The organism is Pelagibacterium sp. (genome assembly GCF_035555455.1).
Lineage (GTDB): Bacteria > Pseudomonadota > Alphaproteobacteria > Rhizobiales > Devosiaceae > Pelagibacterium.
Window position 1 is genome coordinate 1 of sequence record NZ_DATMGM010000046.1, and the last position, 55,166, is coordinate 55,166.

Below are 55,166 nucleotides of genomic sequence, written 5' to 3' on the forward strand. Positions count from 1 at the left end.
GCCCCAGGCCCGTGCCGCCGGCGCGGGCTGAGCCCTCAAAGGCGACGAACAGGTTTTCGCGGGCGCGGGGCGGCAGTCCGGGGCCGTTATCGGCTATGGTGAGCCGCACGGCTTCCGGCAGCATTGTGGATGAAAAGCGGATTTCGGGGTTGGGTTTCTCGCTCGTCCCCTCCAGTGCTTCACGGGCATTCTTGAACACATTGACCAGTACCCGCGCCAGTTGATCGGGGTCAACGCGGATCACGAGGTCGTCGGGCACCCGGTTGTCGAAGCGGATGTGTGGGTGTCCGGCGGCGCCTGCCGATAGCGCCGCCTCAAAACCCAGAGCCCGCAAATCGACCGGCTGGGGACGGGGCGGGTTGGACTGCTCCCGGCCATAGTCGAGCACCGTCTGGGCGAAGGCGACGGCTTTGTCGAGAGTGTTGACCAGTCTGGGCGCCAGTCTCTGCACTTGCGGATCATCGAGATTGGCCACCTGATCGGACAGCAATTGCGCAGAGGTGAGCATGTTGCGCAGATCGTGATTGATCTTGGACACCGCCAATCCCAGATCGGCCAGATGGCGACGCTGGTGCAGCATGGAAAACAGCTCGGATTGCGTGTCGGACAGCGCCTGTTCAAGCACGCCGACTTCGTCGCGCCGGTTGGGATCGGGAACGATGATCAGCGTGCCATTCTCGGGATTTTCACGGAAGGCGAGGGTTGCCGTGGTCAGCCTTTTGATCGGGCCGATCAACAGGTTTTCGGCGAGAATATAGATGACGAAGGCGGTGACGCCGGCAATGACGATAGCGACCAGCACGATATTGCCAACATAGGTCAAAAGGTCGGCCCGCAGGGGGCTTTCGGGCATCAGCACTTCGACCACGGCATCGCCGGCCCCGGGAGGCACACCGACGATGCGCAGGGTGCGCTGGCCGCCAAAGACCAGCGTATCGATGGCGCCGGCAATCAGCCGCATGGGGTTGGAGTCGCGCAGGTCGGCCAGGTGGGTCTGTTCGGGCATGGTGATTGCTTCAAGCACGATCAGATCGGTCTGGCCTTCGCGGCGATAGACGATGGCGATAGCCCCTGCCGCCTGCAGCAGCGGATCGGTGATTTCAGCGGGCAGGTCCATCACATCGGGCACCGCGTCGAACACCCGCACCGCCACACCGCCCACCCGCAGCCGGTCTTCCAGCCAGCCCACGCGGTAATTGGCGAGCGAGGGCAGAAAAACCGCGACTTCGACAAGGAGAATGACCAGCGTGATCGCCGCGATGAGCTTTAAGGAGAGGCCGGCTGGCAGCCCGGGAACCTTGGGGACGGCTCGTGTCATGACTACCAGAGTACAGGCCGATTTTGCCTATGGCAACAATCGCTTAAGGAGGCTCCGCCAGCGCGGGCGCGCTGCCGGTGCATGGGTGCGTGCATAGTCGGCGGCGGCAAGGCTGACTGACTGGGCAAAAGCGGGCAGGGGCAGCGCCAGTTTTTCCAGATCGGCTACCCGCAGGCGGCGCGATACCGCAAGCGTCAGCAGCGCGATGATTTCTCCGGCCGCAGGACCCACGACACTCGCGCCGATGATTGTGCCGGCGGGGCCAACGAGCAGCTTGAGGTGCCCGTGCGGCTCACTGCGGGCCTGCGCCGCTTCGGTCTGGTCCATGCCCACGCGGACGATTTCGAACCGATCGTCATAGCGGGCTCGGGCCTGTGGTTCGGTCAGTCCGACGCGGGCAATCGCCGGGCTGGTGTGGACCACATGCGCCATGACGGCATCGGACCCTGCTTGTCCACCGAATATCGCGGCAACGGCCCGACGGGCTCCGTGACGGGCAGCGTGAACGCCGCGCTGTCCGGCAGCGTCGCCAACGACGTAAATGCGCCGATTCGAGGTGCGGCCATCCTGGCGGAGCATGGGCTGTCCGCCGTCCAGCCGGACGCGCGCCTTGTCCAGGTCGAGCCCATCGAAGACGGGGCGGCGACCGGTCGCAAACAGCACGTGACTGCCGGTGAGCCGGTCTTCGAATGCGCCGGACTTGAGGTCGACAGCGATCGCGTCGCCCTCGGCAACTGACATTGCCACGATGCCGGTGTTTTCGCGGATATCGAGCCCTTCGGCCCGCAGACGGCGCAGGGCCGCTTCCGCAAGCTCGGGGTCTTCCTTGCCCAGCGCGGTGACGGCTTCGATCACGGTAACGGCGCAGCCCAGCCGCAGATGGGCCTGTGCCAGGGCGAGGCCGGTCGCGCCGCCGCCGACAACGATCAGACGATCGGGGCGGCGGGTGAGATCAAAAATAGTTTCGGGGGTAAAATACGGGATCGCTTCCAGACCCGGCACGGCGGGAATAACCGGGCGGGCTCCAGTGGCGACGAGAAAATTGCGGGCCTGGATCGTGGTGCCGTTGACCTCGATGCTTGCCGGACCGGTGAACCGCGCCACGCCCTTGACGACCCGGACGCCGCCGGCCCGCAGATGTTCGGTCGAAACCGTGGGGGCGGCAGCCTCGATCACGGCGCGCACACGTGCGTTGATGCGGGCGAAATTGATCCGTGGCTCATCGGCGCCGAGGCCCAGATCGCGAGCGGTGCGGATCAGGTGAGCGCGTTCGGCGGCGGCAGCAAAGGCATGGGCGGGCAGCATGCCGCCGTGATGCGACACGGCGCCCGGCATATTGGCTTCGACAAGCGTCACACGGACGCCCAGTGCGACTGCCTCTTCGGCGGCAGCGATCCCGGCAGGGCCTGCCCCGATGATGCAAAGATCGATGGTGTCGTCACGCGCCATGCGCCAAGCCCTCGCCGCCCGAATCCCGTAGTCTTGTTCTTGCCGGTTTTAAAGGGTTTGCGGCGAAGGGGGAACGGGGTTGCAAGCTTGAGGCGCATCGAAGCGATGGGGCGGTGTCAGTACCGGATCGCCGGTGTATGGCCCAAAGCGTTGCAAGGGCGGTGGCGGGCGGTAAATCTGGCGCGGCGCAATTGACTCGGCCCGGGGATTTCCCTATAAGCCGCGCAACCTTTGCCGATGTCGGGGACGGATCGTCCTTTGTCACCTCGCGCAAGGATTTAAGATTAACGCACAGTGCCCAACTAGAGGATCGCGCGGTCCGGAGCGCGATAGACCATTCATGAAGCGTACTTTTCAGCCGAGCAATCTTGTGCGCGCCCGTCGGCACGGTTTCCGTGCCCGCATGGCGACCAAGAGCGGCCGCACGATCATCAACCGTCGCCGCGCCAAGGGACGGGCCCGGTTGTCGGCGTAAGCCGGCGGCTTGAAGGATCATGCCGGTCTCCCCGGCATCGCCGATGCGGCGCCTGAAGAAACGGGCGCAGTTTTTGAGAGCCGCGCGGGGCAAGAAGATTGCCAGGCGCGGCTTTGTGTTGCAGGCCGTGCCTGTCGTCGATCCGCTTCCCGGCGTAGGCTATACGGTGACGAAGAGGGTCGGCAACGCGCCCGAACGTAACCGTATCAAGCGGCGCCTGCGCGAGGCGGTGCGCCATTGTGCCGACCGGCTGGTGGCCGGTCACGACTATGTGTTGATCGGGCGGCGCGAAAGTCTGTCCGAACCGTTTGACGCCCTGACGCGCGACCTTGGAAAAGCCCTCGCGCGCATCCACATATCTTCGGCGAAAGCGCCTAGCGGACATCCAAAGCAATGAACGAAAATAATCGCAACATGATCCTGGCAGTCGTCCTGAGCATGGCCGTGCTCTTTGGATGGCAGTTCTTCATCGCCGGGCCGCAGGTCGAGCAGGCCCAGCGCCAGGCCGAACTGGCGGCGCAGCAGGATCTGACGGTGTCCGACAGCGCCGATCTGGCCGCACCCGCTACCTCCGCGAATGGCGGAATGGCGACGCCGGGCAATGCCGACACCACGGTGTTTGCCACCCGCGAGGCAGCCATTGAGGCCAGCGATCGCGTGGCGATCGAAACCGGTTCGCTTGCGGGATCGATCAACCTCGTTGGCGCGCGGATCGATGACCTGCATCTGTTGCACTATAACGAGACCACGGACCCCAACAGCCCCACCATCACGCTGCTGTCGCCTGCCGGCTCGCCGCAGCCCTATTATCTCGAACAGGGTTGGGTTGGCGCGTCTGGAAGCAGTGTTGCGCTGCCCAACAGCGAAACGCAGTGGACGCTGGAAGACGGACAGGTCCTGACCGCATCGTCGCCCGTAACCCTGTCCTGGGACAATGGCGAGGGGCTGGTGTTCCGGCGCACGATCAGCGTCGATGACGACTATATGTTCTCGATCGACCAGAGCGTCGAGAACAGCGGTACGGGCGATGTTGCGCTGTTCCCCTATTCGCGCATTGCGCGCCTTTATACGCCCCAGACGCAGAACTTCTTCATCCTGCATGAGGGGGCCATCGGGGTTCTGGGCGACAACAATCTTGTCGAAAAATCCTATGGCAACCTGCGCGATGACGAGCAGCAGACCATCGCATCGACCGGCGGCTGGCTGGGCTTCACTGACAAATACTGGGCCACGGCGATCATTCCGCCGCAGGACGAAACGATCAACGCCCGCTTCTTTTACGGCACCGGCGCGCCGAGCGGAAATGACTACCGCGCCAACTTTGTCGGCCAGCAGCCGGTAACCGTTGCTGCCGGGGGCAGCGCCAGCTATGAAAGCCAGGTGTTTGCCGGTGCCAAGGTCGAGGCGATCATCGATCGCTACGAGCATGCCTATTCCATCAACCGGTTCGAGCTGATCATCGACTGGGGCTGGTTCCATTTCATCACCAAGCCGATGTTCTACCTGATCCGGATTCTCTATGAGCTTCTGGGCAATTTCGGGCTCGCCATCCTGGCGGTGACCGTCATCGTCAAGGTCGCCTTCTTCTGGTTTGCCAATAAGAGCTATGCCTCGATGGCCAACATGCGGCGCGTGCAGCCCAAGATGAAGGAAATTCAGGAAAAGTACAAAGACGACCGCACTGCCCAGCAGCAGGCGATGATGGAATTGTACAAGACCGAGAAGATCAATCCGGTCTCGGGTTGTTGGCCGGTGCTGATCCAGATTCCGGTGTTTTTCTCGCTCTACAAGGTCCTGTTCGTCACCATCGAGATGCGGCACGCCCCGTTCTTTGGCTGGATCCAGGACCTGGCGGCGCCCGATCCGACCAATATCTTCAATCTGTTCGGCCTGCTGCCGTACGATCCGAGCGCCCTTCCGGTGATCGGCACCTTCCTCGGCATCGGCATCTGGCCGCTGATCATGGGCATCACCATGTGGGTGCAGATGCGGCTCAATCCGCCGCCGGCTGACCCCGCTCAGGCCATCATCTTCAACTGGATGCCGGTGATCTTCACCTTCATGCTGGGCTCGTTCCCGGCGGGGCTGGTGATCTACTGGGCCTGGAACAACTTCCTGTCCGTGGTGCAGCAATGGTTCATCATGCGCCGCCACGGGGTGACGGTCGATTTGCTGGGCAACATCAAATCGAGCTTCAAGCGCAAGCCCAAAGCCGCCGAATAAACCTATAGAGGGCCGGGCGACCGGCCCTTACTCTTTGCGGACCCGACATGACTGATTTTGCAGAAACCACCCGTTTGCTGTTTGCCCGGCCCTGGGTGTTTCTCAAAGGGTGTGTGCGGGTATCGGACCTGCCTGCTGACGACGTGATTGAAATCGCCCTTGCAGGGCGCTCCAATGTGGGCAAGTCGTCGCTGATCAATGCGCTGGTCGGCCAGCACGGGCTGGCGCGCACCTCCAACACGCCGGGTCGAACGCAGGAATTGAACTTGTTCGCCCCGGAGACGGGCGGAATCCGGCTGGTCGATATGCCCGGCTATGGCTTTGCCAAGGCGCCCCGGCCAACGGTTGAGAAATGGACCCGGCTCATTCACCAGTTTTTGCGCGGCCGCCCCAATCTGCGCCGGGTCTATGTGCTTGTCGACGCGCGGCATGGCCCCAAGGCCAACGACGCGACGGTGATGAACGAACTCGATACGGCGGCGGTGTCCTATCAGGTGGTTCTCACCAAGGCCGACAAGCTGCGCGAGCAGGACCTTGCGGGCGTGGTCAAGGCGACAGAACAGTTCATCGCCAAGCGCCCGGCTGCGCATCCCGAGATTATCCTCACCTCCAGCGAAAAGGGCCTCGGGATCGACACCCTGCGCGCCGAGATCGCGCGGCTGCGCGAAGGGTATTAGTCACACCGGGATTGGTTCAGTCGGGAAAGACGCTCCACAGGCCGGGGCGGAAGGCGATGCGGGAGCCGATGGTGGCCGGGTGGCTGGCAGGGACTTCCACAGTTACCGGTTCAGCGATGCCGTCCCCCACGATATCGACCTGCCGCGTGCCCGCTGTCCGGCGGCTGGCGATGATGGAGCCGGCCAGAGCGGGCTCGTCGTCCGAGACGATTTCGATATCGTGGGGGCGGAAAAACAGTTTCCCCGTGCCGTCTGCCAGTCCTTCGCGGTTGAGCCCGATGGAGTGACCTGCGCAATAGAGCTGGCCGCGGGTAATGGTGACCGGCAGGTGCGAAGATTCGCCGATAAAGGCAAACACCGACGCTGAGTTGGGCGTGTCATACACCTCCTCCGGCGCGCCGACCTGTTCGATGTGGCCCCGATTCATCACCACCACGCGATCCGCCAGTTCCAGGGCTTCTTCCTGATCGTGGGTGACAAACACCGTGGTATGCCCGGTGGCGTCGTGGATCTCGCGCAGCCAGCGGCGCAGCTCCTTGCGCACTTGTGCGTCGAGCGCGCCGAAGGGTTCGTCGAGCAGCAGGACCCTTGGCTCGATGGCCAGGGCGCGGGCCAGCGCCACGCGCTGACGCTGGCCGCCCGACAGTTGATGCGGATAGCGCTTTCCCAAGCCGGGGAGCTGGACGAGTTCGAGCAACTCGCGGGCCCGGGCGTCGATGTCTTTTTTCGACCATCTTTCTTTACCGGTCCGCACCCGTAGGCCGAAACCGACATTGGCGAGGACGGTCATATGGCGGAACAGGGCATAATGCTGGAAGACAAAACCGATGTTGCGGTCCTGCACGCGCTTTTTCGAAGCGTCCTCATCGGCAAACCAGATGGTTCCCGTGTTGGGGAAATCCAGCCCGGCAATCAGGCGTAATAATGTGGTCTTGCCCGAGCCCGAGGGGCCCAGCAGGGCGATGAGTTCGCCCGGCCTGATGTCCAGGGAGACATCATGGAGCGCAGGCAAAGCATTAAAATCCTTGCTCACATTTTGAATGCGTACGTCCACACCGCCCTCCCCGAGCGGTTGTTTCGTCTGCGCGCGCCCGGCAGTGGCGAGGCGGTCAGCACGGTAGAAGTCTTTTGCCATGCGCTCGGTTCCTGAAACTGGATGCATGAAGAGCCCTTATCTTGCGTGGATCGTTCAGCGCCTAGTGGCGCAGCGACTGGCGCGGGCCGTAAACGCGTTCGAGCAGCGCCTTGAGAACGAGAGTGACCAGCGCGAGCAAAGCGAGGAGCGAGGCCACGGCGAAGGCGGCAACGAAATTATATTCGTTGTAGAGAATCTCGATATGGAGCGGCAGGGTGACGGTTTCGCCGCGCAGGCGTCCCGACACTACCGAAACCGCCCCAAACTCGCCCATGGCCCGGGCGTTGCAGAGCAACACCCCATAAAGCAGACCCCAGCGGATATTGGGCAGGGTCACGTACCAGAAAGTCTGCCATCCATTGGCGCCCAGCGACAGCGCTGCTTCCTCGTCGCCGGTGCCCTGGTCCTGCATGAGTGGGATCAACTCGCGGGCGACGAAGGGGAAGGTGACGAACATGGTCGCCAGCACAATGCCGGGGACCGCGAACAGAATCTGCAAGCCAAAGGAATTAAAGACAGGACCCAGAAAGCTGCCCGACCCGAACAGTAGGATGTAGATCAGCCCGGCAATCACGGGTGAAACCGAGAAGGGCAGGTCGATCAGCGTGGTCAAAAAGGTTTTGCCCTTGAACTCGAACTTGGCGATGGCCCAGGCCGCAACCACGCCAAACACGGTGTTGAGCGGCACCGCAATGGCGGCGACCAGCAAGGTCAGCTGCATGGCCTCAAGAGTTTCGCGATTGACCATGGCCAGCCAGGCGGCGTCCCATCCACGCCGCAGGGCTTCGGTGAACACCGCCGCCAGCGGAAGCACCAGAACGGCGGCGAGAAACAGCAGCGCGATGGTGATGACCGACCATTTGGCGGCGGATGATTCCGTGGTCGGGTCGCGGAAGTTTTTCGGCGCGCGGTCAGCTTGCATGGCCGAGCCTCCTGCGGGACCAGAACTGGATCAGATTGATGGACAAAAGGATCACAAAGGCGAGGATCAGCATCAGGCAGCCGATGGTGGCCGCCGCCGGGTAATTGAATTCCTCCAGCCGGATATAGATCAGGAGCGGCGCAATTTCCGAAACGAACGGGATGTTGCCGGCGATAAAGATCACCGATCCGTATTCCCCGACAGCCCGGCCAAAGGCGAGGGCAAAGCCAGTGAGAATGGCTGGCACCAGCCCAGGCAACAGCACGCGGAAAATGGTTTGCAGGCGGGAGGCCCCCAGGGTGGCAGCGGCTTCTTCAACCTCCTTGCCGATTTCCTCCATCACCGGCTGCACGGTGCGCACCATAAAGGGGAGGCCAATAAACACGAGAGCGATGACAATGCCGATGGGCGTGTAGGCGACGCGGATGCCCAGCGGGGCCAGCAACTGCCCGATCCAGCCAGTGGGCGCGTAGATAGCGGTGAGGGCGATGCCGGCCACGGCGGTCGGCAGCGCAAAGGGCAGATCGATGGCGGCATCGACAATGCGGCGTCCGGGAAAATCATAGCGCACCAGCGCCCAGGCGACGATGACGCCGAAGACGGCGTTGATGACGGCGGCGACAAACGAGGTCCAGAAACTGATCGAGAGCGCCGCAACCACCCGTGGGTCAGTGGCGATCCGCCAGAACTCGGCCCAACCCAGCGAGGCTGAACGCAGGCCGAGACCCGCCAGCGGGATCAGCACGATGAAGCTGAGATAACAAATGGTGAAGCCAAGCGCCGGGCCGAAACCGGGCAGGACGCCTGGCTGTCGCCATCGCCACCGTGTCGAGGAGGCTTGCGCGGCGGTCATGGATCAGGTCCCTGGCGCGTAGATCTGATCGAAAATGCCGCCATCGCCGAAATAGCGCGGCTGCACGTCATCCCAGCCACCCAGCTCATCGATGGTGATCAGGTCGAGCGCAGGAAAGCGTTCGAGGTCTGCGGGAGCGACCGCTTCGGGGCGCGATGGGCGGTAATAGTGGCGGGCGGCGATATTCTGGCCGACATCGGAGTAAAGATATTCGAGATAGGCCGTGGCGACTTCGCGTGTGCCTTTGGCATCCACGACCGCATCAACGATGGCGACGGGCGGTTCTGCCAGGATGGACAGCGAGGGGACGACGATATCGAACGCCTCGGGACCCAGTTCTTCGATGGCGAGAAATGCCTCGTTTTCCCAGGCCAGCAACACATCGCCAATGCCGCGCTGGACAAAGGTTGTGGTCGAGCCGCGCGCTCCGCTGTCGAGCACCGGCACATGGCGAAAGAGTTCGGCCACGAAATCGCGGGTCCGGGCTTCATTGCCGTCAAATTCCCGCAGGCCCCAGCCCCAGGCCGCCAGCAGGTTCCAACGGGCGCCGCCGGACGATTTGGGATTGGGGGTGATGACTTCGACGCCGTCCGCCACAAGGTCTCCCCAGTCGTGGATGTTCTTGGGATTGCCCTTGCGGACGAGGAACACGATGGTCGACGTGTAGGGGGAATTGTTGTTAGCGAACGTGCCACGCCAGTCGGCGCGGATTTTCCCCGATTCCCGAGCGATCGCGTCAATGTCGGGTTGCAGGGCGAGCGTCACCACATCGGCCTCCAGGCCATCGATGACGGCGCGAGCCTGCTGGCCCGACCCTGAGTGGGTGTTCTGGATGGTGACGGTTTCGCCGGTTTGAGCGCGCCAGTAGTCCACAAAGGCGGCGTTGAATTCGCGATAGAGTTCCCGGGTGGGGTCGTAGGATACGTTGACCAGTGTTTGTTGGGCATGGGCCGCAACACCACCTATCAGCAGCAATGATCCGACCAAAGCCATAAGGGCCAATGCGCGTCTGAAGTTCATGGTCGTCATCCTCAAATGTGATCGACGCCAAAACCCTACTGGAGAGGTCGACTCTGTCAAGATAGCGGAAACGAGGGTGTAAAAGCAGGATTAGGCAGGAAAAAACCGTGTATCCATCGGTGGTTAAGAGGAAATAGAGGGCGGGGGTTATTTCGGAAAAGTGGAATTCTGCGTCGGGCTGCGCTGCCGATTTGCGCGTTTTTTGCGGGCTGCTTTCCCAAATGAGGCGATTATGCCAGCCCGAAGATGTGAGGGGCGTTGGGGAAAGAAAAGGTAGAGATCGTGCGGAAAAATTATTTCACGTGAGGTGGCGCAAATCGCGTGCTTCGGGGCAACCCGGAACAAACGGTTGCCGCCGCCTTGCCCCGTGCGCTATCTCCAATGCGACACTCTTGGGGCGGGCGAAACGCCCCGCCGAACGAAACCGGGGGCGGGATGAGTATCCTCGAACGGCAGACTCTGCGCAGCTTTGCTTTGTTTGAACGGTTGGGCGATCAGGAGATCGACGCCCTTGCCGCTCACGCCAGTTTGCGCCGGGTCGACGCCGGGCAGGCGGTGTTTGTGCAGGGCGCTCCCGCCGATGAGTTTTTCGTTTTGGCGTCGGGCAAGCTCAAGGTCACTCAACTCACCGCTGACGGACAGCAGGTGGTCATCCGCTTTATCGCGCCGGGCGAATTGTTCGGCATCGCCCGGGCGTTGAGGCGTCCCGATTACCCCGGCACGGCAACGGCAGTGGTCTATAGCGCTGCGGTGGTCTGGCCCATGGCGTTCTGGGATGCGTTCCTGGAAGGCAACCCGGCTCTGGCCATCGGTGCCATGCAAGCGGTTGGCCAACGCCTGCAGGAATCGCATACGCGATTGCGCGAGATGGCGACACAGGAGGTAGAGCAGCGGGTTGCCCATGCCGTTTTGCGTTTGGCGGAACAGGCGGGCACGCCGGAGGCGGATGGCATCCGCATCGACTTCCCCCTGTCCAAACAGGATATCGCGGAGATGACGGGAACGACGCTCCATACCGTGTCACGCATCCTGAGCGCGTGGCAGACACGGGGGCTGGTGCGGACCGGGCGCAAGAAGCTGCTGATCCGAGACCGCGAGGCAATCGCCGAACTGGCCAGCACCCCGCGGCGATGACGGAGCGGCTGACGGGGATCACTCCCCGGAGATCGGCTCGTCGTTGTCATACAGCACCCGTTCGGCGGCGCCATCGAGATCGTCATATTGCTTGGCGCGCAGGGACCAGATGAACACAACCAGACCCAGGGTCCCCAGCGCCAGCGATACCGGGATGAGATAGAAAAACTCATTCATGATGGGTTTTCTTTTCGCTTGGTCGCACCAGTCTCAGGGCGTTTGCAACGACGATGATCGATGAACTCGACATGGCGATTGCAGCGGCCAGCGGTGTGATGTGACCCAGAAACGCTACCGGCAGCGCAATGGCATTATAGCCGATAGCGAGGACGAAATTCTGGGTGACCAACCGCCGCGACTGGTGCGCGGTTTCGATGGCATAGGGAACGGCATCGAGGCTTTCGCTCAGAAAGACCAGACCCGCCGCGTTGCGTCCGACATCGGCGGCATTGGCGGGTGCCATGGACACATCGGCTGCGGCAAGTGCGGGGCTGTCATTGAGCCCGTCGCCGACCATTAGAACTTTTCGTCCCTGTGCCTGAAGTTTGCGGATACGGGCCAGCTTGTCGGCGGGATAAACCTCTCCGCGCGCGGTTTCGATGCCGAGGCGCTGGGCGAGTTCAGCCACCACCGGGGCGCTGTCGCCCGACAGAAGCTCGACATTCAGGCCGCGCCGCTTGAGATCGTCGATGGCCTCATGCAGCCCCGGGCGCTCGGTGTCCTCGAAATCGAAGGCTGCCTGCGCCTTGCCATCGCGCGCGAGGATCACCTGTCCGACGCCATCGGCAGAGGCCCAGCCGGCACGGCCCAGACGCCAGACATGACCGTCCAGCCGGCCTTCGACGCCCAGGCCGGCGTGCTCGCGGACATCTTCTGGCTGGGACAGGCCGATTTGCCTCGTGCGGGCGGCGGCGCTCACGGCTTGCGAATAGGGGTGCAGCGAGTGCCCGGCCAAAGCCGCAGCGATGGCCAGCAGATCGGTGCTAACGGCGTCGGCCCTCTTAAGCTGCGGCTGGCCGAGGGTGAGGGTGCCGGTCTTATCGAAAACCACCGTATCGATTGTTGCGAGCTGTTCGAGGGCCGCGCCATCGCGAAGCATGATGCGCCGGGTGAACAGGCGTCGCGCCGCCACCACCTGCACCATGGGCACGGCAAGCCCCAGCGCACAGGGGCAGGTGATGATGAGCACGGAAATGGCAATCGTGATCGACTGGTGGACACCCGCGCCGAGGATCAGCCAGAGGACCAATGCCAAGGCTGCGGCGATATTGACCACAGGCGTATAGTGCCGCGACACGCGGTCGGCCAGCGTACGGTAAGCGCCGCGTCCGGATTCGGCTGCCTCCATCATGCGGGTCATTTCCGCGAGGAAGGAATCCTTGGCGGCGGCGGTAGCGCGCAGCCGGATGGGAGAGGAGAGATTGAGGGTCCCGGCGCGCAGCGCACTGCCGGTGGCGACGGTCAGCGGTTGGCTTTCGCCATTGACCAGCGAGGAATCGATTTCAGAAATGCCGTCGATCACCTCGCCATCGACCGGAACGCGTTCGCCGGCGGCCAGCATGATTTCCATGCCCGGGGCAAGCTCGGCCGTGGGCCGGTATGTGGTTTGCCCATTGGGTTCGACCACCATGGCGCCCCGGGCCGCGAGGCGGGCCAGCCCGTCCACGGCGCTGCGGGCACGGGCGCGCATCATATGGTCGAGGGTACGACCGGCCAGAAGAAAGAAGATCAGCGTGGCGACGGCATCGAAATAGGCCTGATCCGAGCTGATCATCGTCTCATAGACGCTCAGCGCAAAGGCAAGGATCAGCCCGATGGCGATCGGCACGTCCATATTGGTGGTCTTGTGCCGCAATGCGTCGAAGGCGGATTTATAGAAGACCTGTCCAGAATACAGAAAGGCCGGCAGGCACAGCAAGCCGGCGATGGCGTGGAAGACGTCGCGGGTCGATCCCGTGGCCCCCGCCCAGACGCCAATGGACAGCATCATGATGTTCATGGACGAAAAGGCGGCAACGGCCAGCGCCAGGATCAGCTTATGGAAGGCTTCATCACGCTGGGGCTGGGTGTCGTCGAACACATGGCAGGGGTAGCCGAGCGTCTGGACCGTATCGATGGCGGCCTGCGCCGCGGCGGCGTCGTGCCATTTGATGGTTACCCTGCGGGTGGAGAGATTTACCCGCGGAGCAACGATGCCGGGCACCTTGCCCAGCGCCGTTTCGATCTTGGCGATGCACCCGCCGCAATGGATCGAGGGCACCGACAGGTCGGTCTGCCACAGGGTAGGCTCAAGCTGGCGACTGCCCAGCGTGATCTCTTGCGCCCTTGTATCGGGCCCCTGCGCGAGGGGCACGAAATCCGAGGGCGCGCAGCAACTCATTGCTCATCTCCGCAAACCGCCCGGTAGGCATGCCAGGTGGCATGGCCAAGCAAGGGGAACAGGATGGCCAGCCCGACAAAGCCGGTGGCCACCGAAATGATGGCCGAGACGAGCACGATTGCCCCCCAGACCAGCATCACGCCCAGATTGTTCCAGACAAAGCTCATCGAGAGCCCCATGGCGGTAAAGGCATCAAGGTCACGGTCGAGAACCAGCGGAATGGAAAAGGCGCTGATCGCAAAGCCGAAGGCCGCGAACAGGCCGCCTACCGCAGTGCCGACACCAAGCAAGGACCAGCCCATTTGCGTCGTGAACAAAATCTCCACGACCTCGACGACGCCCGGAATGGAGCGCCAGCCCCAAAACAGGGCGAAAATGATGACGGCGGCGCGCATCCACACCATGGCGAGCGTGCACAGGATCGCTCCGACAAAGAACACATGGCCGACCGTTCCACGCTTGGGCCGCAACATGTCGCCAAGGCCAGCCTCGCGCCCTTCCTGCCGCAGCCGGCTCTTTTCATAAAGACCCGTGGCGAAGACCGGACCAAGGATGACCAGGCCGGACAGCGCCGGGAACAGCACCTGGTCCCAGCCAAAATTGAGCATGGCCCAAAGCATGAGCACGCTGAGTCCGGCAACGCCGATGCCGTAGATCAGGCTTGGCATCGGATGGTGCCACAGGTCACTCCAGCCCTGACGGAGCCAGCTGAACGGAGCCGAGAGCGGCAGATTGCGGCGCCGGTCGATGGCGGGCGGCAGGGCGGGAACAATAGGGGGTAGCGTCGTCATTGCGGCTTGTTTCTCCCTAGCAGGACGAGCGGGCGGCTCGGTAGCCGCCTTCGTGCTGCGCGGCTTTGGTATGGCTTACGCATTCAGGCTGAGATGCGAACGAGACATAGACCAGGTGGACATTGGCCGCACCCAGCACCAGCAGGCCCAGCGTCAAGCCAATAATGAAAATCCATTTCAGGCGTCCGGCATGGGCTTGCGGTTCACTCACGGCCTGCCCTCAGATCATTGAGATAGAGGGCGAGAATGCGGATGTCGGTCTCGGCCAGACGGCCTTCCCAGTGGGGCATGTGCCCGGCGCGGCCGGCATAGATCGAATCGAAGAGGTCCTGGCGCGACCCGCCATAGATCCAGAACGGATCGACGAGGTTGGGCGTACCCATGAGGGTGATGCCTTCTCCGTCCGCGCCGTGGCATGAAGCACAGTTGGCGGCGAAAAGGGCGGCCCCTTCGGGCGACTGCGCGTCGATTTCGGCCTTGGGGGCGGTTTGCAGATCGCCCAGATACGACACGAGGCTGGAAATGTCCGAGCGCCCCAGCATCCCGTCGCGCCCGAATGCCAGCATGTTGGCGTAGCGGGTTTGGGGATGGGTCGAGTTGATGCCGACGCGGATGGTCTGGGCGATGGTTTCGAGGTCATCTCCCCACATCAGCGGTGCATCGACCAGATTGGGATAATCGGTCTGACCGGTGCCTTGCGCGGTGTGGCAGGCGGCACAATTGTCGCCAAATATCGGCGCGCCAACCTCGCGCACCACGGCCATGAGGTCGGGGTCGTGTGAAAGGGTATCGAGATCGGTTTGCGCGATAGCGTCGAGCCACTGGGCCTTTTCGGCCTCTGCGATGGCCAGTTGGGCTTGGACGGAGGTCTTTTGATCGATTCCCAGCAGGCCGCGCCAATAGGAGGACACGCCCGGCCAGGCTGGCAGTAGCAAGGTTGCCACCGCCATATAGATCACTCCAGCGATCAGGGCGGCAAACACCACGCGCGGAACCGGTGAATTGAGTTCCTTGATGCCGTTCCATTCGTGACCGGTGGTGACCTGACCGGTAACGGGATCGCGTTCAGGTTCGTGTGCACTCATGGACGGTCATCTCCATCCTGGAGTGGTGCGTTCCTGGCTTCCTGAAAGCGGCCCTTGTTGCTGGGCCAATAGGCATAGGCCAGCACGGCGATGGACATTGCAATCAGATAGAAGAGACCGAAGGATTTGGCGATAGCGACGAGGGTTTCGTGGTCGGGAAGCATCATCAGTCCTCCATTGCGGTCTGGAACGGGGCGTCGGTCAACTGACCGAGGATTTGCAGATAGGCCACCAGCGCGTCCATTTCGGTCAGCCGTTGCGGGTCGCCGTCAAAGGCGCGGATATTGGTCTCCTCGCCATAGCGCTCGGTGACGCCCTGGGTGGTCGACGCCGCGGGATTGGCCTGCGCATGGGCATCCTGCGTGGCGTTGGCGATCATCTCTTCGGTATAGGGAACACCGACACGCTGCATGGCGCGCAGATGCAGGCCCAGATCATCGGACCGCAGGATGGTTTCGGCCAGCCAGCCATACCGGGGCATGTTGGACTCGGCCACCACGTCGCGCGGATTGATCAAGTGCGCGACATGCCAGGCGTCGGAGTATTTTCCGCCAAGACGGGCGAGGTCCGGCCCGGTGCGCTTGGATCCCCAAAGATGGGGATGGTCGTATTGGGATTCGACGGCCAGCGAATAGGGACCATAGCGGTCCACTTCATCGCGCAGGGTGCGGATCATCTGGCTATGGCAGGCGTAGCATCCCTCCCGCATGTAGATGTCGCGCCCTGCCAGCTCCAGTGGCGTATAGAGCCGCATGTCCGGATCGGATTCGACCGTCTCGTCGATGGTGAACAGCGGGGCAATTTCAACGAACCCGCCGATCGAGGCCACGGCAATGATGGCGATGACGAGCCCGATGGCGGTCCGTTCGAGTTTGTAGTGAAGTCCGAACACTGATTTATTCTCCCGCTGCAACGACGGTTTCTGCCAAAGGCAGGTCGGGGGACAAATCCACCTGCTGCTCTTGTGGCATGCGGATGGTCATGACGATGTTGTAGAGGGCCAGGATGGCTCCGAGCAGGAACAGCGTCCCGCCGATGGCACGGGCGATGTAGTAGGGATGCATGGCGACCAGAGAGTCGACGAACGAATAGGCCAAGCCACCGGTTTCTCCGTATGTCCGCCACATCAGGCCCTGGATGACGCCCGAGTTCCACATCGCAAAGACGTAGATGAGCGTACCGGCCAGCGCGAGCCAGAAGTGGGCCTCGACAAGAGCTTTGGAATACAGCCGCTGCTTTTTCCACATCCACGGCACCAGCGCATAGAGCGAACCGAAGGTGATCATCGCCACCCAGCCCAGGGCGCCGGCGTGTACGTGCCCGATCGTCCAGTCGGTATAGTGGGATAGCGAGTTGACCGGGCGAATGGCCATGAACGAGCCTTCGAACGTGGTAATGCCGTAGAAAATCGCCGACAGCGCCATGAACCGCAGCACCGCGTCATCGCGCACCTTCTGCCAGGCCCCGTTGAGGGTGAGCAGCGCGTTGCCGGCTGACGCCCAGGAGGGAATGAGCAGCACGACCGAGAACACCATGCCCAGGGTCTGCACCCAGTGGGGAAGGGCGGTGTAATGGAGGTGGTGGGAGCCCGCCCACATATACATGAAGGTGATGCCCCAGAAGCTGATGATCGACAGGCGATAGGAAAAGATCGGCCGGTTGGCGCGCTTGGGCAGGTAGTAATACATCATGCCCAGGAAACCGGCGGTGAGGAAGAACGCAACCGCGTTATGGCCGTACCACCACTGGGTCATCGCATCCTGCACACCCGAGAACAGGCTGTAGCTCTTGGCGCTGGTCAGCGAGATCGGGATGGCGAGGCTGTTGACGATGTGGAGCATCGCAACAACGAGAATGAAGGCCATGTAGTACCAGTTGGCCACATAGATATGCGGTTCCTTGCGTCGGGCCAGCGTGCGGATATAGATCGCGAAATACACCACCCATACGATAACGAGCAGGATATCGGCGTACCATTCCGGTTCGGCGTATTCCTTGGACTGGGTAATGCCGAGCATGAAGCCGGTTGCGGCAAGGACACAGAACAGGTTGTAGCCGATCAGGACGAACCACGGGCTGAACTGATCCGGCATCCGGGCCCGGGAGGTGCGCTGGAGCACGTGGAACGAGGTGGCGATCAGGGCGTTGCCGCCGAAACCAAAGATCACCCCGGCGGTGTGGATCGGGCGAATGCGCCCGAAGCTCGTCCAGGGACCGGAAAAGTTGAAATCGGGAAAGGCCAGGAGGAACGCCACCCAGGCGCCGACAAACATGCCCACAACACCCCAGACCAGGGCCAGAATGATGCCTGCCTTGGTGGGGCTGTCGTAATATTCCTCGAACCGGGACTCTGGAGGTTCGGGAAGCGACCAGCCTCGGGCGACGACAACCAGCCCTGCAAGACCAGCGAGGATGATTATCCAGCCATGGACTGCAATCGGATCTCCACGACCGCCAGCTGCAAACGCCAGCCCGACCGCTGCGAGAAGAAGGCTCAGAATGCCCCACAGCATTCTTTCCTCTCGGGTGAAACTCTGGATCATCGGTGCTCTGCCTTTCCCGGACCACTCAAATTTCTCACTGCACGGCCTTGGCCGCGCCGGTAGAAAACCGTTCTTGGTCGATCCGTTATCAGCGCTGACGTGCCGCCGCTTTGATCTGCGTCAAATAACGGAGCTGGAAAGGCCGGTGCGACCTTATGCGCCCCGCGAGGGAAGACCTAATATTGGGTGGCGGTCAGCGGATCGACACCGAACAGGACGACGTGTCCGCCATGCAGCAACCATCCGGTCACGAGGGCCGTCAGCAGTGCGGCCACGATGATCGGGGGATCGATCCTGAACCGCGTGCGCCCTTGCGCGATGGCCAGAAACGGAATGACGGACGTGGTCGAGGCGAGGGTTTCCCAGCGCGGGCCCAGCTTGCGGCGGGCGCGGCGATCACCGAGGGCAAAGCCGCCAGCCGCAAGCGCCGCCATGCTGCCAAACAGCAGCACCGAGCGCAGGTCGCCATTGGGGGCGATATGGGACACAGCCCACAGCAGCGCGCCCCAGAATACGGGATGGCGCGTGATCCTGGAAATCCCGCTCTGGACCTCGGTTGCGGGACGCACCGAAAGGGAGAGCGGGTTGGGCGAGAGCAGCCCGGCGATGATGAAAAACAACCCTAATGGAGAAAGAAGCACCGTCACCCACGCCTGCCAGCCTGCTGCGGGCCAGAGCATGATCGCGGGGGAATTAAGCGTCGCGACGATGACCCACACCAGCGTTGCGGTCGAGATTACCGAATGAACGATCATGTAACGGGTCTGGCCGAGCCCGCCGACGAGACGCTCACGCATGCCGGGCATGGCGGGGATCAGGTGCAGGACGAGGAAGGCGAAAAGAGCAAGGGAGAGATGCAGCATGAGCCGACCTTAACATGAAACGGTAAACCAGTTCGGTGCATGCGGAACGCTGGTTTTGCCGTGTGAAACCGCTAGGGTGTTCTAGCTGATGTGCGCAGGCTATCCTTGCGCCATATCAAAGCCCGCTGCGGCATGTTGGCTCGTTGAAGGCGTTGCGGCGGGACCCCCGGGCCACGTTGCGCTGGCTCAAAGACAGCACCCGGCGGGCATGAAACGAACGGACGATCCCACAGGAAGCGGAGGCGGGTCGTGTTCTTCCAGCGTTTGGCAAGCGGCGGCATTCCACGCGGCGTGGCGCAATCGGGACCGGCCATTCTCTCCTACGGCTTCCGGCCATTCTTTCTGGCCGGCGGCATCTGGGCGGTCGTTGCCATGGTGGTTTGGGTTGCCGCGCTGGCGGGCGGGCTCGCCATTGGCGGCAAGATCGGGGCTGCAAACTGGCACGCGCATGAAATGGTGTTCGGTTATACCGGAGCGGTTCTGGCGGGCTTCATGCTCACGGCGATACCCAACTGGACCGGGCGGTTGCCGGTTTCGGGCAGGCCGCTGCTGGTTCTGGTGCTGATCTGGCTTGCAGGGCGCCTGGTTTTCCTCTTTCCCGATGTTTTCGGACTGGGCGTGGCGTTGACGGTCGAAGGTATCTTCCTGCCCGCTCTGGGTCTGATTGCGCTGCGCGAGATCGTCGCCGGTCGCAACTGGAAAAATCTCAAGATTCTCGTCGGTATCTTTGTTTTGATGGCCGCCAATATCTGGTTCCATGTGGCGGTCGGGCTGGGACAGTCTCCGGCTGCGCCCCTGCGGCTGGCTATTGCTGGCTGGACCTTGCTCATCATGCTGGTGGGAGGGCGGATCATCCCCAGCTTCACGCGCAACTGGCTGGCGCGGCAGGGGGCAAAAGCCCTGCCCGCACCGTTCGACAGGCTCGATCAGTTCGCGATTACGGGGGCGGCGATGGCGCTGCTGGTCTGGACCCTGTGGCCGACCGGCCTTCTCACTGCGGTGGTGTGCACGGCTGCAGCAGTTCTGCATGGTGTCCGGTTGGCGCGCTGGCGGGGCTATGCCAGTTTTTCCGAACCGATCGTTGCCATCATGCACGTCGCCTATCTGATGGTTATTGCCGGGCTTGCTCTGATTGCGGCGGCGGCTTTGGAGTGGCTGGCAGAAGCGTCGGCGCTTCATGTTCTTTTGATCGGCGCGATCGGGGGGATGACACTGGCGGTGATGACCCGGGCGGCTCTGGGCCATACCGGTCGCCCGATCCGGGCTTCGGGCCCGACCCAGATCGCCTATCTATCGCTTTTTGCCGCAGCCCTCGCCCGTCCGCTGGCGGATTTCCTCCCCCAGCACTACATTATGATCCTGTCCGCGAGCGGATTGCTCTGGATCCTCGCATTTTCCGCCTTTTTGTGGACCTATGCGCCGATTTTGCTTGCGCCGAGACTGGCCCGCGCCGGAGCAACGGGGCCGAAAAACTGAATTGCGGGCCTGGCAATTTGAGGCCAGGCGAGATCGGGTAAGGACCTTATATGTCGCGTATGGCGTTCATCGCTTTGGGATTGCTCTGCGTGGGCATGGGGGCACTGGGCGTGGTGTTGCCCTTGCTGCCGACAACGCCGTTCGTGTTGCTCGGCGCGTTCTTTTTTGCCCGCAGTTCGCCAAAGCTGCACGCGTGGCTGCTGCGGCACAGAGTGTTCGGCCCCCTCATCAGCAACTGGAAAGAGACCCGCTCCATCTCGCCCACAGCCAAGCTGAGTGCAGTTCTGGCCATCGTCGCGACCATGGGGATCAGCATTGTGCTCACCGTGCCCCCGGCAGTGCTCGCAATTCAGGGAGTAGTGCTGCTCGCGGTCGCCACGTTCATTCTGACCCGGCGCAACCCGCCACAGGACAAGCAACGGCCGTCTTTGGCCGCTGGCCCACGCTGACGTCGAATTTCAGGGCGTTGACCGAATAGTCAGGCGGCGTTTCGGCTCTTGGTCTTGCGCAGCAGCAGCGCGTTCTTGATCCGATCCAGCTTTTCCTGTCCGTCTTCATCCTGTGCGGCGTTTCTGAACCCGGCACGCATGAAGACTGCAATCAGCAGCACGAAGCCCGCACCGAGCGTTGCCAACAGCGCCATAAGAAGCGGAGAGCGGCCTACGAGGGAGGCGTTGGTGGGGGCGGATACGACAATCTCGGTGGGGATTGCAGCCAGTTCATTGCGCAGTTCGGCTGCCAGGACCTGTGCATCTTGCCGACCGGTCAAAAGCTCTTCAAGCGCGGATGAAGCGGCAGCATAAGCCTGCGTATCGAATGGGCTAGCGCGCTCAAGATCGCTGAGCGCTGTTGTGATGCGGGCGATGATGCCATCGCGCAACGCCATGCTCTGGTCGAGGACCGCGATCTGGTCCAACAGTTCGCCGCGCGCGTCGGGCAACTCTCCCGCCTCAATCGCCAGCTCAATGCCCGAGATGATTGCCGTCAGGCGCATCGTAACGTCAGGATCGGGCCCGGCCAGGACAAGTTGCGTCGTCCCGGTATTGGTGTCTTGGGTGATCGACAGGCCCGGTTCCGTATCCCCCAATGGGCTGATCACAGCGGCCGGAAGGGTCAGGACGGCTTCGGAACGGTAGGAGTGCGGCTGCATGCTGACCATGCCAAAGGCCAGCACGCCAATCAGCAGCGGAACGACGACCAGCACCAGCCAGTGCTCGGCGATTATGACCAGAAGATCGAGCAGGCTGATTTCGCCATTCTCAATGCGTTCGTCCTGGGCCATCTGCGAAACTCCCCCCTCTCGCTGGCGTCGATTAGAACATAGCTGAGGTCAGTCAGCCAGTGGGTTCAGGGGTTTCCCGCATTGAAAGGTCGGGGCGGGCGAAATCGCCGCTTTCTCCGTTCATCACCCACAATTCTCCAGTGGAGATATCGAACCAGGCGCCATGCAGCGACAAGGCTTGGGCTTTGACGCGCGACTGCACGAAAGGAAAGGTCATCAAATTGCCGATCGACTGGCGGATGGTGATGCGCTCAAGGGCAGTCTGTTGCTCGGCTGGGGTGAGCAGGTGATTGGCTTCGATCTCCCCGGCCACGTCCTTGACCATGTTGAGCCAGCGCCCGATGAAATTCCCCTCCGGCGCATTGCCGGCGGCGGTGGCAAGCGCGCTCTGGATGCCGCCACAGCGTCCGTGCCCCATCACGACGATGTCGGACACTTCGAGATGGACGACCGCAAATTCGATTGCCGATGATGTTCCGTGAAAGGCTGCGTCTGGCCCGAACGGGGGCACCAGGTTGGCGACATTGCGCAACACGAACAACTGGCCGGGCCCGCAATCGAAAATGGTTTCGGGAGCCGAGCGCGAATCGCAGCAGGCAATGACCAGCGTGGTCGGGTGCTGGCCGTTTTCAGCCAGCGAGCGGTAGCGGTCCCGCTCGGAATTGTAACGTCCCGTCATGAAGCTGCGATAGCCATCGAGAAGGAACGGGGGAAAGTCCTGAGACATAATCGGATTATCCTTTGCGTCCATCGACCCCGCGATTAGACCCTGACGCAGGCAAGATCAATCGCTATGGTTGTCGCGCCTGCGCTTTTCACAGAGCGAGCGGGCGGCAGAAGGAGGTTTTTATAGTGATCTATCGTTTTCTGACCGGCGATGACGATTCCGCTTTCTGCCACAAGGTTACCAAGGCGTTGAGCGAAGGCTGGCTGCTGTATGGCGAGCCGCACTATGTGTTCGACCCGGTGGCGGGCAAGATGCGCTGCGGCCAGGCGGTCACCAAAGAGGTCGCCGAACAGCACTATGACGAGACCAGGAAGCTCACCGATTACGTCTAGGACTGTCTTCGGCTGACATCAGCTTTCGCGGTTGGCGAAATGGGTGATCAGGGCGCGCAGCGGCTGGGCCCGGTCGCCAAACGGAGCAAGTGCCTCGGACCCTTCCAACACGGCATCGTCGAGCAGGCGGCGCGCGCCCTCGACGCCGCGACGGGCGACGATGGTGGATTTGTTCTGGGCGATGTCCTTGCCAGCGGTCTTGCCGAGCGCCACCGAGGTGGCGGTGATGTCGAGAATGTCATCGGCGATCTGAAAGGCAAGGCCGGCGGCAGAGCCATAGCGCAACAGCGCTTCGTGCTGATCGGCCGATGCGCCGCCAAGGATGGCGCCCATGTCGACGCCACATCGGATCAACGCACCGGTCTTTCCCGCTTGCATGCGCAGGATACCCGCTTCATTGAGCGGCGTGGTCTCGCCCTCAATGTCGAGAACCTGTCCGCCGACCATTCCTGCTGCGCCTGCGGCCCGCGCCAGCGTGGCGACCAGTGCGGCGCGGATGGCCGGGTCCGGGTGGGTCAGCGGATCGGCGAGTATGGCAAAAGCTTCAGTGAGCAGGGCGTCGCCGGCCAGGATCGCCAGAGCCGGATCAAAGGCCTTCCACACGGTGGGTTTGCCGCGCCGCATCTCGTCGTTGTCCATGTCGGGCAGGTCGTCATGGATGAGGGAATAACAATGGATCATTTCCAGCGCAGCCCCCGCAGGCAGGCTGTGAGGGGCGGAAATATCGAACAAGGCGGCGCTGGCGCGGACCAGGAAGGGGCGCAGCCGCTTGCCGCCGGCCAGGGCGCCATGGCGCATGGCAGCGCTCAACCGTTCGGGAGCGCCCGTCGCATCGATCCAAGCGGCAAGATAGGCTTCAGTCTGGGCAGCGCAGTCTACGAGCGCCGTCTCGAAGTCATGCGCATCCATGAGGTGCTCAGCCCGCAATGATTCCGCTTTTCCCTGAATCGTGGAAATTCCTGTATTGTGCTGATCGCTGGCGCTTTCAGGCCGCGAAAGTGGTATCCGATTTTGCACGAAAGGCTTTAAAGCCTTGAGGGTGATCGAGCAAGCGCGGGGGCGGCGGCAGGGCGAAAGAATGGATGAAACTTTGGTCGCAAAGACAAAGCGCGGGCGCAAGGGCGTATGGCGCTGGGTGCGCATTCCTTTAGTCGCTCTGGCGGCGATAATTGCCATTCCGCTCGTCATGGTGCCGGTCTATTCCCTCGTCCCGCCGGTTTCGACGCTGATGGTTGGCCGTTATCTGACCGGGCAGCCCGTTACTCGGCAGTGGCGCCCCATCGACCAGATTTCGGACCGGCTCAAGACGGCGGTGATGCTGTCGGAAGATGGGCAGTTCTGCTCGCACAACGGCGTGGATTCAGCAGCGCTACGGGCTGAAGTCGAAGCCTTTCTTGCGGGCGCTCCGGCCCGGGGCGCGTCGACCATCACCATGCAGGTGGCGCGCAATCTGTTCTTGTGGAACGGGCGTTCGGTGATCCGCAAGGGGCTGGAAGTGCCGTTGGCGCTCTATATCGATTTCGTCCTGCCCAAGCGGCGGGTGATGGAAATCTATCTCAACATCGCCGAATGGGGCCCCGACGGGCAGTTCGGGGTGGAGGCGGGTGCACAGGCCGCCTTTGGTACCACGGCGGAGAATTTCACCTGGCGTCGGGCGGCGCTGTTGGCGGTGACGCTGCCCAACCCGCATGTGCGACGGCCGGGACAGCCAAGCGCCGGGCTGATGCGGGTTGCCGGGATTGTCGAAGCGCGGGCGCTGCGGTTTTCGTCTCATGCCTCCTGCCTGTTCAAAGGGGCGCCGGCGCTATAAGACATTGGCGGCTGACAAATCGACGGCGATTTTTCCTCACGGCACTCTAGCCAAGACACTGGCGATCTAGTATAGAGCGCCTCGATCCGAACACGGTATGACAGTTTCTGCTTGACCGGCGCGGCAGGGTCTTAATTGCCCCGCAGGTTTGGCAACGAGGAAAATGGAGTAGTCACATGGCAGTTCCGAAGAGGAAGACGACGCCGATGAAGCGCGGTTTCCGCCGCTCGGCCGACGCGCTCAAGGCCGAAACTTACGTTGAAGACAAGGATAGCGGCGAGCTTCGCCGTCCGCATCATGTCGATCTGAAGACCGGCATGTATCGCGGCCGTCAGATTCTTGAGGCCAAGAGCAACTGAGCCTTGGCTTCTGGCGCTTGAACTAAAGCGCCATTGACGGGGGTTCCCGTCGCGATTACGGCCAGTCCCTGAAAAGGGCTGGCCTTTTTGTTATCACGTCTCGGAGGACGACTGGATGAGCACGCGGACAGAAACCGACTCAATGGGCCCGATCGAGGTTCCAAACGAGAAATATTACGGTGCCCAGACCGCGCGCTCGCTGATGAATTTCGATATCGGCGGCGAAAAGATGCCGCTGGAAATCATCCACGCGTTCGGGGTTCTTAAAAAGGCTGCCGCGGTCACCAATACTCGGCTGGGGCTGATGGACGAAGCGGTCCGGGACCTGATTGTAGCCGCAGCCGACGAAGTGATCGCCGGGCAGTTGAACGATCATTTCCCGCTTGTGGTCTGGCAGACCGGGTCGGGCACCCAGTCGAACATGAACGTCAATGAGGTGATCTCGAACCGTGCCATCGAAATGGCGGGCGGGCAGATGGGGTCGAAAACCCCGATCCATCCCAACGATCATGTCAATATGAGCCAGTCGTCAAACGACACCTATCCCACCGCCATGCATATTGCGGCGGTGGTTAGTGTCGAGGAGACCCTGTTTCCCAAGGTGGAGCTGCTGCGCGACACGCTGGCCAGGAAATCCGAAGAATTCATGGACGTGGTCAAGATTGGCCGTACCCATCTTCAGGACGCGACGCCCCTTACCCTGGGCCAGGAAATCTCCGGATGGGTTGCCCAGATCGACGCCGCGCTCCGAGCTGTACGCGGCTCGCTCGAACAGTTGCGCGAGCTGGCGCTGGGGGGCACGGCGGTGGGCACCGGGCTCAACACCCATCCCGATTATGCAGTGGGCGTGGCCGAAGAAATCGCGCGCTTGTCCGGCCATCAGTTCGTGACCGCGCCCAACAAGTTTGCGGTTCTCGCTGGACACGACGCCTTTGTCAGCGCTTCGGGCGCGCTCAAGCAGCTTGCGGCTGCGCTGATGAAGGTGGCCAACGACGTGCGCTGGCTGGCTTCGGGCCCGCGCTCGGGGTTGGGGGAGATCACCATTCCGGAAAACGAGCCCGGGTCTTCGATCATGCCGGGCAAGGTGAACCCGACCCAATCGGAAGCCCTGACCATGGTGGTCACCCAGGTGATGGGCAATGACGCGACCATCGGTTTTGCCGCGTCACAGGGCAATTTCGAACTCAACGTCTTCAAGCCGGTCATTGCGTATAATTTCCTCCAGTCGGTGCGTTTGCTGGGCGATGCGGCCAAATCGTTCAACGATAATTGTGCCGTGGGTCTTGAGCCCGACCGCAAGCGGATCGAGGAGCACCTCAACAATTCGCTGATGCTGGTGACGGCGCTCAACCGCAAGATCGGCTATGATAACGCCGCCAAAATCGCCAAGACCGCGCATCAGAACGGCACCACCCTGCGTGAAGAGGCGATCAATCTCGGGCTGCTGACGGGTGCGGAATTTGACGCCGAAGTCCGGCCCGAACGAATGGTCGGACCGCTTCCCGCCAAGACATAGGCCAAAGGCCCTACGGGAAGGGCGGGACCGGGGGCCCGCCTCAGATCGACACTGATTTGCGATAGCCGGTGGGGATGCGCTTTGTCGCGCTGGCCTCAGCGGTGCGATAGCTGTGGTTTGCCTGGGCATCGCTGATCGAGGCCCCCGTGCCCAGAAGCTGGACAAGAAATGCCGCCTGGGGCGCGCGCTCGGACAGAAGGGCGCCGGGACGTGGCAGGCTGATCGGCAATTTGTGTGCCGAAATGCGTCGCTTGTTGCCGTTTACCGTACCCATTTTCCGCTCGTCTCGTTCCAGAGCGGGACGCTTGTCCCGTTTCGGCACACTTTGGGTGCATTCTCACTGGAATGGTCGCAATTGTCGTGCCAGATGGCAACGATTTGTTAACGATTGGCACAGACGTTATGCGGTATGGTTAACGCGATCGGTGCAGCGTTAACAAAGCGGCAAGAAACGCGCCGCAATTTTGCGGCTTTGTTGCTATCTTGAGGGACGGATGTTTTCCGGATCGCACCGCAAAGGCTCCGCCATGCCCCTGACCTCCGTCTTCGCCCCGATGTCCCGTGTTGTCCTGGCGCTTGCCTGCGTGGGAGGAGTGGCTGCATGCAGCAGCAGCGGGCCGGTATCGGGTGGGCTTGAGCCGGGCCTTGTGGCGCAGGTCAGCACCCCGGGCGCGCAGATGGATCACCGGTCGGCCCTGACGATTATCAACCAGTATCGGGCGGTGCGCGGAGTGTCTGCATTGGCGGCCGATGCGGGCCTTGATGCGCAGGCCCAGGCGCTTGCCGCTCAGTATGCGCGCACCGGCACCCCGCCCGCCAAGCCCGGCGACCTTGCCGCCATGCGCCTGTCAGCGGGCTATACCAATTTTGCGGAAACCTTCTCAGGCTGGCGCAATAGCCCAGCCGATGCGGATGTCCTGGCGATGGGCGATGCCAGGCGCGCGGGGTTCGCGGCAGTCTATGACCCCAATTCCGCCTATGGCACGCATTGGGTGATGGTGCTGGCGCGGTAACAGGGCGCGCTTTAGCGAGCTCCGGCAGCTGTCAGTACGCGGGTTGCGGCGTGTAGCCTTCGCTGTTGGTCCGGCAGCAATTGTTCCGGGCTGCGGATCAGCCTTGCCTCAAGCTCGGTTGTGGCGATGGTTTCGATAAATCGCACGGCAAAGCCATGATCGAGCATCCGTACGACCCGCCCAACCACAGTGCCGATGGCTAGCGGCATGCCGACGCTGATATCAAGTTCCGCTGAAACCGCGGCGCCGGAATTGGACATGTCGATCACAAAGCACGGCACCAGACTGGCATCGGCCAGAACGATGACCGATTGCGGATCGCGGGGCAGAAGGCGGGAATGGCGCCGAGTGTCGGTTACCGCATAATTCTTGTGCCTGTCGAGCCAGGCAATCCGGTCGGCCATGCCCCGGCGCGCTTCGCTGTCGAGTTCGAGCGACATGGCAAAGCCAAATCCCAGGGTGCGCTCGATCTGCCCCCGCAGGCGCCCGAACTCGTTGAACTGCCCGATCACCCAATCACCTACGTCGCCTGAGACGGGCGCGGAAAGCAGCAGGTTTGAAGGGGAAATGCGCTGGATACGGCAGGCAAATACCGTCGTTGGCCGTTCGGATCCGGCCGACCATTTCTCCAGATGGTAGCGTCCGGGAATATTGGCCAGCAGGCGGGCGCGGTCCTTGCCGCCACCCTGATCAGCTCCCGTCATATTCATTGCGTCCTCCTCCCCTAGTGCGCTTGCGCGATACGGGAAGTCCCGATAATGCAGCTTCATATTGAATAAAGTCTTGCTGTTTGCCTTGATCCCTGGCGGCAGCATTTTCGGGCAGAAGGCTGGATATCTTGACAACGATCGACGCGCGGGGGCTCAAATGTCCCTTGCCGGTGCTCAAACTGGAAAGAGTGCTCGAAACAGCAGCGCCCGGAGACGCAATCGTCGTGCTGGCCACCGATCCGGTCGCGCGGATCGATATTGCGCTCTATTGCCGCCAGCAGGGACACGCGCTGGAGATTTCCGAGCAGGGTGGTGGCGTGTCGCGCTTTGACATTATCCGCGATGGAGCGAAGGCTGTCGCCCAGCCCTGACGATCAGGGGCGCGGACGGGGCAGAGGCACCATAGTGCCCGATGGGGTGAGCGAGACGATCGAGGCGTCCCCGAAGCCGATCGCGGCGGGCTGGGACGGGGGCGTCCAGGCAAACATCGGTGTATCGGGACGCGGGCGGGGCAGCGGCACGTTGGCGAGGCGGCCCAGGGTCGAAACTGTATGGGTCGGCGGCACCAGCGTATCGTTGAGATAGGAAATCTGTCCGTCCAGCCCGGCGGAAAACACCGCCTTGCGGGCTTCAGCATATTCGGCGGCACCGGCTCCGCAGATATTGCTACGCATGTCGGTGGGCATCAGACCCAGATTGTTGCTGATGTCGACTACGTTGCGGCCTGTGCCGCGATACCCGCCAGCAAAGCCCGAATACAGCATCTGGGCAGTCATTTCGCCGCGCTCGCGCGAAGAATTGGCACCCAGGGTGACGGCCATCAACTGGCGTCCGTCGCGATAAACGGTGGCAACGACATTGAGCCCCGAGGCGCAGATATAACCCGTCTTCATGCCGTCGGTGCCCGAAAATCCGGTCAACAATTCGTTGTTGGCGTGCGAGCGGGACTGGCCGAAGGCCACCGTGCGGGTGGCAAAGATCGAGTCATATTGAGGGAAGCGGGCGCGGATGGTGAGCGCTACCATGGCGATATCACGGGCGGTCGTTACCTGACGGGGATCGTGCAGGCCGTGCGGGTTGACGAAATGGGTGCCGGAAAGTCCCATCATGGCCGCGCGGCGGTTCATCATGTCGACGAAAGCCGGTTCACTCCCGGCGATGGTTTCCCCGATTGCGACGGCAATGTCGTTGGCCGATTTGACGATCAGGATGTAGAGCGCATCTTCAAGGGTGATCGCGGTGCCTTCGGCAAGCCCCATCTTGGAGGGCTCGACAGACAGCGCGTTGGCCGTGGTGATGACGGGGGTGGACAGCGAGGCCTGCCCGGTTTCGATGGCCTCAAAAGCGATGAGCGCGGTCATGAGCTTGGTGAGTGAGGCGGGGTGCCAGGGCAGGCCGGCCTCATTTTCAAACAGCACTTCATTGGTGCGCATGTCGATGAGAAGCTGAGGGAGCGCCAGGGCGGGACCGAACGATGCCGCGACGCTGGCGACTGCAAGTGCACACAACAACAGCAATCGTCTAACGGTGTGCACGCACCAATTTCCTTGTCATCTGCGGCTCCGTGCTGCTGGCATTCATGCCCTTCACACAGGTGCCGACGGGTTCTCGTTGAATGGGTCGGGCATCCTTAACAGCCCAAATTGGGCAGAACAATGCCCGACCAGGTGCGGAAGAACACGGGGCCGGCTTTTTGCGGTGCGGTTGGCTCACAGCGGCCCGGGGTTTCAATCAGAGGCCCTCCTGCTTATATTGGAGGCCGTATCCGCCACGTTCAGGGGTCAGATCATGCGCATCGAGCGTGATGAAACGACAGTCTGTGCCGCAATGACGGACATTCTCAATCGCATCGGCGACAAATGGAGCGTCATGGTGGTTGAGCGTCTCGATGGCGGCACCATGCGATTTTCAGAATTGCTGCGCGCCGTCGATGGCGTGTCCCAGCGCATGCTGACCCTGACTTTGCGCAATCTGGAACGCGACGGGCTGGTGATCCGCACGGTCTATCCGGAAATTCCCCCGCGCGTCGAATACCGTCTGACCGAACTGGGTCGAACCCTGACCGGGCCGATCAGTGCGCTGTGGGATTGGGCGGAAAAGCATCAACAGGCTGTCGCCGAGGCTCGCACCGCCTATGATCGCGCGCAGGCCATCGAGACCGCGCCGGAATGCAAGCGCGCCTGAAGGTCTTGCCAGATCAGCCGATGTCCCTGATCGGCTTCCAGGTGATGAACCGATAGAGATAAATCAGTACCGCCAGAATAACGACGCCTGTGGAAACCGGGTCCACATAAGCCTCGACCACCGGGTAGCTCTCATGGAGCAAAAACCCTGAGAAGGTGAGCAGGCCCGTCCACACGGTGGTGCCGATCAAGGAGATGGCGAAAAACCGGCCAACAGGCATGGCCGCCAGCCCGGCAGGCACCGAGATCAAGGTACGGATGGCCGGGATCAAACGCCCGATCAGGACGGCCCAGATGCCGTAGCGGTCGAACCAGCGCACCGCCATATCGATATCGGCCTCGGAGATCGTCGCGAACCGGCCAAAGAAGTTGCACAGAAGGCGAAACCGTTCGATGCCCAGTAGCCGCGCAACACCGTACCAGACACTGGTGCCCAACATCGAACCGGCGGTGCCGGCCAGCAGCACCCCGAGCGGGTTGAGACGGCCATCGGCGGCGGCATAGCCCGCAAACGGCATGATGAGTTCGGACGGAATCGGCGGGAAGACGTTTTCGACAAACATCAGCATCATGATGCCGAAATAGCCCCAGTCGGTAATGGTATTGATGATCCAGTCGCTCATTGCCCGCCTTTCTGCCGTCGGGCGGGTTTTGCACGACATTGGCGAGAGGGGCAACAGCGCGGGGGAGAAAGTTTCTGCTTTCGGCTCACGCAACAATTGGGATGACGTGAATTTCACTCTTGACCTTCCCACGGTTGGAAGCACCATCTTGTGATCCGAATTGCTTTCGGAACGAGAAAGGAGGCGGCCATGAATGCCACCTTCCCCACTACTGATCAGGTTGAATCGATATCCCTGCCCATCGAGGGGATGACCTGTGCGTCCTGCGTCGGGCGTGTCGAACGCGCGCTGTTGGAGGTGCCGGGGGTTGAAGAGGTGTCGGTCAATCTGGTGACCGAGCGCGCCAGCATCACTGCCGGGGCGGGGGCCGATCATGAAACGCTTGCCAAGGCCGTCGAAAAGGCGGGGTATTCCGTGCCTGCGCCGCAGATCGGAGCCGGTGATGCGGTTGCGCTGGCCATCGAGGGGATGACGTGCGCGTCTTGTGTTGGTCGGGTGGAGGCTGCCGTAAAGGCCGTGCCTGGCGTTACCGACGCCGTGGTGAATCTGGCCACAGAGCGCGCCACTGTCCGCGGCTCGGCGGATGTGGGGGCGGTGATTGCCGCCATCGCGGCGGCGGGATACGCGGCCCAGCCGGTTGGAGATAGTGCCGACGGGGACGCGCAGCAGGCGGAAAAGAAGGAGGCCGAGCAGCAGCGGCTCTATCGCGACTTCGCGCTCGCGGCGATCCTGACGGCGCCGGTGTTTCTGATCGAGATGGGGTCGCACCTCGTTCCCGCTTTTGGGCGTCTGATTGAAACGAGCATCGGGATGCAGTGGAGCTGGTACATCCAGTTCGCGCTGACCTCGATCGTGCTGTTCGGCCCCGGGCTGCGCTTTTATCAAAAGGGCTTGCCCGCCTTGGCGCGGTTTGCCCCGGATATGAACTCGCTGGTGGCGGTGGGGACCCTGGCCGCCTATGGCTATTCGTTGGTGGCGACGTTTTTGCCCGGCCTGCTGCCAGCGGGCACCGTCAATGTCTATTATGAAGCGGCGGCGGTGATCGTCACCCTGATCCTGCTTGGCCGCCTGATGGAGGCCCGCGCTAAAGGGCGGACATCGGACGCGATCCGGCGGCTGGTCGGCTTGCAGGCCAAGACGGCGCGGATCAATCGTGACGGTACGGTTTTCGATCTACCCATCGGGTCGGTTGTCGCCGGAGACCTTGTTGAGGTTCGGCCCGGCGAGCGCATTCCGCTCGACGGCGAGGTGATCGAGGGTGACAGCTATGTCGATGAATCGATGATCACCGGGGAACCGATCCCGGTGGCCAAGGGCGTCGGCAGCGCTGTGGTCGGGGGCACAGTCAACCAGACCGGGGCCTTCAGCTTCCGGGCGACGGCGGTGGGGGCTGACACGGTGCTGTCGCAGATCATCCGCATGGTCGAAGACGCGCAAGGGTCGAAACTGCCGATCCAGGCCCTGGTCGATAAGGTAACCATGTGGTTCGTGCCAGCTGTCTTTCTGGTCGCGGCGCTGGCCTTTGTGGTGTGGCTGATCTTCGGGCCGTCGCCGGCGCTAACGTTTGCGCTGGTCAACGCCGTGGCCGTGCTGATCATCGCCTGCCCCTGCGCCATGGGACTGGCGACCCCCACCTCGATCATGGTGGGCACGGGGCGCGGGGCCGAGCTGGGGGTGCTGTTCCGCAAGGGCGAGGCGCTGCAATTGCTCAGGGATGCGCGGGTGGTTGCGGTCGACAAGACCGGAACGTTGACCGAAGGCAAGCCAGCTCTGACCGATCTGGAACTGGCGGAAGGTTTTGCCCGCGCGCCCGTGCTGGGTGCCGTGGCGGCGGTCGAGGCCCGATCGGAACATCCGATTGCGCGCGCTATCGTCGATGCAGCCAAGCAGGAAGGCATCGATCTGGCTCCGGTTTCACAGTTCGAATCGGTCACCGGTTTTGGTGTCAAAGCCGATGTGAATAGCCAGCGCGTCGAGATTGGTGCGGATCGCTATATGGTCGAACTCGGCCATGATGTGAGTGGGTTCGCCGCGGTTGCCGAACGGCTTGGCAATGAAGGCAAGTCGCCACTCTATGCGGCCATCGACGGCAAGCTGGCGGCGATCATCGCGGTCTCCGATCCGATCCGCGATACCACTCCGGCAGCGATCAGGGCCTTGCACGATCTCGGTCTCAAGGTTGCGATGGTCACCGGTGACAATGCGCGTACGGCCAAAGCCATCGCCGCGCGGCTGGGCATTGACGAGGTGATTGCCGAAGTGCTTCCGGACGGCAAGGTCGATGCGGTGCGCAGGCTCAAGGCCGAGCATGGTAAGGTGGCGTTTGTCGGCGACGGCATCAACGACGCCCCGGCGCTGGCCGAGGCCGATGTGGGGCTGGCCATCGGGTCGGGAACCGATATTGCCATCGAAGCGGCGGATGTTGTCCTGATGTCGGGCAATTTGCAGGGTGTGCCCAACGCCATTGCCCTTTCCAAGGCAACGATCGGTAACATCCGGCAGAACCTGTTCTGGGCTTTTGCCTATAATACGGCCCTGATCCCGGTGGCTGCCGGGCTGCTGTACCCCGCCTATGGCATCCTGCTCTCGCCAGTGTTCGCCGCCGGAGCCATGGCTCTGTCGAGCGTATTCGTGGTTGGTAATGCGCTGCGCTTGCGCAGGTTCAAAGTGGCGAACTGAAAGCCCCGGCGGCAGGATCCATATCAGGTCCGGCCGCCGGAAACGTCGAGGAGAATGATGATGAATATCGGAGAGGCTGCAAAGGCATCGGGCGTATCGGCCAAGATGATCCGCTATTACGAGCAGACCGGCCTGATCCCCAAGGCGGACAGGACCGCGTCGGGGTATCGCGACTATTCGGACACCGACGTGCACATGCTGCGATTCGTGCGCCGGGCGCGCGATCTTGGGTTTCAGGTGGCCGAGATCGGCGACCTGCTTGGCCTGTGGCGCGATGAAACCCGCCACAGCTCCGAGGTGAAGCGGCTGGCGCAGGGCCATGTCGCAGACCTGGAGAAAAAGATCGCCGGATTGCAGGATATGGCCAATACGCTCAATGTGCTGATCAAGTCTTGCCGCGGCGACAGTCGGCCCCAATGCCCGATTTTGCAACGGCTCGAAACCGACCGAGATGACGAGGACCTTTCGATCCATCCGCGCGCCGGAGCGATTGCGTAAAACCCGTCACGGGCAGGTCAATCTCAGGTGTTAGGCACTTCGGCCAACGGGGGTGAACTCTGGAGGCGCCAAAGCGGCATCTTTTGCGGCTTCCCTGATCAGCCAGCCACGAAACGCTGCGAATCGCGACAGTGTCACACATTCGGGGCGATAGACCACGTAATAAGCCAGCGCCGATGGCACAGTGATTTGGGGGAACAGGCGAACCAGCCTGCCGGCCGCGAGATCATCGTGAGCCAGGATGCCGCGGGCGAGCGCGATCCCCTGGCCGTCAATAGCAGCTTGCAGGACGGCGATGGCGTTGTTGAGCTTTATGCCACCGCTGCGGAAACTAGCGTCGATACCTGCCTTCTTGAGCCAGACGGTCCAGGTCATCAGGCCCGCCGCAGGATCAGCCGACTGATCATGAATGAGTGTGTGATGCGCGATGTCGATGGGTGCTGTCAGGCCGAGGGTCTTCTGCAGCACCGGGGAGCACACCGGGAAAATTTCCTCGTCCATCAACTTTTCGGCGGTGAGCCCGGGCCATGAACCTGCTCCGTATCGAACGCCGACGTCGATGCCATGTGTGACATAATCGATGAGCTTGACGCTGGTGTCGAGACGAACGTCGATGTCGGGAAACTCCGCCTGGAAGCGTTCGAAGCGCGGCAGGAGCCATTTGGCCGTAAAGGCTGGGCTGACGGCTACGGTAAGCAGCCCGCTCGCCACGGTCTCCTTCATGCGCTCCAGCCCGAGAGACAAATGACCCAGTCCGGCGCGGATGTCGGGCAGGGCATTTTCGGCAAGATCGGTCAGCGCGAGGCGGGCGGGCCCCGATGCGCTGCGATGAAACAGGGGCGACCCAAGCCAATCCTCAAGCCCGCGCACCAGTTGCCCGACGGCGGCGGCGGTCACGTTGAGTTCGCCAGCCGCGCCGGAAAAACTTCCGTGCCGGGCGCTGGCCTCAAAAGCCCGCAATGCATTGAGGTGGGTCGGCGATTTCATGGCGGCGAAGGTTTTCTTCCTGTCCGGATAGGTCAAGAATTGGCGGATCAGGCCGTTTTGTCAAGAGCTGGTATACTAGTTTGGCGGCGCTGCGATCGGTTCTCTAGACGGTTCAGAAGGGCCAGAAGCGCGGTTGATCCCCGTTCAGGGTGCCGAAACTGAAGGGGTGTTCGATCGGCGGGACATCGCAGGAAATGAGGATTTTCCCCTCCCGACCCCCGATTGCTGCGGCAAGTTCGGGGGGAAGTTCGTAAACATTGGCGGGCAAGTTTGCCAACCTTTGCAGGATACTGTCGGGAAGTGGGGCCGGTTCCTGCCGCGTCACGCTACATTGATCGGGGACGCCGCTGACGGCGAGCCCGTCCGGATCGGCGAAGGAAAAGGCCGTATAGAAATGGGGATCGAATATGGAAACCGCGATCTCGCGATAGGCCCTTCCGGTTCCCTGCGGGGTGATGTCGAAGAAAAGGCGCAGCCGTCCGTCCACCTCTTCGATCGTTAGCGATTCGCTGGCGCGGAAGGAAAGGTCGGCGCCCTCGCCGGTTACCTGGGTGTAGTAGCTGTAATGCTGGAGTTCGGTTACATCGTGCAGGCCGATTTCATCTAGGCGCTGCTGATCCAGTTTCCCGTTTTCATCGCGTTCGATTCCCTGGATCAGCCATGAGGAAAAGAGGGGATCGAACGTCCAGATATGCGTGATCCCTACGATCTGGCCATTGTCTCCCATCGCGATATCGGCGCTGGCGTCGATGAAGATATGGGGGTGCGCATGCGCGGCAACCGTGACGGAAAGCCAGAAGACGGATGCCGGCAAGATTTTTGCAGTGATCTTTTTTGCCGCCATCCGCATTGTGTGATCCCGCCTCAGCGGTTTTTCCTGTTCTCAACGAGATCGTCGACGACGCCGGGATCGGCGAGTGTCGAGGTATCGCCGAGCGCGCCAAAATCGTTCTCGGCGACCTTGCGCAGGATGCGCCGCATGATCTTGCCAGAACGGGTCTTGGGCAGGCCGGGGGCGAACTGGATGTGGTCGGGCGAAGCGATCGGCCCGATCTCCTTGCGCACCCAGTTGCGCAGTTCGGTGGCGAGGTCGTCGGACGCGGTCTCGCCGGCCATAAGGGTCACGTAGCAATAGATGCCCTGTCCCTTGAGATCGTGCGGGAAACCCACCACGGCGGCCTCGGACACCTTGGGATGGGCCACCAGCGCGCTTTCCACTTCCGCGGTCCCCAGCCGGTGCCCCGAGACGTTGAGCACGTCATCGACCCGCCCGGTGATCCAGTAATAGCCATCTTCATCGCGCCGGCAGCCGTCGCCGGAAAAGTAGAAGCCCTTGTATTGCTGGAAATAGGTTTCCTTGAAGCGTTGGTGGTCGCCATGGATCGTGCGCATCTGGGCCGGCCAGCTATCGGCGATGGCCAAGACGCCCGAGGCTTCCCCGTCCAGCACCTTGCCGCTTTCGGGATCGAGCACCACCGGCTGCACGCCGAAGAACGGCTTGGTGGCCGACCCGGGCTTGGTGGGGATCGCGCCGGGCAATGGCGAGATCATGAACCCCCCGGTTTCGGTCTGCCACCAGGTGTCGACCACCACGCAGCGCTCGCGGCCCACAACCCGATGATACCACAGCCAGGCTTCCGGGTTGATCGGCTCGCCTACCGAGCCCAGCAGCCGCAGACTGGAGAGGTCGGCCCGTTCCACGAACTGGTCGCCCGCCCCCATCAGGGCACGGATCGCGGTTGGCGCGGTATAGAAGATATTGACCTTATGCTTGTCGACCACATCCCAGAAGCGGCCGAAATCAGGGAAGTTGGGCACGCCTTCGAACATCAGCGTGGTCGCCCCATTGGCCAGCGGGCCATAGAGAATATAGCTGTGGCCGGTCACCCAGCCCACGTCGGCGGTGCACCAATAGACCTCGCCGTCGCGATAGTCGAAGGTGAGCTCGTGGGTGAGCGCCACATAGACCAGGTAGCCGCCGGTTGTGTGCAGCACTCCCTTGGGCTTGCCCGTCGAGCCTGAGGTGTAGAGGATGAACAGCGGGTCCTCCGCATTCATCGGCTCTGGCGCACAGACCGGCTCAACCGTTTGCGCCGCCTCGTGCCAGTACAGGTCGCGGCTGCCCTTCATGGGGATATCGGCACCGGTGTTTTGCACCACCAGCACCTTGTCGACGCCCGGGCAGTCTTCGAGGGCGATATCGACATTGGCCTTGAGCGGCACCGTCTTGCCGCCGCGCCGCCCTTCGTCGGCGGTGATGACGACCGCGCTGTCGCAATCGTTGATCCGCCCGGCCAGCGCGTCCGGGGAAAAGCCCCCGAACACCACCGAATGCACCGCCCCGATCCGCGCACAGGCCAGCATGGCATAGGCGGTTTCGGGGATCATCGGCATGTAGATGGTGACCCGATGCCCCTTCCTCACCCCCAGGTCCTTGAGGACGTTGGCGAAGCGGCACACATTTTCGTGCAATTGCCGATAGGTGATATGGCGCGCCTCGGCCTTGGGATCGTCGGGCTCGAAGATGATCGCGGTCTGCTCGGCGCGGGTTTCCAGATGCCGGTCGATGCAGTTGGCGGTGACGTTAAGTTCCCCGTCCTCGAACCATTTGATCGAGATATCGGGCCACTTAAAGCTGGTGTTCTTGACCCTGGTGAACGGGGTGATCCAATCGAGCCGCCGCGCCTGTTCGCTCCAGAACCCTTCGGGATCGGCGATCGAACGCGCATACATCGCATCATATTGTGCACTCGTCACATGCGTCCGCTCAGCCGCAGAAGTCGACGGAGCGAACGCTTCAGTCACATTCAACATAGATTATCCCCTATTGTGCGGGCAGCAGGAACGCGCCAATGCCGTCCGATATGATCGCCTCATAGGCGGGAATATCGTTGACGACGATCGGGGCGTCCGCATTGACGTCGTTATAGGCAAGGATCAGCTCCTCGACGGTGGCGACCTGACGTGCGGTCCGCTCGGAAAGCGGGTGGCCCGCTTCGGTGAACGGCACGAACAGGCGGCCCAATTGGGCGGCCCGGACGTAGTTGTCGTCCTGACCCCCAACGACCAGTTCCTCGTCGGTGCGGCCGCGCAGTCGGCCCATGGCCGGGTTGGCGGTTTCTGAAAGCACCGACATGGTCGCCATGCGGTCGCCGAACTCGCGGTGGCTGAGGCCACGCAAGAGCGGCGGCGAGGGCATCAGGTCCATGGGGATACCGCGCATCTGCAGGCCAAGCATGGCCAGGGTCGATACCTCGAAGGCCGATTCGTGGGACACCAGCATGTTGATGATGGGGTATTCGGGATAGGCCTCGTGCATGTCGAGCACCATGTCCGCCCCCTCGGCCTCGGCCACCGCGATGATGGCCGCCGCCAGCCGCTCGGTATAGCGGCCATCAGGATCACCGGGGAAGTTGCGGTTGAGGTTGCGCGCTTCCCAGCCCACCATGCGCTCGGCGGTCTGGGCGTGGATATAAAGGTCCGGGTCGGGCCATTGGTTGACCGGATTGGTCAGCCGCATGCCGTTGCGGAACCACCGCTCGCCCCCATCGGCGATGTCGATGGTGAAGGTGTGGGGGAAACCTTCGAGCGGTTCGGTATAGTTGAAACCGCTGCGGTTCGACTGCGGAATGATGATCAGCCGGCCTTGTTCGACCTGGGCGTTCTCGATCAGCAACACGGCTCCCAGAAGCCCCGAAATCTCCTGCGGATGGGTGCCGCCCAGGATCAGGAACGTGCTACCCGGCTGCTCGCCTTCCAAGATATACACCGGGCTATCGGCTTCCGTTCCGGCCAGGGCCGGTGTGTAGTCGCTGAGCATTCTTTGTTGCGACACGCCAGGTCCCGAGACGATGGGCTCGCTCTGATGCATGCCGAGAAAAATCCAGGCCGCCGGCACGGTGATGGCCGCCGCCGCGACCCCGCACAGGACGGCGCGGTTGCGGGACGATGAGAAGAAATCCTTGATGCCGCTCATTTCACACCCACCGCCCGCAGAATAAAGGGAATAAAAATCATCACCGAGAAGACCTGCTGCTGCCAGTCCTTGTTGCGCACCATATTCCACACCATCATGGCCGCGACGGCGAGGGCGATGAACCGGTAGATGAACAGCATCGTTGTTTCGAAAAGCATTTTCCCCTCCCTAGTGTTGGAACGTAACGCTGCCGCTGGTCATCCAGCCGCTGAGCTGGTCGGCAAAGATCAGCATGAGTGCGGCGGTGACCGCGATGGCAAGCGCCGGTATCAGGCAATATCTGAGCACGCGCAGCATGCTCACATTGCCCACCACATAGCAGGCGAGCGCTGTGGCGATCGCCGTGGGCGGCATGAACTCGGACAAGGCCGCGAAGGCTGAGATCGCGGCGACGTTGATGATCATGTCCTGATGGATGAGTGAAAATGCGAACGGAACGCCGATGACGTTGGCCGTCCCCATGGCGGTCAAAACGCTGCCGAAAAGGGGCAGCACCAGCATCTCGACGAACAAGCCAGTATGGGGCAGCTCCATTGAGGTGATGACCAGCCAGCCGCGAACCCCGGTCAGGGTCATGATCTGCACGGCGACGCCGACCGCGATCAGTACGGCGGCGAGCACCAGCGGCGTGCCCCCGAAGGTGCCGCGGACCACTTCGCCGAAGCCGGCCCGACCCAGCAGCGGGATGGCGACGAGGCCGCCAATGACCAGAACCAGCGGCACGGCCGGGTCGGGGATCATGGTGGGGAAGAGGCGCAGGATCGCCCAGAAACCCAGTGTCAGGAAGAGCCCGATCAGCGCTGTCGCCATTCCGCCCGAACGCGGTTGGGGAACGATCGCTTCAGGCCGCGCTTCGGGCCGCCAGAAGGCAAAAAGTAGGACGGTGAAGATGGCGGGAATGGCTGAAGCCACATAAAGCGGCAGGTCGAACCCGCTATAGGGCATGTTGACCCCGTCTGCGATGGCCATGGCCGGCACGTTCACCGGCGGCGCGATCATCCCGCACGTTGCCAGAATGGCGATGAAAGCGGCGATGCGCGTATCGGACAGGCCGACCCGCCGCAGGATGGGGGGAACGAAGACACCGGTGGCAAGCACCGCGACCCCCGCCACGCCTACGAACATGCCGCTCACATAGAGCAGGGCGCTGGTGATCACGAGCGCGGCGAACCTGTTGTAGCCCAGCGCGCGCACCACGCTATATCCGAGACTGTCGGTGGCTCCGGAGCTGTGCATGGCCTGGCCGAAGAATGCACCGGCAAACAGTGCCAGGACGAGGTTGATATAGCCAAAACCCCCTTCCACCAGATGGCGGAACGGCAGGCCGACGCCGGAGAGAAGCGCAACCACCAGTGCGAAGATCAGCAGCCCCAAAGGCAGCGGTACGCGTGCCTTCCAGGTGCTGAGCGCCAGCACCGCGACGCCTACCCCAAAAACAATACCCGGATGTAACAAAGTGCCCTCCTCCTAAGGTGCCTTGAAGTCAATGACCTGATCCATAGACAAAAACATTGTTGCCAGGCAGGTCGAATGGAATCGGATCGTAGGGAAGCCCCCAATCTGCAGCCAAGCCCCGCATGTTGAGCAGGTGAACGACCGGCACGTCTCGTTGCGACATCGAAACGATCAGGCCGGGCATTCCGTCAGCGCAGTGCAACCGGGTGTGCGACAGCCCGGCGGGAATGAGATTGGCGTTCTGACAGGTGCCAAAGGCGGCAACCGATCCTCCAGCATTGATGAACAACGCCGGTTTCTTGCCTGTGAGTTCATCAATCCGCGCTTCGAGCTCGCCAAGCAATTCGGGAAGCGTTTCGGCTTCGAGAAGCGGCACGCCGGATCGGGCAATGCTGGCCCGGATCGCGGCAAGCCCTTCCTCGGAGAGCCCGCGGCCCACCGCGCCATTGCCGCCAATGAGGGCAATATCGGAGCGGCCCGTCGTTGCCCCGCCCGCGCGGAGCGCCGCTTCGATGTCGAGCCAGGTGAAATCGGGATCGGTGGCGCCGAACATCGAGGCCCCCAAGGAACTGACGATCACCGTCTCCAGGCCCAGCGCCTGGGTAGCGGCAAGCGCGGCCACATTGGCCCCCACCATCGAGCCGGAAAAAAGCGCGACCACCACACTGTCTTCGGGCAGGTCGAACTCGGCGATGCGTGCGGTGAGCGCAGCGGCCAGATCGGGGTTGGTTGCCGTGCGTTTGGCTTCAAGCACGCCCAGCGAGGTGGTGATGTCAGTAAATTCCGGGCCGATCAGACCCGTCTGATTGGGGTCGACCTCTATGGGCTGGAGCAGGCCGCGTTCGCGCTTTTCGGCGCGGGCAACCTGACTTGCCGCCTGCATGATCCGCGAGGCCAATTGCATCTGCGCGGAGGCGGGATGGGTGAACTGGCCCAGCGAGGCTTCGGCCGTGAGCCAGACCGATACCGAAACCACGGCCGCCAGCGCCAGCATCGGCAGGCTCACGCGATGTTCGAGCGTGAAGCCGGTGGACCAGAGCGACGCGATGGATCTCTTGCCCCTCACCATCTGATGATCACCATGGCAAGGATGCGCGCGAGGGGGGCGGCGATGGCCAGCATCACCACAGTGGGCAGGATGCCCTGGCGATCGAACTGGTTGGCGATCAGGCCGGGCACGATATAGCCGATGCTGCGCCATTCAAGCCCCAGGGGACCGAAGGTCGGCCGGGCCAGTTCCAGAGCGGAACTGAGCAGCACGGCGGTGAGAATGGCAACCCCAAAGCGTCGCGGGCCGTAAAGAAACAAAAAGCGCGACAGTCCGCGAACCACCAGCCAGGTGACGAGCGTGATGGCGACCAGAACCAGCAGGGTCGAGGGCTGATCGAGCACCAGGGCGAGATAGCCAGGGGCAATAAGCCCGCCGGCGCTCAGGCCTGTTATGGCGAGCAGGATGACGCTGATGGCGATGCCCAGGCTGAGAGTGACCGTCAGCATCAGGCGGCCTCTTTGGCGCGGATGTGGTCAGCGAGGCTTTGGCCGATATCGGCGTAGTTGCCGATGCCCCAGATGGTGTTGTTCTGCGCGACCGACGCCAGTTTGGCGAGCGCCACGTCGGGGCGGTTTTCGTTCAGCGCCTGAACCTGGCGGAGATCGAACCCGGCGCGCTTGACCCAGCTCGTGCGCCAGGCGCCGGTCATGACCAGTTGCACCGGCGTCGAGAGGCCGCCAAGAAAATCAAGGAAAAGCCGGGTACGCTCGGGCCGGTCGGCGCGCGCGTTGAGCAGGACGGTTGCGGGCTCGTCCGATGGATATTCGGCCCAGAGCAGGGTTAGAGAATCCACATCGTTGCAGGCAAAGGCGTTGTGGAAGCGCAGCTTTTTGCCCTCGACGACGATGTCGCGGGCAAAGAATCCGCCCGGATCCTGCCCGGCCATCTCGAAGCCCGCGCTGGCGCGGTCCTCGTCGAGCCCCAGGCTTTCACAGACGGCCAGCGCCAGCTTGCGGTTGGTGGCGTCGGGAACGAGGCTGTCGGTCGGGGTGACGATCACCGGACTTCCCTGTCGTTGGGCTGCCGCCCGGATCGGGGGCAGGTCGCTTTCATCGGTCAGAAACAGTGTTCCGGCGCTCGGCACCAGCAGCCCCAGCGCATGGGCCATCGCGTCGGCATCCCGACCCAAGACTTCGGCGTGGTCGGGCCGGGCATTGGTCAGTGCCACATGGGTAGCGCGCACCAGATAGGTCTCTGACGCCCACAGATATTCAGGCTCGATGGCCATGGATTCGAGCACTACAGCATCCACTTCGAGCCTTTTGGCGAGGCGGAAGAACCGGACGGTTTCGGCGATGGTGGGCGAGCCCCACCGCTTCCAATCCACTTCGCTCCCGTCCGGCAGGATGACAAGGGGGCGGGTGCCCGTGGTCTTGACCAGAACCCGCCGCCCGGAGGCGCGCAGCGCGGCCCCGATATAGCGAGCCGTCGTTGTCTTGCCGCGCGAGCCGCCAACATGAACCCGGACCGGCACGCGGGCGATGGTTCTGTTGTGCAGCCAGGCTGTGATGCCAAGCCCCCCAAGGCACACCAGATAGACCACGAAAACTGCCGTGAGGACGTCTGCTGGAGGTAGATAGTCAAAAACCATATCGGCAGACGCCCAAGTTCGAAAAAATTATTCCACCAGTGCCGACAGCGCTGTGCCGACCTGAGCGGGCATGTCGATGATCTCGACCGGAATGCCCCGCGTCTCGGCGACGGTGGTGAAATAGCCGTCCTCATTGCCGGCCTGGGAGACGACGAAGGCATCGGCATTGTCGGCAATCAACTGGATGAATTGCTCGGACTGCCCGCCGCGCCGTTCGGTGCCCCCGATATGGACGCCGATGATGCGGATGCCGTTGGCCTTGGCAGCGTCGATCAACTCCTGGGTGCGGGCCAGTTCGTGCTCGGCGGTGATGCCGGCAGCGCCAAAGCCCTTGATGCTGGCGCCAACGGCGACGATCAGGATCTGCTTGCCGTCAAGCTGATCGACGCCGGCCAGAGGATCATAGGCGCTTTCCACGCCAGCGCGGGTCAACATGGTGCGGGCGGTAAAGGCATCGAGGGACTGACCCGACGACGTGACAAGGACCTCCTGAGCGAGGATCGGGCTGACGCTGGCCACAACCATGGCCATGACCGACAGACAGAGTTTCAGCAAGCGCACGATGAGTATTCCTTTCGCAGTTCGAGACGCCGCATAAGGTCGGCGCCCGGTGTTCAAAGAGCAGCGGAGCTTTCAAGGGGAGACGTCCGGGGCTGGCAGAGCCCGGCCCCGGACGGGCTTTGGTTAGAGACCGACGGCGTAGAGGAGACGGCGCGGATCGGCACCGCCCGAATACCAACCGGTTTCGGAGTCGAACCGGATCACCGCGTTCGAGCCGGTGTAGCCGTAGCGTTCGGCGCGCTCGATCGGATGGCCCATGGCTTCGAGTTCGGCATAGACTTCATCAGGCAGTCCGCCATCGAGCGATGTGGACAGCACGCCGAAATCGGGGAAGTCATAGTTGGGCTGCCCCATCCAGGTATGGGCGAAACGGGGGCGCTCGACCGCCGTTTGTGCGTCCATCTGGAAGTCGATCAGGTTGACGACCACCTGAGCCTGGGTCTGCTGGATGGTTTCACCGCCCGGTGTTCCCACGCTTGCCCAGAACTCGTTGTTGGCATCAAAGATCATCATCGGCGACAAGCACCAGGCCTGCCGGCGATCCGGACCGATCACGCCCGGATGGTCGGGATTGTGGTTGGCGTAGGCATAGGCGTTGTTGATGATGATGCCCGAATCGCCAGCGGTGATGCGCGAGCCCCAGCCGCCCGAAAGCGTGTTGGTGATTGCCACCACGTTGCCCCACTGGTCGGCGGCCGCAAAGTGCGTGGTGCCTTCCTGATAGGACGGGGGATAGGAAACGGTGGCTTCATCGAGGTTGAGCGCGGCGCGGCGGGCCTCGGTGTTTTCTTCCGAGAGCAGCCATTCGACCGGCACGTCCACGAAGTCCGGGTCGCCGATATAGGCGTCGCGGTCGGTGGCGGCCAGGTTCACCGCTTCCATGAACAGGTGGAGATATTCGGGCGAGTTGTGCTCCATCGCGCCGACATCGAAGCCCTCAAGGATTTCGAGAGTTTCAAGCACCTGCAATCCGGAGGACGGAGGGGCGCTGGTATAGACGGTGTAGCCACGATATTCGGTGCTGACCGGGGTCATCCATTCCGGCTCGAAATTGGCCAGATCCTCGATGGAGAGGACGCCACCATATTTCTGGACGGTATCGGCGATCTGCTCGCCGATGCGGCCGCCATACACAACGCCAAGGCCTTCTTCAGCCACGGCGCGCAGCGTATCGGCATAGCCCTGATTGCGATAGATATCGCCGGCCTTCCACGGTTCCCCGTCGGCCCTGCCCCAATAGGTAACCGTCTCTTCGTAGCCGGAGTCAGTGGCCTGGTTGACCAGCGAGTTCATGCTGTTGGCCATCGATGCCGTCAGCGGGAAGCCGTCTTCGGCCAGAGCGATCGTGGGCGCGAAGGCATCGGCAACGCTGATGGTGCCGTATTCTTCAAGCACCGTGACCCAGCCGGCAATATTGCCAGGCACCGCGATCGACAGGGCGCCGCGGTTACGGATATCGTTGCTGGTGTACAGGGAGAGGTCGAGCCCGGATGGCCCGCGGCCACCGAATTCCAGACCACGCACCTCGCCGATTTCCGGCGAATAGTAAAGCAGATAACCTACGCCAAAGGGGCTGGAGAGGTTTGGCTCAAGCAGGCCCACCGCAGCGGCTGTTGCGACGACGGAGTCGACCGCGTTGCCGCCTGTGGCCAATACCTGCTGGCCAATCTGCGCAGCAGTCGGTGATGCGGCGACGACCATCCCTTTCTCGCCAAAAACCAGCGGCCGGCCATTTTGCGCAAAGGCAGCGGGCGCAAAGGCAGTTGCGGCGAATAGAGCAACAGCGCTCACAGCCAAGAAACGTCTAAATTGCATGGTCATAACTCCTCCTCACGATCATGCTTAGGAAAGACAGGCGTTAACTGAGTTGGTATGCTACTTTAGGTTACGGTCCTCCATGGTGAACAATCGTATTGATCGCTAACCCTCCTTAGTTGCGGGGGTCAGTGTATAGTGTTGCATTTCTGGGGTGCTAGTCGAAATCAGGGGGCTCTAGGTAAATATGAAAATATTTTGTAAATAAATATCTGTGTTTTGTAAAACAGCTGAAAACGTATTTGCGTTTCTTGCCGTTAGCCGTGTTCGGTCTCTTGGGGAAAGTCGTGGCGTGCTTTGGATCATAAGAGATATCGGGGGGCGCATTCTGTCGGTACGCCTGCGACGGTAGCGGCGCAATTATGAATGTACGACGTGTTTTTTCTTTTGGTGCGGCAAGTTTTTCTTTGTCGCGCGCAGGCCGGCCCATACAAGCCAGCCGCGCCGGCCATCGATGGGCTCGAAGGGCCTGGCGCTCGCAGCGTCTTGGCTGCAGAGCGATGTGTCATGGGAAAATCGAGAGGTGGTGCGGGCGGTCGGAATCGAACCGACACTCTGTTTCCAGAACCAGATTTTGAGTCTAGCGCGTCTACCAGTTCCGCCACGCCCGCAGCGGGATCATCATGGCGGCGGACTATAGGCAAACAGGGGGCGGCGTCAATCGCCCAATTGATCGATCTGACCGGTTTTCGTTCAAAGACGACAACTGGTTGGGGGCTGCCGTAAATCCGGCGTGATGACGATTGAAATACCGGTGCGGTTGGGGCATCCCTGCCGTCACCCACAACTGAACGTGATCCGTCAGCCATGAGCCAGCAAACTATCCCATCTGCAGCGCGCAGCCGCCTTTTTGCCGGCTCCGCCTTTGTCCTTGGCCTGCTGGCCATTTTGGGGGCGCTGGCGTTTCAGTTCATCGGTGGGCTGTATCCGTGCGAATTGTGCCTCACCCAACGCTGGCCGTACTATATCGGCCTGCCCTTGCTGGCGCTGGGGCTGATCGTGTGGAACAAATTGCCCGCTCCCATGCGCGGGGCGCTGGCGGCGGGCGTTGCGGCGCTGTTTGCCTGGGGGGCGATGGTCGGCGTCTATCACGCGGGCGCCGAATGGCGCTTCTGGCCCGGGCCGCAAAGCTGTTCGGGCATGGGCGACGACGTGATCAGCCTCGATATGCTGTCCGACATGAGCGACGTGCGCATCGTGCCGTGCGACGCTATCCAGTGGGAATTGTTCGGTATTTCCCTCGCCGGGTTCAACGCTTTGATCTCGGCGGCGGTGGCGGTCCTGCTGGTGCTGAGCATCCGCGCGCTGCGGCGCGGCTAAGGCTCCAGTTCGATATCCCAATAGAGGTAATCGAGCCAGCTTTCGTGCAGATAGTTGGGCGGGAAGGCGCGGCCGTTGTTGTGCAGGTCATACACGGTGGGGCGATAGGGCTTTTGCAACGGGATCATGCCGATGTCGCGGGGCATGCGGTTGGCCTTGCGCAGATTGCAGGGCGAGCAGGCGGCCACCACATTGTCCCATGTCGTCTTGCCGCCGCGTGAGCGTGGAATGACGTGATCGAAGGTGAGATCATGGTGGGTGCCGCAATACTGGCACTCGAAGCGGTCGCGCAGGAAGACATTGAAGCGGGTGAAGGCGGGATAGCGGGCGGGCTGGACATAGTCCCTGAGCGAAATCACGCTCGGCAGGCGCATTTCGAAGCTGGGACTTCGGACCACCCGATCATACTCTGAAACGATGTGAACCCGTTCGAGGCAGACCGCCTTGATGGCGTCCTGCCAGCTCCACAACGACAAGGGATAATAGCTCAGCGGCCTGAAATCCGCGTTCAGAACGAGCGCGGGGCAGGCTTGCGGCGATACATTTCGAGGTGACACATGGACTGTCACTGAACCCTCCGGGGTATGGATGACCATCCCCGTCGCGCTCCCACACTCAAGTGCGCTCTCACCGCATGCCGGAAGCGCTCCGGCGATTCCTTGGCTATATTCTATGCCTGTTGTGACAGGGCTGTGAAGAATTTTGTTGCGTCTCGCGCTTTGTTGTCATGGGTTGAGCCGGGTGCGCAGGAATGCGGTGGCCGCGTCGAGCCCGTCCTGGGCGATGGAATGGCCGGTTCCCGGGGAAATATGGAGCGTCGTGTCGATGCCCAGACCGGTCAAAACCGGCAGCGCGGCCTGGCTTCCCGCGACCGGGACGACATCATCGAGATCGCCGTGAACCAGCAGGACGGGCGGGCGTGACGCGCATTCTATGGCGAGTTTTTCAGGGGAGATGACGAGGCCGGAAAAGCTCACAATGCCTTTAAGCGGTTCGGGCAATCGCAGGCCGGTATAGAGCGCCATCATCGCGCCCTGGGAAAAGCCCGAGAGGATCGTATCGGCGGGACCAAGGTCGGTCTGGGCCCATAGATCGGCGAGAAAGGCAGCGATCACGGGGTGAGCGATCTCGGCGCCGGTCAGTCTCGACAGGTCCCGGTCGCGTTCCAGATCGAGCGGAAACCACTCGTAACCAAAGGGATTGCCGCCGCAGACCTGCGGGGCGTTGGGCGCAACGAACATCGTATCGGGGAAGCTGTCGCGCCAGAACTGGCCCAGCGAAATCAGATCGCGGCCATCCGAACCATAGCCGTGCAGCAGCACGACGAGGCTTTTTGCCGAGCCGGAAGCGGGTGCGAGCATGGGGCCGGAGAGTTTGACGGGAGTGGTCGTGGTCATTGGGTATCCATGGTTGGGTAAAGCTAGAGTGCATCCCAGCTGTCTGAGTTCTTCATAGCCGAGAAGTAGCGCCAGAACATCAGCGCTGCGGCCCCCCGGTGGGGCGACCAATCGGCGGCGCGGGCGATCATCTGCTTGGTGGTGGGCCGGTCGGGGAGGGCAAAAGCATGGGCGACGGCCTTTTGCAGGGCGAGGTCGCCGGAGGGGAAAATATCCGGGTGGCCGGCGCAAAACAGCAGATAGATCTCAGCGGTCCAGGGACCGATGCCCTTGAGTTGTATGAGAGTTTCGATGGCTGCGTTGGCTTCCAGCCTTTCGATGGCAGCGAAATCGAGCGTACCGTCGGCGATGGCAAGGGCGAGGCCGCGAATGGTTTCGAACTTGCCGCGCGACAGGCCGGTCTGACGCAATTGCGCTTCGTCGAACCCCAGATACGCCGCGGGGGTTGTGGCCCCCAATGCCTCGACGCGGCCCCAGATGGCGCGGGCGCTGGCGACCGATAATTGCTGGCCGCAGATGATGCGGGCCATGCCGGCAAAGCCGCCGGGGCTGGTGCGCAGCGCGATATCGCCCGCCCGCTCGATGGCTATCGCCAGCCGCGCGTCGCGCTTGCCCAGGCCGTCGAGATGGGCGGCGAGCGAGGCGGGGGTGTCGAGACGGGCTGGAGCGAGGCCGTGGGCCGTGCTAGGGGCAGCAGGTGAGGAACGAGGGCGAGTCATGTCGCTTCCATCTCAAACGATTTTTCGCTTCGCGCCAAGCCCGAATGGCAGGCTGCATCTGGGGAACGCCTATTCGGCGCTCTATGCCGACCATTGGGCAAGAGCCCTTGGCGGGGTTGCACTGCTGCGGATCGAAAACATCGACACCACCCGCTGTCGACCCGAATTTGCCGCGGGAATCCTTGAGGATCTCGAATGGCTTGGCCTGATCTATCCTCGTCCCATCCGGCGGCAGTCGGACCATCTGGAAGAGTATCACGCGGGGGCGGAGCGCCTGCGCGAGATGGGGGTGCTCTATCCGTGCTTTTGCTCGCGCAGCGAGATCAGGGCGCAGGGGCTGGCACAGGTCGATCCGGCGGGCGCGCCGCTCTATGCGGGACGGTGCCGGAAGCTTTCAGAGGCCGAGCGCCGGGCAAAGCTGGCGGCAGGGCACCGGGTAGCGTGGCGGCTGGATGTGAGTCGGGCGCTGGAGCTGGCGGGGGAAGTGATGATCCGCGAGGCGATGCCGGACCCCGGCTGTCCGGTGATCTCGCGCCCGGCCCAGCCGGAGCGCTGGGGGGACGTGGTACTTGTCCGTAAGGACATTGCCGCGAGTTACCATCTGGCGGTGGTGGTCGATGATGCGGCGCAGGGTGTTACGCATGTAACGCGGGGGCTCGACCTTTATCCCGCGACTGACATTCACGTTCTGCTGCAGGCGCTGCTCGGCCTGCCGGCCCCGATCTATACCCATCACCAGTTGATCCGGGATGAGGAGGGGGAAAAGCTGGCCAAATCGCGCGGATCGGAACGGGTCGCCGATTTGCGGGCCGCCGGATGGAGCGCGGCGGCGGTGCGGCACCGTCTGGGATTTTAGCCGAAACTGCGCTGTGCGACCGTCGAAATTGCCTTTTCATGGGGTGTGCCGAAATTTTCTCCCAAAATCGCGTCGAGGCGCGGGTCGGCCAGGCCGAGTTCGTGATCCCAAATATAGCGCATCTCGACCAGACCGCGGATAAGTGGGCTGAAAACGCCGATGGCGCGCAACATCGCCCAGGGATAGTTGGTCTGTTTGAGACGGCGATGGGGCACGGCCTTCTGGATGGCGGCGAAGGTCTGGTTGGCGGTGGCGAGATGCCCTCGGAAATGAAAAGTCTCAAACGCATCAAAGGTTTCGCGCTGACCGGCAAGGGTGACAAAGGCGCTTGCGAAGTCGGGGAGATAGGCCCAGGCGTTGGGAATCCGGCGCTTTGGGTTGAGGCAGACTTTGTCTTTTTGGGCCTCGCGCAGGATAAGCTGATCGAAGAAATCACCGCCGAGCGGGGAGCCGTAGAAATTGCCGGCGCGCAGGATAATGGCGCGCATCAGGCCGGCGTGCGAAGCGGATTCCAGCTGTAATTCCATGGCCTTACGGATGGTGCCGCGATAGGTTTGCGGGTGCTGGGGCAGGGCGGGGGTGATGATCCGGTCGGTGGCGGAATAATTGTAGATATTCCCCGGAAAAAGCATTGTTTTTCCGTGACTTACGGCGATGGCGCGGGTCATCAGGGCCTCGGCGGCCCCATTGCCCCATTGGTGATAGGGGAGGTTGAGGGCGTTGAGGACCACATCGGAACCTTCGACGGCGCGGCGCAAATCATCGGTGGACTCCGCGTTTCCAACAATAAATTCAATGCCTTGGATGGGATGGCGGTCGGCGCGGGCAAAGCCCTTTACCGTCCATCCGGCGTCGCGAAAAGCGAGGGCGGCAGCATGGCCGAGGCCACCGGTGACACCCAGAATTGTGATCGAAGTTGGGGACAACGTTTGCCTCAAAATGACTGGAGTTGTGACGAGATCAGCATCAGGATGAGCGGAAAATCACCCTTGACGTTGGCAGTCTCTTCCATTCACATTCAGATGGGTATTGGCCAATTTTGCCTAAGAGGTATTCAGAAATGAATGATGGGCCGGACTGGGCGCTGTGGCGCAGTTTTGCCGCCGTGGCTCAACACGGATCGCTGTCGCGGGCCGGGCGCGCGCTGGGTCTGTCGCAGCCCACGGTCGGGCGGCATATCGAGGCGCTGGAAACCGCACTGGCGGCGAAACTGTTCGAGCGTTCGGTGAGCGGGTTGGTGCCGACCGAGTTGGGGCTGCGCGCCTATGAGAAGGTGCAGCGCGCCGAGCTGGCGCTGGCCGAAGCCGAACTGATGGCGGCGGGCGCGGTGGCGCATCCGGACGGCAGCGTACGGATTACCGCCAGTGTGGTGTTTGCCCATGCGGTGTTGCCGCCCATGCTGCGCGAGTTGCGGACGGAATTTCCCCGGATCGCGCTGGAACTGGTCCCCACCGATTCGCCGGAGAACCTGTTGTTGCGTGAGGCCGATATCGCCGTGCGAATGTTCCGGCCCACGCAAAGCGATCTGGTGGCGCGCAAGCTGGGCGAAACCGCGGTCGTCGCCTGTGCGCATGAAGCCTATCTCGCGCGGCGCGGGGTGCCCGCAACCGTTGATGATCTGCGCGCGCATGATCTGATCGGGTTCGACCGCTCCGACATGCTGATCGTGGCGGCGGCGCAACTGGGCGTCACGCTGCATCGCGACGATTTCGCCATCCGCTGCGACAGCCAGAGCGCGATGTGGGAGATGATCCGGGCCGGAGTGGGGATCGGTTTTGCACAGGAAAACATTATCCGGGACACGCCGGGGATGCGGGCGATCCCCTTACCGCTTGCGATCCCGCCCATGGAGGTGTGGCTGACCAGCCATCGGCAATTGTACACGGCGCGGCGGATCAGGGCGGTCTATGACCGGCTGGGAGAAATGATCGGCAATTGGCTGGGGCGCACTGGCGTCCAGCGTCAAAATGGAGCATGACCGCAGGGAGAGAAAGCGTCGTATAAGGGCGCGGCCAAACAGAAGAAAGCGGTGTCATGGAAGTCTTGCTCAACATCCTGATCTTTCTCGCCATCGGCTCGGTGACGGTGATCCTGGGACTGGGTCTTTATACCATGTTCAAGGGCGGATCGGCCAACACAAGCCAGAAGCTGATGCGGGCCCGCGTGATCATGCAGTTCGTTGCCGTCGCGTTGATGATGCTGGCGCTGTTCGTGTTCGGGCCGATGCGCTGAGAGGGCCGCCTGGTGGCGGGCGGATGAGCGGAAACGGAAGGAGCGCAGCGCCATGATCAAGATCAACAAGATTTACACCCGCACCGGGGACGACGGCACCACCGGGCTGGTGGACGGGCCGCGGCGGCCCAAGGACGATCTGCGGGTCGAGGCCTATGGCACGGTGGAAGAGGCCAATGCGGCGATCGGGCTGGCGCGGCTGCACACGCATGATCGGGCGCGCGTCGACCATACGCTGGCGCGGGTGCAGAATGATCTGTTCGATCTGGGTTCTGACCTCGCAACGCCCGGCCCGGATGCCGACCGGCCTTATACCGCGCTGCGGGCCACAGCGGCGCAGGTCGATTGGGTCGAAGCGCAGATCGATCATTTCAACGCCATGCTCGATCCGCTGCGCTCGTTCGTTCTGCCGGGCGGCACCCCGCTGGCGGCAGCGCTGCATCTGGCGCGTACCATCACCCGCCGCGCCGAGCGCATCTGCGTGACCCTGCGGCGGGCCGAGCCCGAGCTCAATGGGGAAACTGTGCGCTATCTCAACCGGCTGTCGGACCTGCTGTTCGTGCTGGGCCGGGTGGCGAATGCCAATGGCAGCGAGGACGTGTTGTGGGAGCCGGGGAAAAATACCGGCAGCAGCAAGGACGGGTAGGGGCTCGAAGTCTCCTAGGAAGGGGTAGAGGTAGAGGCGGCATGGAGGGGCCTCTCGGGTGCTGCCGGTTACTGGATCCCGGATCAAGTCCGGGATGACAGCGTCGGGGGAAGCGACTGACGTGCTGTTTTTCCCTTCTCCCGTGTGGGGAGAAGGTGCCCCGAAGGGGCGGATGAGGGGGCAGAGGATCGGCGGGGACGGTGGGCTGGGGGAGACTCAGAGCACCCCTCATCGGGCTTTTCGCTGTCGCGAAAACCCACCTTCTCCCTCAAGGGAGAAGGGGTAGAGGTGGCGTGAGGGGCCTCTCGGGTGCTGCCGGTTACTGGATCCCGGGTCAGGTCCGGGATGACAGCGTCGGGGGAGGGGGGCTGCGGCTATCTGGGAGGGGGCGGAACCGCCAGCGGCGTCTAGGTTCTATCTTCATGCCAAGCCATGTCTGCCATCGTCATCCCGGCCTCCGAGCCGGGATCCAGTAAACGGCAGAGGTGCGGATTGTGAGTAGCGACGGTGGGATGGGGGAGACTCTGAGCACCCCTCATCCGGCTTTTCGCTTTGCGCCCCAGCCATTCGAGCATAGCTCTCATGGCCTTCTCGCCTCCGATCGTGCCACTGGCACGATCGGCTAGCGGCTCGAAGTCTCCCTCAAGGGGAGAAGGGGTAGAGGCGGCGTGGGGGTGCCTCTCGGGTGCTGCCGGTTACTGGATCCCGGATCAAGTCCGGGATGACAGCGTCGGGGGAGGGGCGGCGGCTGGGGACCTTTCGGTCAGAGGGACAGGGCGGCTTCGATGACGCGGTGGCCGTCGGGGGTGTCCCAGTGGGCGGGGCCTTGCAGGACGCCAAGTTCGCATCCGCCCGTATCGACCAGCACGGTGGCGGGCAGGCCGAGCGTTACGGCGTCGTTGCGCAGGCGCTCGAACACCTTGTAACTCGGATCGGCGAACAGTTTGAGGTTGTCGGCGCCGATCTCTTCGAGGAACAGGCCGGCAGCGGTGGGGCCATCGGTGCCCATGTCGAGGCTGATGGCGACGACTTCGAAATCATCCCCGCCATATTTGGCTTCCAGCGCATCGAGATAGGGCATTTCCTCGCGGCACGGCGCGCACCAGGTGGCCCAGAAATTGACCAGAAGCGTCTTGCCGGAAAAATCGGCGAGGGTGAGCGGATCGCCATTGGCGTCCTGGAAGGCGAGGTCAGAATAATTGCGCCATTGGCTGGACGGCAGCAGCGCCGCAAGCTCGCCGCGCGCGGCGTCGTCGATGAATTGGGCGACCTCGGGACGGGCTTCACATGTCGCCGCACCTGCGGTGCTGCCATTGCTAAGCCAAACGCCCCCCGCTATAGCTACCGCCGCTACGACGAGGCCGGTTCCCAACATCACGGGGCGGGCCGAGCCGCGCTTTTTTTCATTCGTATCCATAACACTCCACTCGCAAAACACATTCAGAGGCGCCGATGAGCAATCGCATGTGGGGCGGCCGGTTCGCATCCGGGCCCGACGCCATCATGGAAGAGATCAACGCTTCGATCGGCTTCGACAAGCGCCTGTTCAGGCAAGACATCGAAGGGTCCATAGCCCACGCGACCATGCTGGAGAAAGCCGGCATTCTGACGCGCGACGACCGGGACGCCATCATCACGGGTCTAGAGACCGTGCGCGGGGAAATCGAGAGCGGCGCGTTCACCTTCTCGCGAGCGCTCGAAGACATTCACATGAATGTGGAGAACCGGCTGCGCGAACTGATCGGGGAACCCGCCGGACGGCTGCACACCGCCCGCTCGCGTAATGATCAGGTGGCCACCGACTTCCGGCTCTATGTGCGCGACGCGCTCGACATGCTCGCCGCCCAGGTCGAAACCCTGCAAAAGGTGATGGTGGACAAGGCCGAGACCGAAGCCGCCACCGTGATGCCGGGCTTTACCCATTTGCAAAGCGCCCAGCCGGTGACCTTTGGCCATCACATGCTGGCCTATGTGGAAATGCTCGAACGCGACAAGGGGCGGCTGCTCGATGCGCGGCGACGGCTCAATGAAAGCCCGCTGGGGGCGGCGGCCTTGGCCGGGACCAGCTTTCCCATCGATCGGGCCATGACGGCAGAAGCGCTCGGGTTCGACCGGCCCATGGCCAATTCGCTCGATGCGGTGTCGGACCGCGATTTCATCCTCGAAACGCTGGCGGCGGCCTCGATTGCGGCGATGCATCTGTCGCGGCTGAGCGAGGAACTGGTGATCTGGTCTTCGGCGCAGTTTGCCTTCGTGCGGCTGTCGGACAAGTTTTCGACCGGCTCGTCGATCATGCCGCAAAAGCGCAACCCCGACGCAGCGGAGCTGATCCGCGCCAAGGTGGGGCGGATTTTTGCCGCGTTCTCATCGCTGCTGATCGTGATGAAGGGGCTGCCGCTGGCCTATTCGAAAGACATGCAGGAAGACAAGGAAGTCGCCTTCGACGCGCTGGACAATTTCTCGCTGGCGCTGGCGGCGATGACC

60 protein-coding genes and 1 tRNA gene (1 of these 61 running past the window's edge) are annotated in these 55,166 nt (G+C 62.5%); 22 read left to right on the forward strand and 39 right to left on the reverse strand.

The genetic code is table 11. The annotated features are described in order from the left end of the window. On the reverse strand, window positions 1-1,318 hold a 1,318-nt coding region (locus VNS12_RS09245), incomplete at its 3' end, for a HAMP domain-containing sensor histidine kinase (RefSeq protein WP_325487541.1). Window positions 1,319-1,345: 27 nt separating this feature from the next. Then, window positions 1,346-2,767 carry a dihydrolipoyl dehydrogenase family protein gene (locus VNS12_RS09250; protein WP_325487542.1) on the reverse strand — a complete coding sequence of 474 codons (1,422 nt, stop codon included), beginning with the start codon at window positions 2,765-2,767 and terminating at the stop codon, window positions 1,346-1,348. Between the two features lie 340 nt (window positions 2,768-3,107). Here VNS12_RS09250 and rpmH point away from each other — a divergent pair, with 340 nt between their 5' ends. Genes rpmH through yihA form a run of 4 tightly spaced genes read left to right on the forward strand, consistent with a single transcriptional unit; the run spans window position 3,108 to window position 6,142 of the window. Beyond that, window positions 3,108-3,242: a 50S ribosomal protein L34 gene (gene rpmH / locus VNS12_RS09255; protein ID WP_325487543.1), complete on the forward strand. Its 135-nt coding sequence runs from the start codon at window positions 3,108-3,110 to the stop codon at window positions 3,240-3,242. A gap of 19 nt (window positions 3,243-3,261) precedes the next feature. Further along, window positions 3,262-3,639 (forward strand): ribonuclease P protein component, encoded by a 378-nt coding sequence (gene rnpA / locus VNS12_RS09260; protein ID WP_325487544.1) that lies wholly within the window; start codon window positions 3,262-3,264, stop codon window positions 3,637-3,639. Continuing rightward, entirely contained in the window at window positions 3,636-5,465 is a 1,830-nt protein-coding gene (gene yidC / locus VNS12_RS09265) for a membrane protein insertase YidC (protein ID WP_325487545.1), read from the forward strand. The genes rnpA and yidC overlap by 4 nt, the downstream gene beginning before the upstream one ends. Before the next feature lie 47 nt (window positions 5,466-5,512). Further along, complete coding sequence (gene yihA / locus VNS12_RS09270) at window positions 5,513-6,142, forward strand: ribosome biogenesis GTP-binding protein YihA/YsxC (RefSeq protein ID WP_325487546.1); 630 nt, start codon at window positions 5,513-5,515, stop codon at window positions 6,140-6,142. 16 nt (window positions 6,143-6,158) lie between these two features. Here yihA and VNS12_RS09275 read toward each other — a convergent pair whose 3' ends face one another. From VNS12_RS09275 to VNS12_RS09290, 4 genes are all read right to left on the reverse strand, one after another. Next, window positions 6,159-7,196, reverse strand: a complete 1,038-nt coding sequence (locus tag VNS12_RS09275) for a sulfate/molybdate ABC transporter ATP-binding protein (RefSeq protein ID WP_325487597.1) — start codon at window positions 7,194-7,196, stop codon at window positions 6,159-6,161. 142 nt (window positions 7,197-7,338) lie between these two features. Next, window positions 7,339-8,199, reverse strand: coding sequence for a sulfate ABC transporter permease subunit CysW (gene cysW, locus VNS12_RS09280; protein WP_325487547.1), 861 nt, complete (start codon window positions 8,197-8,199; stop codon window positions 7,339-7,341). Beyond that, window positions 8,189-9,052 (reverse strand): sulfate ABC transporter permease subunit CysT, encoded by an 864-nt coding sequence (cysT, locus tag VNS12_RS09285; RefSeq protein WP_325487548.1) that lies wholly within the window; start codon window positions 9,050-9,052, stop codon window positions 8,189-8,191. Before cysT ends, cysW begins: the two co-directional genes overlap by 11 nt. Before the next feature lie 3 nt (window positions 9,053-9,055). Continuing rightward, window positions 9,056-10,081 carry a sulfate ABC transporter substrate-binding protein gene (locus VNS12_RS09290; protein ID WP_414693099.1) on the reverse strand — a complete coding sequence of 342 codons (1,026 nt, stop codon included), beginning with the start codon at window positions 10,079-10,081 and terminating at the stop codon, window positions 9,056-9,058. A gap of 426 nt (window positions 10,082-10,507) precedes the next feature. Here VNS12_RS09290 and VNS12_RS09295 point away from each other — a divergent pair, with 426 nt between their 5' ends. Continuing rightward, window positions 10,508-11,206, forward strand: coding sequence for a Crp/Fnr family transcriptional regulator (locus tag VNS12_RS09295; protein ID WP_325487549.1), 699 nt, complete (start codon window positions 10,508-10,510; stop codon window positions 11,204-11,206). An 18-nt stretch (window positions 11,207-11,224) separates the two neighbouring features. Here VNS12_RS09295 and ccoS read toward each other — a convergent pair whose 3' ends face one another. From ccoS to VNS12_RS09340, 9 genes are all read right to left on the reverse strand, one after another. Further along, the gene (gene ccoS, locus VNS12_RS09300; protein WP_325487550.1) at window positions 11,225-11,383 is read right to left on the reverse strand and encodes a cbb3-type cytochrome oxidase assembly protein CcoS; all 159 of its coding nucleotides are present in this window, start codon (window positions 11,381-11,383) and stop codon (window positions 11,225-11,227) included. Beyond that, the gene (locus VNS12_RS09305; RefSeq protein WP_325487551.1) at window positions 11,376-13,586 is read right to left on the reverse strand and encodes a heavy metal translocating P-type ATPase; all 2,211 of its coding nucleotides are present in this window, start codon (window positions 13,584-13,586) and stop codon (window positions 11,376-11,378) included. Before VNS12_RS09305 ends, ccoS begins: the two co-directional genes overlap by 8 nt. Then, a complete protein-coding gene (locus VNS12_RS09310) occupies window positions 13,583-14,377 on the reverse strand; it encodes a DUF2189 domain-containing protein (protein ID WP_325487552.1) in 795 nt (264 codons plus the stop codon). Before VNS12_RS09310 ends, VNS12_RS09305 begins: the two co-directional genes overlap by 4 nt. Window positions 14,378-14,393: 16 nt before the next feature. Continuing rightward, window positions 14,394-14,588 (reverse strand): hypothetical protein, encoded by a 195-nt coding sequence (locus tag VNS12_RS09315; RefSeq protein ID WP_325487553.1) that lies wholly within the window; start codon window positions 14,586-14,588, stop codon window positions 14,394-14,396. Continuing rightward, the gene (gene ccoP, locus VNS12_RS09320) at window positions 14,581-15,462 is read right to left on the reverse strand and encodes a cytochrome-c oxidase, cbb3-type subunit III (RefSeq protein WP_325487554.1); all 882 of its coding nucleotides are present in this window, start codon (window positions 15,460-15,462) and stop codon (window positions 14,581-14,583) included. Before ccoP ends, VNS12_RS09315 begins: the two co-directional genes overlap by 8 nt. Beyond that, window positions 15,459-15,629 (reverse strand): cbb3-type cytochrome oxidase subunit 3, encoded by a 171-nt coding sequence (locus VNS12_RS09325; RefSeq protein WP_325487555.1) that lies wholly within the window; start codon window positions 15,627-15,629, stop codon window positions 15,459-15,461. The genes ccoP and VNS12_RS09325 overlap by 4 nt, the downstream gene beginning before the upstream one ends. Next, the gene (ccoO, locus tag VNS12_RS09330; RefSeq protein ID WP_325487556.1) at window positions 15,629-16,354 is read right to left on the reverse strand and encodes a cytochrome-c oxidase, cbb3-type subunit II; all 726 of its coding nucleotides are present in this window, start codon (window positions 16,352-16,354) and stop codon (window positions 15,629-15,631) included. Before ccoO ends, VNS12_RS09325 begins: the two co-directional genes overlap by 1 nt. A gap of 4 nt (window positions 16,355-16,358) precedes the next feature. Beyond that, window positions 16,359-18,005, reverse strand: a complete 1,647-nt coding sequence (gene ccoN / locus VNS12_RS09335) for a cytochrome-c oxidase, cbb3-type subunit I (RefSeq protein ID WP_325487557.1) — start codon at window positions 18,003-18,005, stop codon at window positions 16,359-16,361. 176 nt (window positions 18,006-18,181) lie between these two features. Continuing rightward, a complete protein-coding gene (locus VNS12_RS09340; protein WP_325487558.1) occupies window positions 18,182-18,868 on the reverse strand; it encodes an NnrU family protein in 687 nt (228 codons plus the stop codon). Between the two features lie 249 nt (window positions 18,869-19,117). Here VNS12_RS09340 and VNS12_RS09345 point away from each other — a divergent pair, with 249 nt between their 5' ends. Together VNS12_RS09345 and VNS12_RS09350 are read left to right on the forward strand one after the other, a co-directional pair. Next, window positions 19,118-20,344 (forward strand): NnrS family protein, encoded by a 1,227-nt coding sequence (locus VNS12_RS09345; RefSeq protein WP_325487559.1) that lies wholly within the window; start codon window positions 19,118-19,120, stop codon window positions 20,342-20,344. Window positions 20,345-20,394: 50 nt separating this feature from the next. After that, window positions 20,395-20,793: a YbaN family protein gene (locus VNS12_RS09350; protein ID WP_325487560.1), complete on the forward strand. Its 399-nt coding sequence runs from the start codon at window positions 20,395-20,397 to the stop codon at window positions 20,791-20,793. 29 nt (window positions 20,794-20,822) lie between these two features. Here the strand turns inward: VNS12_RS09350 and VNS12_RS09355 are convergent, their stop codons facing one another. Beyond that, window positions 20,823-21,626, reverse strand: a complete 804-nt coding sequence (locus VNS12_RS09355; RefSeq protein WP_325487561.1) for a hypothetical protein — start codon at window positions 21,624-21,626, stop codon at window positions 20,823-20,825. A 52-nt stretch (window positions 21,627-21,678) separates the two neighbouring features. Next, window positions 21,679-22,353, reverse strand: coding sequence for a carbonic anhydrase (locus VNS12_RS09360; RefSeq protein WP_325487562.1), 675 nt, complete (start codon window positions 22,351-22,353; stop codon window positions 21,679-21,681). A 125-nt stretch (window positions 22,354-22,478) separates the two neighbouring features. Between VNS12_RS09360 and VNS12_RS09365 the strand changes: the two genes are divergently transcribed. Further along, window positions 22,479-22,685 carry a DUF1737 domain-containing protein gene (locus VNS12_RS09365; protein ID WP_414693100.1) on the forward strand — a complete coding sequence of 69 codons (207 nt, stop codon included), beginning with the start codon at window positions 22,479-22,481 and terminating at the stop codon, window positions 22,683-22,685. 18 nt (window positions 22,686-22,703) lie between these two features. Here the strand turns inward: VNS12_RS09365 and VNS12_RS09370 are convergent, their stop codons facing one another. After that, entirely contained in the window at window positions 22,704-23,594 is an 891-nt protein-coding gene (locus VNS12_RS09370; protein WP_325487563.1) for a polyprenyl synthetase family protein, read from the reverse strand. 169 nt (window positions 23,595-23,763) lie between these two features. Between VNS12_RS09370 and VNS12_RS09375 the strand changes: the two genes are divergently transcribed. From VNS12_RS09375 to fumC, 3 genes are all read left to right on the forward strand, one after another. After that, a complete protein-coding gene (locus tag VNS12_RS09375) occupies window positions 23,764-24,495 on the forward strand; it encodes a transglycosylase domain-containing protein (protein WP_325487564.1) in 732 nt (243 codons plus the stop codon). A gap of 176 nt (window positions 24,496-24,671) precedes the next feature. Next, entirely contained in the window at window positions 24,672-24,854 is a 183-nt protein-coding gene (gene rpmF, locus VNS12_RS09380) for a 50S ribosomal protein L32 (protein WP_325487565.1), read from the forward strand. A 115-nt stretch (window positions 24,855-24,969) separates the two neighbouring features. Further along, entirely contained in the window at window positions 24,970-26,370 is a 1,401-nt protein-coding gene (gene fumC, locus VNS12_RS09385) for a class II fumarate hydratase (RefSeq protein ID WP_325487566.1), read from the forward strand. 40 nt (window positions 26,371-26,410) lie between these two features. On the opposite strand, the gene VNS12_RS09390 is transcribed toward fumC, so the two are convergent. Beyond that, a complete protein-coding gene (locus tag VNS12_RS09390; protein ID WP_325487567.1) occupies window positions 26,411-26,644 on the reverse strand; it encodes a hypothetical protein in 234 nt (77 codons plus the stop codon). A gap of 253 nt (window positions 26,645-26,897) precedes the next feature. Between VNS12_RS09390 and VNS12_RS09395 the strand changes: the two genes are divergently transcribed. Beyond that, window positions 26,898-27,383: a CAP domain-containing protein gene (locus tag VNS12_RS09395; protein ID WP_325487568.1), complete on the forward strand. Its 486-nt coding sequence runs from the start codon at window positions 26,898-26,900 to the stop codon at window positions 27,381-27,383. An 11-nt stretch (window positions 27,384-27,394) separates the two neighbouring features. On the opposite strand, the gene VNS12_RS09400 is transcribed toward VNS12_RS09395, so the two are convergent. Continuing rightward, window positions 27,395-28,093, reverse strand: coding sequence for a PilZ domain-containing protein (locus tag VNS12_RS09400; RefSeq protein WP_325487569.1), 699 nt, complete (start codon window positions 28,091-28,093; stop codon window positions 27,395-27,397). A gap of 128 nt (window positions 28,094-28,221) precedes the next feature. Between VNS12_RS09400 and VNS12_RS09405 the strand changes: the two genes are divergently transcribed. Then, complete coding sequence (locus VNS12_RS09405) at window positions 28,222-28,464, forward strand: sulfurtransferase TusA family protein (protein ID WP_325487570.1); 243 nt, start codon at window positions 28,222-28,224, stop codon at window positions 28,462-28,464. Window positions 28,465-28,467: 3 nt separating this feature from the next. Here the strand turns inward: VNS12_RS09405 and VNS12_RS09410 are convergent, their stop codons facing one another. Then, window positions 28,468-29,628 carry a D-alanyl-D-alanine carboxypeptidase family protein gene (locus VNS12_RS09410; RefSeq protein WP_325487571.1) on the reverse strand — a complete coding sequence of 387 codons (1,161 nt, stop codon included), beginning with the start codon at window positions 29,626-29,628 and terminating at the stop codon, window positions 28,468-28,470. 253 nt (window positions 29,629-29,881) lie between these two features. Here VNS12_RS09410 and VNS12_RS09415 point away from each other — a divergent pair, with 253 nt between their 5' ends. After that, window positions 29,882-30,277: a winged helix-turn-helix transcriptional regulator gene (locus tag VNS12_RS09415; protein WP_325487572.1), complete on the forward strand. Its 396-nt coding sequence runs from the start codon at window positions 29,882-29,884 to the stop codon at window positions 30,275-30,277. A gap of 13 nt (window positions 30,278-30,290) precedes the next feature. Here the strand turns inward: VNS12_RS09415 and VNS12_RS09420 are convergent, their stop codons facing one another. Further along, complete coding sequence (locus VNS12_RS09420) at window positions 30,291-30,899, reverse strand: DedA family protein (RefSeq protein ID WP_325487573.1); 609 nt, start codon at window positions 30,897-30,899, stop codon at window positions 30,291-30,293. A gap of 189 nt (window positions 30,900-31,088) precedes the next feature. Here VNS12_RS09420 and VNS12_RS09425 point away from each other — a divergent pair, with 189 nt between their 5' ends. Then, window positions 31,089-33,578 (forward strand): heavy metal translocating P-type ATPase, encoded by a 2,490-nt coding sequence (locus VNS12_RS09425; RefSeq protein WP_325487574.1) that lies wholly within the window; start codon window positions 31,089-31,091, stop codon window positions 33,576-33,578. A gap of 60 nt (window positions 33,579-33,638) precedes the next feature. Then, window positions 33,639-34,076 (forward strand): Cu(I)-responsive transcriptional regulator, encoded by a 438-nt coding sequence (gene cueR, locus VNS12_RS09430; protein WP_325487600.1) that lies wholly within the window; start codon window positions 33,639-33,641, stop codon window positions 34,074-34,076. 30 nt (window positions 34,077-34,106) lie between these two features. Here the strand turns inward: cueR and gcvA are convergent, their stop codons facing one another. From gcvA to VNS12_RS09490, 12 genes are all read right to left on the reverse strand, one after another. Beyond that, window positions 34,107-35,063: a transcriptional regulator GcvA gene (gene gcvA / locus VNS12_RS09435; protein WP_325487575.1), complete on the reverse strand. Its 957-nt coding sequence runs from the start codon at window positions 35,061-35,063 to the stop codon at window positions 34,107-34,109. A gap of 112 nt (window positions 35,064-35,175) precedes the next feature. Beyond that, the gene (locus VNS12_RS09440) at window positions 35,176-35,913 is read right to left on the reverse strand and encodes a DUF1007 family protein (protein ID WP_325487576.1); all 738 of its coding nucleotides are present in this window, start codon (window positions 35,911-35,913) and stop codon (window positions 35,176-35,178) included. 14 nt (window positions 35,914-35,927) lie between these two features. Beyond that, window positions 35,928-37,877: an acetate--CoA ligase gene (gene acs, locus VNS12_RS09445; protein WP_325487577.1), complete on the reverse strand. Its 1,950-nt coding sequence runs from the start codon at window positions 37,875-37,877 to the stop codon at window positions 35,928-35,930. Window positions 37,878-37,887: 10 nt separating this feature from the next. Then, the gene (locus VNS12_RS09450) at window positions 37,888-39,039 is read right to left on the reverse strand and encodes a M14 family metallopeptidase (RefSeq protein WP_325487578.1); all 1,152 of its coding nucleotides are present in this window, start codon (window positions 39,037-39,039) and stop codon (window positions 37,888-37,890) included. Further along, the gene (locus tag VNS12_RS09455) at window positions 39,036-39,197 is read right to left on the reverse strand and encodes a hypothetical protein (RefSeq protein WP_325487579.1); all 162 of its coding nucleotides are present in this window, start codon (window positions 39,195-39,197) and stop codon (window positions 39,036-39,038) included. The genes VNS12_RS09450 and VNS12_RS09455 overlap by 4 nt, the downstream gene beginning before the upstream one ends. Before the next feature lie 10 nt (window positions 39,198-39,207). Next, a complete protein-coding gene (locus VNS12_RS09460) occupies window positions 39,208-40,494 on the reverse strand; it encodes a GntT/GntP/DsdX family permease (protein WP_325487580.1) in 1,287 nt (428 codons plus the stop codon). 28 nt (window positions 40,495-40,522) lie between these two features. Then, a complete protein-coding gene (gene pgsW / locus VNS12_RS09465) occupies window positions 40,523-41,563 on the reverse strand; it encodes a poly-gamma-glutamate system protein (protein ID WP_325487581.1) in 1,041 nt (346 codons plus the stop codon). Continuing rightward, window positions 41,557-41,991 carry a poly-gamma-glutamate biosynthesis protein PgsC gene (gene pgsC, locus VNS12_RS09470; RefSeq protein WP_325487582.1) on the reverse strand — a complete coding sequence of 145 codons (435 nt, stop codon included), beginning with the start codon at window positions 41,989-41,991 and terminating at the stop codon, window positions 41,557-41,559. Before pgsC ends, pgsW begins: the two co-directional genes overlap by 7 nt. Beyond that, entirely contained in the window at window positions 41,991-43,136 is a 1,146-nt protein-coding gene (gene pgsB, locus VNS12_RS09475) for a poly-gamma-glutamate synthase PgsB (protein ID WP_325487583.1), read from the reverse strand. The genes pgsC and pgsB overlap by 1 nt, the downstream gene beginning before the upstream one ends. 27 nt (window positions 43,137-43,163) lie before the next feature. Continuing rightward, entirely contained in the window at window positions 43,164-43,697 is a 534-nt protein-coding gene (locus VNS12_RS09480) for a DUF6305 family protein (RefSeq protein WP_325487584.1), read from the reverse strand. A 123-nt stretch (window positions 43,698-43,820) separates the two neighbouring features. After that, on the reverse strand, window positions 43,821-45,512 hold the full coding sequence (gene ggt / locus VNS12_RS09485; protein ID WP_325487585.1) for a gamma-glutamyltransferase: 1,692 nt from the start codon (window positions 45,510-45,512) through the stop codon (window positions 43,821-43,823). A 524-nt stretch (window positions 45,513-46,036) separates the two neighbouring features. Beyond that, window positions 46,037-46,123 (reverse strand) — tRNA-Leu (locus VNS12_RS09490). A 196-nt stretch (window positions 46,124-46,319) separates the two neighbouring features. On the opposite strand from VNS12_RS09490, the gene VNS12_RS09495 reads away from it, so the two are divergent. Further along, on the forward strand, window positions 46,320-46,832 hold the full coding sequence (locus VNS12_RS09495) for a disulfide bond formation protein B (protein WP_325487586.1): 513 nt from the start codon (window positions 46,320-46,322) through the stop codon (window positions 46,830-46,832). On the opposite strand, the gene VNS12_RS09500 is transcribed toward VNS12_RS09495, so the two are convergent. From VNS12_RS09500 to VNS12_RS09510, 3 genes are all read right to left on the reverse strand, one after another. Continuing rightward, window positions 46,829-47,401, reverse strand: coding sequence for an HNH endonuclease (locus VNS12_RS09500; protein ID WP_325487587.1), 573 nt, complete (start codon window positions 47,399-47,401; stop codon window positions 46,829-46,831). The genes VNS12_RS09495 and VNS12_RS09500 overlap by 4 nt on opposite strands. Before the next feature lie 156 nt (window positions 47,402-47,557). Then, window positions 47,558-48,229, reverse strand: coding sequence for an alpha/beta hydrolase (locus tag VNS12_RS09505; RefSeq protein WP_325487588.1), 672 nt, complete (start codon window positions 48,227-48,229; stop codon window positions 47,558-47,560). A 23-nt stretch (window positions 48,230-48,252) separates the two neighbouring features. Next, a complete protein-coding gene (locus tag VNS12_RS09510) occupies window positions 48,253-48,948 on the reverse strand; it encodes a DNA-3-methyladenine glycosylase family protein (RefSeq protein WP_325487589.1) in 696 nt (231 codons plus the stop codon). On the opposite strand from VNS12_RS09510, the gene gluQRS reads away from it, so the two are divergent. Next, on the forward strand, window positions 48,947-49,804 hold the full coding sequence (gene gluQRS / locus VNS12_RS09515) for a tRNA glutamyl-Q(34) synthetase GluQRS (RefSeq protein ID WP_325487590.1): 858 nt from the start codon (window positions 48,947-48,949) through the stop codon (window positions 49,802-49,804). The genes VNS12_RS09510 and gluQRS overlap by 2 nt on opposite strands. Here the strand turns inward: gluQRS and VNS12_RS09520 are convergent. Beyond that, window positions 49,801-50,730, reverse strand: coding sequence for an NAD-dependent epimerase/dehydratase family protein (locus VNS12_RS09520; RefSeq protein WP_325487591.1), 930 nt, complete (start codon window positions 50,728-50,730; stop codon window positions 49,801-49,803). The two genes, gluQRS and VNS12_RS09520, sit on opposite strands and share 4 nt — an antisense overlap. A gap of 134 nt (window positions 50,731-50,864) precedes the next feature. Here VNS12_RS09520 and VNS12_RS09525 point away from each other — a divergent pair, with 134 nt between their 5' ends. From VNS12_RS09525 to VNS12_RS09535, 3 genes are read left to right on the forward strand one after another with little or no spacing between them, the layout of a single operon-like run. Beyond that, window positions 50,865-51,782 carry a LysR family transcriptional regulator gene (locus VNS12_RS09525; RefSeq protein WP_325487592.1) on the forward strand — a complete coding sequence of 306 codons (918 nt, stop codon included), beginning with the start codon at window positions 50,865-50,867 and terminating at the stop codon, window positions 51,780-51,782. Between the two features lie 56 nt (window positions 51,783-51,838). After that, window positions 51,839-52,036 (forward strand): twin transmembrane helix small protein, encoded by a 198-nt coding sequence (locus VNS12_RS09530; protein ID WP_325487593.1) that lies wholly within the window; start codon window positions 51,839-51,841, stop codon window positions 52,034-52,036. Between the two features lie 52 nt (window positions 52,037-52,088). Continuing rightward, window positions 52,089-52,682, forward strand: a complete 594-nt coding sequence (locus VNS12_RS09535) for a cob(I)yrinic acid a,c-diamide adenosyltransferase (protein ID WP_325487594.1) — start codon at window positions 52,089-52,091, stop codon at window positions 52,680-52,682. Between the two features lie 763 nt (window positions 52,683-53,445). Here the strand turns inward: VNS12_RS09535 and tlpA are convergent. Continuing rightward, a complete protein-coding gene (tlpA, locus tag VNS12_RS09540; RefSeq protein ID WP_325487595.1) occupies window positions 53,446-54,099 on the reverse strand; it encodes a thiol:disulfide interchange protein TlpA in 654 nt (217 codons plus the stop codon). 35 nt (window positions 54,100-54,134) lie between these two features. On the opposite strand from tlpA, the gene argH reads away from it, so the two are divergent. Then, window positions 54,135-55,166: the 5' portion of an argininosuccinate lyase gene (gene argH / locus VNS12_RS09545; protein ID WP_325487596.1), read on the forward strand. It continues 351 nt past the right edge of the window; 1,032 of the gene's 1,383 nt are visible here — the first part of the coding sequence; it begins with the start codon at window positions 54,135-54,137; the stop codon falls past the right edge of the window.

Bases quoted from the DNA above. Each gene is read 5' to 3' on its own strand.
- cysW (WP_325487547.1), bottom strand. From the start codon at position 8,199: ATGCAAGCTGACCGCGCGCCGAAAAACTTCCGCGACCCGACCACGGAA.
- VNS12_RS09415 (WP_325487572.1), top strand. From the start codon at position 29,882: ATGCGCATCGAGCGTGATGAAACGACAGTCTGTGCCGCAATGACGGAC.
- rpmF (WP_325487565.1), top strand. From the start codon at position 24,672: ATGGCAGTTCCGAAGAGGAAGACGACGCCGATGAAGCGCGGTTTCCGC.
- VNS12_RS09450 (WP_325487578.1), bottom strand. From the start codon at position 39,039: ATGAGCGGCATCAAGGATTTCTTCTCATCGTCCCGCAACCGCGCCGTC.
- VNS12_RS09505 (WP_325487588.1), bottom strand. From the start codon at position 48,229: ATGACCACGACCACTCCCGTCAAACTCTCCGGCCCCATGCTCGCACCC.
- ccoS (WP_325487550.1), bottom strand. From the start codon at position 11,383: ATGAATGAGTTTTTCTATCTCATCCCGGTATCGCTGGCGCTGGGGACC.
- VNS12_RS09250 (WP_325487542.1), bottom strand. From the start codon at position 2,767: ATGGCGCGTGACGACACCATCGATCTTTGCATCATCGGGGCAGGCCCT.
- acs (WP_325487577.1), bottom strand. From the start codon at position 37,877: ATGTTGAATGTGACTGAAGCGTTCGCTCCGTCGACTTCTGCGGCTGAG.
- VNS12_RS09355 (WP_325487561.1), bottom strand. From the start codon at position 21,626: ATGGCCCAGGACGAACGCATTGAGAATGGCGAAATCAGCCTGCTCGAT.
- tlpA (WP_325487595.1), bottom strand. From the start codon at position 54,099: ATGGATACGAATGAAAAAAAGCGCGGCTCGGCCCGCCCCGTGATGTTG.
- yihA (WP_325487546.1), top strand. From the start codon at position 5,513: ATGACTGATTTTGCAGAAACCACCCGTTTGCTGTTTGCCCGGCCCTGG.
- VNS12_RS09420 (WP_325487573.1), bottom strand. From the start codon at position 30,899: ATGAGCGACTGGATCATCAATACCATTACCGACTGGGGCTATTTCGGC.
- pgsB (WP_325487583.1), bottom strand. From the start codon at position 43,136: ATGGTTTTTGACTATCTACCTCCAGCAGACGTCCTCACGGCAGTTTTC.
- VNS12_RS09400 (WP_325487569.1), bottom strand. From the start codon at position 28,093: ATGAATATGACGGGAGCTGATCAGGGTGGCGGCAAGGACCGCGCCCGC.
- yidC (WP_325487545.1), top strand. From the start codon at position 3,636: ATGAACGAAAATAATCGCAACATGATCCTGGCAGTCGTCCTGAGCATG.
- VNS12_RS09425 (WP_325487574.1), top strand. From the start codon at position 31,089: ATGAATGCCACCTTCCCCACTACTGATCAGGTTGAATCGATATCCCTG.
- VNS12_RS09370 (WP_325487563.1), bottom strand. From the start codon at position 23,594: ATGGATGCGCATGACTTCGAGACGGCGCTCGTAGACTGCGCTGCCCAG.
- VNS12_RS09340 (WP_325487558.1), bottom strand. From the start codon at position 18,868: ATGCTGCATCTCTCCCTTGCTCTTTTCGCCTTCCTCGTCCTGCACCTG.
- VNS12_RS09455 (WP_325487579.1), bottom strand. From the start codon at position 39,197: ATGCTTTTCGAAACAACGATGCTGTTCATCTACCGGTTCATCGCCCTC.
- VNS12_RS09360 (WP_325487562.1), bottom strand. From the start codon at position 22,353: ATGTCTCAGGACTTTCCCCCGTTCCTTCTCGATGGCTATCGCAGCTTC.
- VNS12_RS09375 (WP_325487564.1), top strand. From the start codon at position 23,764: ATGGATGAAACTTTGGTCGCAAAGACAAAGCGCGGGCGCAAGGGCGTA.
- pgsW (WP_325487581.1), bottom strand. From the start codon at position 41,563: ATGGTGAGGGGCAAGAGATCCATCGCGTCGCTCTGGTCCACCGGCTTC.
- VNS12_RS09295 (WP_325487549.1), top strand. From the start codon at position 10,508: ATGAGTATCCTCGAACGGCAGACTCTGCGCAGCTTTGCTTTGTTTGAA.
- VNS12_RS09390 (WP_325487567.1), bottom strand. From the start codon at position 26,644: ATGGGTACGGTAAACGGCAACAAGCGACGCATTTCGGCACACAAATTG.
- VNS12_RS09395 (WP_325487568.1), top strand. From the start codon at position 26,898: ATGCCCCTGACCTCCGTCTTCGCCCCGATGTCCCGTGTTGTCCTGGCG.
- fumC (WP_325487566.1), top strand. From the start codon at position 24,970: ATGAGCACGCGGACAGAAACCGACTCAATGGGCCCGATCGAGGTTCCA.
- gcvA (WP_325487575.1), bottom strand. From the start codon at position 35,063: ATGAAATCGCCGACCCACCTCAATGCATTGCGGGCTTTTGAGGCCAGC.
- VNS12_RS09530 (WP_325487593.1), top strand. From the start codon at position 51,839: ATGGAAGTCTTGCTCAACATCCTGATCTTTCTCGCCATCGGCTCGGTG.
- gluQRS (WP_325487590.1), top strand. From the start codon at position 48,947: ATGTCGCTTCCATCTCAAACGATTTTTCGCTTCGCGCCAAGCCCGAAT.
- VNS12_RS09525 (WP_325487592.1), top strand. From the start codon at position 50,865: ATGAATGATGGGCCGGACTGGGCGCTGTGGCGCAGTTTTGCCGCCGTG.
- VNS12_RS09305 (WP_325487551.1), bottom strand. From the start codon at position 13,586: ATGAGTTGCTGCGCGCCCTCGGATTTCGTGCCCCTCGCGCAGGGGCCC.
- VNS12_RS09495 (WP_325487586.1), top strand. From the start codon at position 46,320: ATGAGCCAGCAAACTATCCCATCTGCAGCGCGCAGCCGCCTTTTTGCC.
- pgsC (WP_325487582.1), bottom strand. From the start codon at position 41,991: ATGCTGACGGTCACTCTCAGCCTGGGCATCGCCATCAGCGTCATCCTG.
- cueR (WP_325487600.1), top strand. From the start codon at position 33,639: ATGAATATCGGAGAGGCTGCAAAGGCATCGGGCGTATCGGCCAAGATG.
- VNS12_RS09510 (WP_325487589.1), bottom strand. From the start codon at position 48,948: ATGACTCGCCCTCGTTCCTCACCTGCTGCCCCTAGCACGGCCCACGGC.
- VNS12_RS09325 (WP_325487555.1), bottom strand. From the start codon at position 15,629: ATGATGCTTCCCGACCACGAAACCCTCGTCGCTATCGCCAAATCCTTC.
- ccoN (WP_325487557.1), bottom strand. From the start codon at position 18,005: ATGATCCAGAGTTTCACCCGAGAGGAAAGAATGCTGTGGGGCATTCTG.
- VNS12_RS09350 (WP_325487560.1), top strand. From the start codon at position 20,395: ATGTCGCGTATGGCGTTCATCGCTTTGGGATTGCTCTGCGTGGGCATG.
- VNS12_RS09440 (WP_325487576.1), bottom strand. From the start codon at position 35,913: ATGCGGATGGCGGCAAAAAAGATCACTGCAAAAATCTTGCCGGCATCC.
- rnpA (WP_325487544.1), top strand. From the start codon at position 3,262: ATGCCGGTCTCCCCGGCATCGCCGATGCGGCGCCTGAAGAAACGGGCG.
- VNS12_RS09290 (WP_414693099.1), bottom strand. From the start codon at position 10,081: ATGACGACCATGAACTTCAGACGCGCATTGGCCCTTATGGCTTTGGTC.
- ccoP (WP_325487554.1), bottom strand. From the start codon at position 15,462: ATGAGTGCACACGAACCTGAACGCGATCCCGTTACCGGTCAGGTCACC.
- ggt (WP_325487585.1), bottom strand. From the start codon at position 45,512: ATGCAATTTAGACGTTTCTTGGCTGTGAGCGCTGTTGCTCTATTCGCC.
- VNS12_RS09535 (WP_325487594.1), top strand. From the start codon at position 52,089: ATGATCAAGATCAACAAGATTTACACCCGCACCGGGGACGACGGCACC.
- cysT (WP_325487548.1), bottom strand. From the start codon at position 9,052: ATGACCGCCGCGCAAGCCTCCTCGACACGGTGGCGATGGCGACAGCCA.
- VNS12_RS09310 (WP_325487552.1), bottom strand. From the start codon at position 14,377: ATGACGACGCTACCCCCTATTGTTCCCGCCCTGCCGCCCGCCATCGAC.
- rpmH (WP_325487543.1), top strand. From the start codon at position 3,108: ATGAAGCGTACTTTTCAGCCGAGCAATCTTGTGCGCGCCCGTCGGCAC.